Source organism: Campylobacter lari (genome assembly GCF_004357905.1).
In the GTDB taxonomy this organism is placed as follows: Bacteria; Campylobacterota; Campylobacteria; order Campylobacterales; family Campylobacteraceae; genus Campylobacter_D; species Campylobacter_D lari_D.
On sequence record NZ_SMTT01000004.1, the window covers coordinates 57,672 to 115,342 of the forward strand.

Annotated in this window: 55 protein-coding genes and 1 tRNA gene (2 of these 56 cut by a window edge); 12 read left to right on the forward strand and 44 right to left on the reverse strand. The window is 30.5% G+C overall.

The genetic code is table 11. The annotated features are described in order from the left end of the window. The 10 genes from E2O22_RS04345 to E2O22_RS04390 form a co-directional block, all read right to left on the reverse strand. Nucleotides 1–38, reverse strand: partial view of a cytochrome c oxidase, cbb3-type, CcoQ subunit gene (locus E2O22_RS04345; RefSeq protein ID WP_133319395.1) — the beginning only. The gene continues 166 nt to the left of window position 1, outside the view; only the first 38 of its 204 coding nucleotides appear in the window; it begins with the start codon at nt 36–38; its stop codon lies off the left edge, out of view. 8 nt (nt 39–46) lie between these two features. Further along, the gene (gene ccoO, locus E2O22_RS04350; RefSeq protein WP_133319396.1) at nt 47–712 is read right to left on the reverse strand and encodes a cytochrome-c oxidase, cbb3-type subunit II; all 666 of its coding nucleotides are present in this window, start codon (nt 710–712) and stop codon (nt 47–49) included. Between the two features lie 11 nt (nt 713–723). Continuing rightward, nucleotides 724–2,190: a cytochrome-c oxidase, cbb3-type subunit I gene (gene ccoN / locus E2O22_RS04355; RefSeq protein ID WP_039617631.1), complete on the reverse strand. Its 1,467-nt coding sequence runs from the start codon at nt 2,188–2,190 to the stop codon at nt 724–726. A gap of 108 nt (nt 2,191–2,298) precedes the next feature. Continuing rightward, complete coding sequence (locus E2O22_RS04360; RefSeq protein ID WP_133319397.1) at nt 2,299–2,961, reverse strand: sulfite exporter TauE/SafE family protein; 663 nt, start codon at nt 2,959–2,961, stop codon at nt 2,299–2,301. Next, complete coding sequence (gene carA / locus E2O22_RS04365) at nt 2,958–4,076, reverse strand: glutamine-hydrolyzing carbamoyl-phosphate synthase small subunit (RefSeq protein WP_133319398.1); 1,119 nt, start codon at nt 4,074–4,076, stop codon at nt 2,958–2,960. Before carA ends, E2O22_RS04360 begins: the two co-directional genes overlap by 4 nt. Further along, the gene (locus E2O22_RS04370; RefSeq protein WP_133319399.1) at nt 4,073–4,624 is read right to left on the reverse strand and encodes a DUF507 family protein; all 552 of its coding nucleotides are present in this window, start codon (nt 4,622–4,624) and stop codon (nt 4,073–4,075) included. Before E2O22_RS04370 ends, carA begins: the two co-directional genes overlap by 4 nt. A gap of 63 nt (nt 4,625–4,687) precedes the next feature. Further along, on the reverse strand, nt 4,688–5,206 hold the full coding sequence (locus E2O22_RS04375) for a MotE family protein (RefSeq protein ID WP_165955271.1): 519 nt from the start codon (nt 5,204–5,206) through the stop codon (nt 4,688–4,690). Beyond that, entirely contained in the window at nt 5,203–5,622 is a 420-nt protein-coding gene (locus E2O22_RS04380) for a flagellar FliJ family protein (protein ID WP_133319401.1), read from the reverse strand. Before E2O22_RS04380 ends, E2O22_RS04375 begins: the two co-directional genes overlap by 4 nt. Beyond that, nucleotides 5,619–6,869 (reverse strand): adenylosuccinate synthase, encoded by a 1,251-nt coding sequence (locus E2O22_RS04385; RefSeq protein WP_133319402.1) that lies wholly within the window; start codon nt 6,867–6,869, stop codon nt 5,619–5,621. Before E2O22_RS04385 ends, E2O22_RS04380 begins: the two co-directional genes overlap by 4 nt. A gap of 26 nt (nt 6,870–6,895) precedes the next feature. After that, nucleotides 6,896–6,993 (reverse strand) — tRNA-Sec (locus tag E2O22_RS04390). A 155-nt stretch (nt 6,994–7,148) separates the two neighbouring features. Between E2O22_RS04390 and yedE the strand changes: the two genes are divergently transcribed. Beyond that, nucleotides 7,149–8,357, forward strand: a complete 1,209-nt coding sequence (gene yedE / locus E2O22_RS04395; protein ID WP_133319403.1) for a selenium metabolism membrane protein YedE/FdhT — start codon at nt 7,149–7,151, stop codon at nt 8,355–8,357. Beyond that, a complete protein-coding gene (yedF, locus tag E2O22_RS04400; protein ID WP_133319404.1) occupies nt 8,354–8,581 on the forward strand; it encodes a sulfurtransferase-like selenium metabolism protein YedF in 228 nt (75 codons plus the stop codon). Before yedE ends, yedF (E2O22_RS04400) begins: the two co-directional genes overlap by 4 nt. A gap of 20 nt (nt 8,582–8,601) precedes the next feature. Here the strand turns inward: yedF (E2O22_RS04400) and E2O22_RS04405 are convergent, their stop codons facing one another. Next, on the reverse strand, nt 8,602–9,729 hold the full coding sequence (locus tag E2O22_RS04405; RefSeq protein WP_133319405.1) for a mandelate racemase/muconate lactonizing enzyme family protein: 1,128 nt from the start codon (nt 9,727–9,729) through the stop codon (nt 8,602–8,604). Then, a complete protein-coding gene (locus E2O22_RS04410; protein WP_133319406.1) occupies nt 9,710–11,227 on the reverse strand; it encodes a BCCT family transporter in 1,518 nt (505 codons plus the stop codon). Before E2O22_RS04410 ends, E2O22_RS04405 begins: the two co-directional genes overlap by 20 nt. Before the next feature lie 256 nt (nt 11,228–11,483). Between E2O22_RS04410 and E2O22_RS04415 the strand changes: the two genes are divergently transcribed. Next, nucleotides 11,484–12,356, forward strand: coding sequence for a formimidoylglutamase (locus E2O22_RS04415; RefSeq protein WP_133319407.1), 873 nt, complete (start codon nt 11,484–11,486; stop codon nt 12,354–12,356). After that, a complete protein-coding gene (gltS, locus tag E2O22_RS04420; RefSeq protein ID WP_133319408.1) occupies nt 12,353–13,543 on the forward strand; it encodes a sodium/glutamate symporter in 1,191 nt (396 codons plus the stop codon). The genes E2O22_RS04415 and gltS overlap by 4 nt, the downstream gene beginning before the upstream one ends. 24 nt (nt 13,544–13,567) lie before the next feature. Here gltS and putP read toward each other — a convergent pair whose 3' ends face one another. From putP to nspC, 11 genes are all read right to left on the reverse strand, one after another. Next, the gene (gene putP / locus E2O22_RS04425) at nt 13,568–15,049 is read right to left on the reverse strand and encodes a sodium/proline symporter PutP (RefSeq protein ID WP_133319409.1); all 1,482 of its coding nucleotides are present in this window, start codon (nt 15,047–15,049) and stop codon (nt 13,568–13,570) included. A 12-nt stretch (nt 15,050–15,061) separates the two neighbouring features. Further along, nucleotides 15,062–18,559: a bifunctional proline dehydrogenase/L-glutamate gamma-semialdehyde dehydrogenase gene (locus E2O22_RS04430; protein ID WP_133319410.1), complete on the reverse strand. Its 3,498-nt coding sequence runs from the start codon at nt 18,557–18,559 to the stop codon at nt 15,062–15,064. 138 nt (nt 18,560–18,697) lie between these two features. Beyond that, nucleotides 18,698–19,729: a selenide, water dikinase SelD gene (gene selD / locus E2O22_RS04435; protein WP_133319411.1), complete on the reverse strand. Its 1,032-nt coding sequence runs from the start codon at nt 19,727–19,729 to the stop codon at nt 18,698–18,700. Then, entirely contained in the window at nt 19,726–20,304 is a 579-nt protein-coding gene (gene yedF / locus E2O22_RS04440; protein WP_133319412.1) for a sulfurtransferase-like selenium metabolism protein YedF, read from the reverse strand. The genes selD and yedF (E2O22_RS04440) overlap by 4 nt, the downstream gene beginning before the upstream one ends. A 48-nt stretch (nt 20,305–20,352) precedes the next feature. Further along, entirely contained in the window at nt 20,353–21,081 is a 729-nt protein-coding gene (locus E2O22_RS04445; RefSeq protein ID WP_133319413.1) for a winged helix-turn-helix domain-containing protein, read from the reverse strand. 55 nt (nt 21,082–21,136) lie between these two features. Then, nucleotides 21,137–21,706 carry a formate dehydrogenase FDH3 subunit beta gene (gene fdh3B, locus E2O22_RS04450; protein ID WP_133319414.1) on the reverse strand — a complete coding sequence of 190 codons (570 nt, stop codon included), beginning with the start codon at nt 21,704–21,706 and terminating at the stop codon, nt 21,137–21,139. 10 nt (nt 21,707–21,716) lie between these two features. After that, nucleotides 21,717–24,539 (reverse strand): formate dehydrogenase subunit alpha, encoded by a 2,823-nt coding sequence (locus E2O22_RS04455; RefSeq protein ID WP_133319415.1) that lies wholly within the window; start codon nt 24,537–24,539, stop codon nt 21,717–21,719. A gap of 16 nt (nt 24,540–24,555) precedes the next feature. Further along, entirely contained in the window at nt 24,556–24,759 is a 204-nt protein-coding gene (locus E2O22_RS04460; protein WP_133319416.1) for a twin-arginine translocation signal domain-containing protein, read from the reverse strand. 175 nt (nt 24,760–24,934) lie between these two features. After that, nucleotides 24,935–25,615 carry a TorD/DmsD family molecular chaperone gene (locus tag E2O22_RS04465; RefSeq protein WP_133319417.1) on the reverse strand — a complete coding sequence of 227 codons (681 nt, stop codon included), beginning with the start codon at nt 25,613–25,615 and terminating at the stop codon, nt 24,935–24,937. Nucleotides 25,616–25,678: 63 nt separating this feature from the next. Beyond that, nucleotides 25,679–26,608 (reverse strand): formate dehydrogenase subunit gamma, encoded by a 930-nt coding sequence (locus E2O22_RS04470; RefSeq protein WP_039627999.1) that lies wholly within the window; start codon nt 26,606–26,608, stop codon nt 25,679–25,681. A 136-nt stretch (nt 26,609–26,744) separates the two neighbouring features. After that, nucleotides 26,745–27,908, reverse strand: coding sequence for a carboxynorspermidine decarboxylase (gene nspC / locus E2O22_RS04475; RefSeq protein ID WP_133319418.1), 1,164 nt, complete (start codon nt 27,906–27,908; stop codon nt 26,745–26,747). A 145-nt stretch (nt 27,909–28,053) separates the two neighbouring features. Here nspC and E2O22_RS04480 point away from each other — a divergent pair, with 145 nt between their 5' ends. From E2O22_RS04480 to E2O22_RS04495, 4 genes are read left to right on the forward strand one after another with little or no spacing between them, the layout of a single operon-like run. Then, entirely contained in the window at nt 28,054–29,598 is a 1,545-nt protein-coding gene (locus E2O22_RS04480; protein WP_133319419.1) for a multicopper oxidase family protein, read from the forward strand. Nucleotides 29,599–29,607: 9 nt separating this feature from the next. Continuing rightward, nucleotides 29,608–29,829, forward strand: coding sequence for a MoaD/ThiS family protein (locus tag E2O22_RS04485; RefSeq protein WP_133319420.1), 222 nt, complete (start codon nt 29,608–29,610; stop codon nt 29,827–29,829). Nucleotides 29,830–29,832: 3 nt separating this feature from the next. After that, nucleotides 29,833–30,279 (forward strand): molybdopterin synthase catalytic subunit, encoded by a 447-nt coding sequence (locus tag E2O22_RS04490; RefSeq protein ID WP_133319421.1) that lies wholly within the window; start codon nt 29,833–29,835, stop codon nt 30,277–30,279. A 1-nt stretch (nt 30,280) separates the two neighbouring features. Next, nucleotides 30,281–31,462 carry a molybdopterin molybdotransferase MoeA gene (locus tag E2O22_RS04495; protein WP_133319422.1) on the forward strand — a complete coding sequence of 394 codons (1,182 nt, stop codon included), beginning with the start codon at nt 30,281–30,283 and terminating at the stop codon, nt 31,460–31,462. A gap of 1 nt (nt 31,463) precedes the next feature. Here E2O22_RS04495 and E2O22_RS04500 read toward each other — a convergent pair whose 3' ends face one another. Further along, nucleotides 31,464–31,664 (reverse strand): hypothetical protein, encoded by a 201-nt coding sequence (locus E2O22_RS04500; RefSeq protein ID WP_133319423.1) that lies wholly within the window; start codon nt 31,662–31,664, stop codon nt 31,464–31,466. 118 nt (nt 31,665–31,782) lie between these two features. Between E2O22_RS04500 and E2O22_RS08265 the strand changes: the two genes are divergently transcribed. Next, nucleotides 31,783–31,923, forward strand: a complete 141-nt coding sequence (locus tag E2O22_RS08265; protein WP_508619269.1) for a hypothetical protein — start codon at nt 31,783–31,785, stop codon at nt 31,921–31,923. A gap of 144 nt (nt 31,924–32,067) precedes the next feature. Here E2O22_RS08265 and E2O22_RS04505 read toward each other — a convergent pair whose 3' ends face one another. The 6 genes from E2O22_RS04505 to hsdR all read right to left on the reverse strand — a co-directional run bounded on the left by E2O22_RS04505 (nt 32,068) and on the right by hsdR (nt 40,575). Next, a complete protein-coding gene (locus E2O22_RS04505; RefSeq protein ID WP_133319424.1) occupies nt 32,068–32,616 on the reverse strand; it encodes a hypothetical protein in 549 nt (182 codons plus the stop codon). Then, the gene (locus E2O22_RS04510) at nt 32,613–34,115 is read right to left on the reverse strand and encodes a class I SAM-dependent DNA methyltransferase (RefSeq protein ID WP_039627987.1); all 1,503 of its coding nucleotides are present in this window, start codon (nt 34,113–34,115) and stop codon (nt 32,613–32,615) included. Before E2O22_RS04510 ends, E2O22_RS04505 begins: the two co-directional genes overlap by 4 nt. Next, a complete protein-coding gene (locus E2O22_RS04515) occupies nt 34,116–35,186 on the reverse strand; it encodes a Fic family protein (protein WP_133319425.1) in 1,071 nt (356 codons plus the stop codon). A 121-nt stretch (nt 35,187–35,307) separates the two neighbouring features. Continuing rightward, complete coding sequence (locus E2O22_RS04520; protein ID WP_133319426.1) at nt 35,308–36,540, reverse strand: restriction endonuclease subunit S; 1,233 nt, start codon at nt 36,538–36,540, stop codon at nt 35,308–35,310. Further along, nucleotides 36,540–38,294 (reverse strand): AAA family ATPase, encoded by a 1,755-nt coding sequence (locus E2O22_RS04525; RefSeq protein WP_243705644.1) that lies wholly within the window; start codon nt 38,292–38,294, stop codon nt 36,540–36,542. The genes E2O22_RS04520 and E2O22_RS04525 overlap by 1 nt, the downstream gene beginning before the upstream one ends. Further along, nucleotides 38,263–40,575: an EcoAI/FtnUII family type I restriction enzme subunit R gene (gene hsdR, locus E2O22_RS04530; protein WP_133319428.1), complete on the reverse strand. Its 2,313-nt coding sequence runs from the start codon at nt 40,573–40,575 to the stop codon at nt 38,263–38,265. Before hsdR ends, E2O22_RS04525 begins: the two co-directional genes overlap by 32 nt. 153 nt (nt 40,576–40,728) lie before the next feature. On the opposite strand from hsdR, the gene E2O22_RS04535 reads away from it, so the two are divergent. Next, nucleotides 40,729–41,811 carry an NAD(P)-dependent alcohol dehydrogenase gene (locus tag E2O22_RS04535; protein WP_133319429.1) on the forward strand — a complete coding sequence of 361 codons (1,083 nt, stop codon included), beginning with the start codon at nt 40,729–40,731 and terminating at the stop codon, nt 41,809–41,811. On the opposite strand, the gene E2O22_RS04540 is transcribed toward E2O22_RS04535, so the two are convergent. The 4 genes from E2O22_RS04540 to E2O22_RS04555 all read right to left on the reverse strand — a co-directional run bounded on the left by E2O22_RS04540 (nt 41,808) and on the right by E2O22_RS04555 (nt 45,266). Next, nucleotides 41,808–42,260, reverse strand: coding sequence for a lipocalin family protein (locus E2O22_RS04540; protein ID WP_133319430.1), 453 nt, complete (start codon nt 42,258–42,260; stop codon nt 41,808–41,810). The genes E2O22_RS04535 and E2O22_RS04540 overlap by 4 nt on opposite strands. After that, nucleotides 42,257–42,586, reverse strand: a complete 330-nt coding sequence (gene rrpA / locus E2O22_RS04545) for a MarR family transcription factor RrpA (protein ID WP_087700365.1) — start codon at nt 42,584–42,586, stop codon at nt 42,257–42,259. Before rrpA ends, E2O22_RS04540 begins: the two co-directional genes overlap by 4 nt. 226 nt (nt 42,587–42,812) lie before the next feature. Continuing rightward, complete coding sequence (locus E2O22_RS04550) at nt 42,813–44,534, reverse strand: GMC family oxidoreductase (protein ID WP_133319431.1); 1,722 nt, start codon at nt 44,532–44,534, stop codon at nt 42,813–42,815. 3 nt (nt 44,535–44,537) lie between these two features. Then, nucleotides 44,538–45,266, reverse strand: coding sequence for a gluconate 2-dehydrogenase subunit 3 family protein (locus E2O22_RS04555; protein WP_133319432.1), 729 nt, complete (start codon nt 45,264–45,266; stop codon nt 44,538–44,540). A gap of 234 nt (nt 45,267–45,500) precedes the next feature. On the opposite strand from E2O22_RS04555, the gene E2O22_RS04560 reads away from it, so the two are divergent. After that, entirely contained in the window at nt 45,501–46,085 is a 585-nt protein-coding gene (locus tag E2O22_RS04560; RefSeq protein ID WP_133319433.1) for an NAD(P)H-dependent oxidoreductase, read from the forward strand. On the opposite strand, the gene E2O22_RS04565 is transcribed toward E2O22_RS04560, so the two are convergent. The 6 genes from E2O22_RS04565 to lgt form a co-directional block, all read right to left on the reverse strand. After that, nucleotides 46,075–47,892, reverse strand: a complete 1,818-nt coding sequence (locus E2O22_RS04565; protein ID WP_133319434.1) for a dynamin family protein — start codon at nt 47,890–47,892, stop codon at nt 46,075–46,077. The genes E2O22_RS04560 and E2O22_RS04565 overlap by 11 nt on opposite strands. Further along, the gene (locus tag E2O22_RS04570) at nt 47,882–50,107 is read right to left on the reverse strand and encodes a dynamin family protein (RefSeq protein WP_133319435.1); all 2,226 of its coding nucleotides are present in this window, start codon (nt 50,105–50,107) and stop codon (nt 47,882–47,884) included. The genes E2O22_RS04565 and E2O22_RS04570 overlap by 11 nt, the downstream gene beginning before the upstream one ends. After that, nucleotides 50,085–50,810, reverse strand: coding sequence for a fumarate reductase iron-sulfur subunit (locus tag E2O22_RS04575; RefSeq protein ID WP_012661078.1), 726 nt, complete (start codon nt 50,808–50,810; stop codon nt 50,085–50,087). Before E2O22_RS04575 ends, E2O22_RS04570 begins: the two co-directional genes overlap by 23 nt. Further along, nucleotides 50,803–52,794: a fumarate reductase flavoprotein subunit gene (locus E2O22_RS04580; protein ID WP_133319436.1), complete on the reverse strand. Its 1,992-nt coding sequence runs from the start codon at nt 52,792–52,794 to the stop codon at nt 50,803–50,805. The genes E2O22_RS04575 and E2O22_RS04580 overlap by 8 nt, the downstream gene beginning before the upstream one ends. Next, a complete protein-coding gene (locus E2O22_RS04585; RefSeq protein ID WP_070255907.1) occupies nt 52,778–53,557 on the reverse strand; it encodes a fumarate reductase cytochrome b subunit in 780 nt (259 codons plus the stop codon). Before E2O22_RS04585 ends, E2O22_RS04580 begins: the two co-directional genes overlap by 17 nt. Before the next feature lie 77 nt (nt 53,558–53,634). Further along, entirely contained in the window at nt 53,635–54,450 is an 816-nt protein-coding gene (gene lgt / locus E2O22_RS04590) for a prolipoprotein diacylglyceryl transferase (protein ID WP_133319437.1), read from the reverse strand. Between the two features lie 72 nt (nt 54,451–54,522). Between lgt and E2O22_RS04595 the strand changes: the two genes are divergently transcribed. Next, nucleotides 54,523–55,320, forward strand: a complete 798-nt coding sequence (locus tag E2O22_RS04595) for a membrane lipoprotein lipid attachment site-containing protein (protein ID WP_133319438.1) — start codon at nt 54,523–54,525, stop codon at nt 55,318–55,320. Here the strand turns inward: E2O22_RS04595 and E2O22_RS04600 are convergent. The 4 genes in view from E2O22_RS04600 to E2O22_RS04615 are tightly spaced (at most 5 nt apart) and all read right to left on the reverse strand, a layout consistent with a single transcriptional unit that may run on beyond the window. Next, on the reverse strand, nt 55,307–55,846 hold the full coding sequence (locus tag E2O22_RS04600) for a hypothetical protein (protein WP_070255897.1): 540 nt from the start codon (nt 55,844–55,846) through the stop codon (nt 55,307–55,309). The genes E2O22_RS04595 and E2O22_RS04600 overlap by 14 nt on opposite strands. Then, nucleotides 55,830–56,384 (reverse strand): hypothetical protein, encoded by a 555-nt coding sequence (locus E2O22_RS04605; protein ID WP_133319439.1) that lies wholly within the window; start codon nt 56,382–56,384, stop codon nt 55,830–55,832. Before E2O22_RS04605 ends, E2O22_RS04600 begins: the two co-directional genes overlap by 17 nt. Further along, nucleotides 56,381–57,346 carry a DUF8341 domain-containing protein gene (locus E2O22_RS04610; RefSeq protein WP_133319440.1) on the reverse strand — a complete coding sequence of 322 codons (966 nt, stop codon included), beginning with the start codon at nt 57,344–57,346 and terminating at the stop codon, nt 56,381–56,383. Before E2O22_RS04610 ends, E2O22_RS04605 begins: the two co-directional genes overlap by 4 nt. 5 nt (nt 57,347–57,351) lie before the next feature. Continuing rightward, nucleotides 57,352–57,671, reverse strand: the 3' portion of a protein-coding gene (locus E2O22_RS04615) for a lysophospholipid acyltransferase family protein (protein WP_133319441.1). The gene runs 304 nt beyond the window's last position; only the last 320 of its 624 coding nucleotides appear in the window; its start codon lies off the right edge, out of view; the stop codon is at nt 57,352–57,354.

Consider the following 57,671-nt stretch of genomic DNA (forward strand, 5'->3'; position numbering starts at 1 on the left):
CCATAAGCTTGCAACTCTCTTATTAGTTCTAAATCCATAATTTTTCCTATTTCAAGCTATTAAGATACGCAATCAAAGCGACAATTTCTCTAATTTCACCTCTAGCAAACGCATCTTTAACATCTTGATTTTTCATTTGATCTACTATAACTTGGGCTTCTGCTTTAACTTCTGCTTGAGCTTCTTCCCAAGTACCAAGTTTTGTACCATTTTCAACATCATAAGGAACATTGAAAACTTTTTTTACAGTTAGTGCCTCTGCATAAGCTGTTTCTATATTTGCATTATTGCTAAACATATGTTTGTAAGCTGGCATAATAGAACCAGGAACAACTGAAACTGGATCCCACATGTGATTTTCATGCCAATCTGTAGTTCTAAAATTACCTATACGCAATAAATCAGGTCCAGTTCTTTTTGAACCCCATAAAAATGGTCTATCATAAGCATATTCACCGCTAACTGAATACATACCATAACGATCTGTTTCTGATTTAAAAGGACGAATAAGTTGTGAATGACATGCATTGCAACTTTCTTTAATATAAGCATGGCGTCCTGCAAGTTGTAAAACCGTATAAGGCTTTTTACCTTCAATTGGTCTTGCATTTTGAGCAAAATCAGGTAAAACTTCCACAATACCTGCATATGCGATCACTATAAATACTGCCACAGCAAAAAAGAATGGATTTTTTTCTAACCAACTAAACATATTTTTCCTCCTTATGCTGCCATAGGTGAAGCACTTTTTGGCTCTTTATCAAGCACTCTACCCACTGAAATTGATTTATAAATATTATAAACAAACATGAAAAATCCTACTAAGTACAACAAGCCACCTACAGCTCTAATCCAATAATAAGGAATAATAGCTTCAACGGTATCAATGAAAGTATAAAGTAAGTTACCATACTCATCTGTAGCTCTCCACATCATACCCTGAGTAATACCTGCTATCCACATAGAACTAAAGTACAATACTATACCTGTAGTTTGGATCCAAAATTGAGCTTCCATTAGCGATTTACTATATAATTCTCTTTTAAACATTCTAGGCACCATGTGATAAAGCGCAGCCATAGTCATAAAGCCAACCCAACCTAAAGTACCATCATGAACATGTCCTGGAATCCAATCTGTAAAGTGTGCTAATGCATTAACTGATTTAATAGAAAGAATAGGACCTTCCAAAGTTGAGAACATATAGAAAGTTGAAGCTAAAATCATAAATTTGATTAATGGGCTTTCTCTTAATTGACTCCACTCACCTTTCATAGTAAGTAAGATATTAATTGCTGAACCCCAAGAAGGTAAAATAAGAACAATTGAAAAAACTGAACCCATAGTTTGCATCCAATCAGGCACTGTAGAATAAATCAAGTGGTGTCCACCTGCCCATAAATAAACAAACATTAAGCCCCAAAATGCAAATAAAGATAATTTGTATGAGAAAATTGGTTGTCCACTTTCTTTTGGTAGAAAATAATAAATTTGAGCGATAATACCAACAGTGAATACAAATGCAACTGCATTGTGTCCATACCACCATTGAACTAATGCATCGTTTGTCCCTGCATACATAGAAACACTATGCCACCAATCACCCATTCCACTCACAAAATAAGTAGGCACAGCCATATTGTTAAATAAATAAAGCATTGCTATACCTAGGAAAGTAGCTATATAATACCAAAGTGAAACATATAAAGTTTTTTCACGGCGAATTCCAATAAGCCCAAAAATACTTACACCCCATAAAACCCAAACTAAAACTACCAATATATCAAGTGGCCATTCAAGCTCTGCGTATTCCTTTGAAGTGCTAACACCTGCAAACAAAGTAATAACAGCTATAATCATAGTGATCATGTAAAGCCAAAAATGCAATTTACCAATGAACATTAAAAAGCTTGATTCTGCCATACTAACTTTTAGCACACGCTGACCAATATAATACCAAGTAGCCCAAATTCCTGAGAGCATAAAACCAAAAATTACACCTGAAGTGTGCAATGGTCTAAGTCTTGAAAAAGTACCATACTCACCGGCTAAATAATTTAAATCTGGATAAGCCATCTGAAAGGCAATAAGCGTTCCAATAGCCATACCAATAACACCAAACAATAAGGTAGCAAACATAAAATATTTAGCAACCGTATAGTCATAGTTTAATGCATTTCCTGGGTGCATTTCCTCTCCTTAAGTTTTTTTCTGCAATTATGCGATCTTTATATTATACGATACTTAATATCTTTTTTAGCTTAAACTATGTCTAATTATTTATTATTTATTAATAAATTATCGCGTAAAAACAAAGCCTATATAAGAAAAATACACACCATAACAAAAAATTAAAATATAGGAAATTAAACTAGCTATTTTTTGAAATTTTTCATTTAATGTTTTAGAAAAATACGCAAGAAATATCAATGCTGGTAAAGTTGAAAAACCAAAAACAAGCATAATTAAAGCCGATAAATACACACTTTGCACACTCATTCCAAAGGCTATATAAAAATACACCAAACCACAAGGCACAAAGCCATTTAAAAATCCTAAAAAAAGAGTACTCTTGAAAGATTTTTGTTGAATCAATCTAGAGATGTTTTTTTTAATTACGCATTCAAAAAATAAAGAATTTTCAAAAAAACTTAGAAATTTTCCTTTAAAAATCAAAGCAAGTGCTAATGTTATCATAAAAATTCCAATTATAAAAAACATTATGCCTTTTGAAAATTCACTAAATGAAAGCAAACTTCCAAAAACTCCAAAAAATATACCCAAGCAAACATAAGCAAAAATTCGAGATAGATGATATGAGAAAATTAAAAGAAAAAAAGGGAGTTTAATTTGCTTTGAAAGCTGAGTATAAGCTAAAACAAAACCTCCGCACATTCCATAACAATGCCCAAAACTAGAAAGAAAAGCTATACTTGCTAAAGCAATAAAATCTAAACTCACAAAAGCTCTAAAAATTCTTTAAAAATATACTTGCTCTCATGTGGTCCTGAAGAACTTTCTGGGTGATGTTGCACCGATATAATAGGATAATTTTTATATCTCACACCCTCTACATTATCACCAAACAAATTTCTATGAGTAATAGTTGCAACCTCTGCTATTTCTTCAGGAATATTATAATTATGATTTTGTGCTGTAATTTCTACTGTGTTATTAGTAAGGTTAATAACAGGATGATTTGCTCCATGTTGGCCGAATTTCATTTTATAAGTTTCATAACCAAAAGCATTACTTAAAAGTTGATGTCCCAAACAAATACCAAGCATAGGAATTTTAGCTTCTGCTAGTTTTTTAATCTCTGCGATTTCATCTTTTAAAATTTTTGGCTCACCTGGTCCATTGGATAAAAATACACCATGAATTTTACCTTTTTGATATAAATCAATCAAATCTTTTGCCTTGGTATTATAAGGAAAAACCTCCACCTCAAGTCCAACACTTACAAGCTCATTTAAAATATTTTCTTTTACACCATAATCAATCACAGCTACTTTTTTACCATTTGCTTTTACATTCTCATAAGCTTTGTTGCTATGATCCCAAGCACCTTTACTATGTTTATAAGAGCTTTTAGTGCTAACCTGTGCTACATAATTTACCTCATCAATTTTAGCACTAGAAAGAAGCATTTTTTTAAGCTCTTCTTTGTCCTTAATTTCAGTAGATATTACCGCTCTCAAATTTCCTTGATCTCTGATCATTTTAACTAAAAATCTAGTATCAATTTCACAAAGCCCTATTTTTTCATGCTTTTTCAAATAAGCACTTAAAGAATCATTGGCTCTAAAATTAGAATAATCTTCATTTAATTCTCTTATAATCATTCCGCTAGCAAATACATCTTTACTTTCATTATCTTCATCATTAATACCAACTATACCAATTTCTGGCATTGAAAATACTACAAACTGACCTGCATATGATGGATCAGAAATAATTTCTTGATAGCCTGTTAAAGAAGTATTAAAAACAAGCTCTCCAAAAAAAGTTCCACTTTGTCCAAAAGCCTTTGCGCTTAAAAAAACATCATTCTCTATATAAATATATGCTTTCATAAAAGTCCCTTTTTTCTAAGCTCTTCTTGATATAGCTTTTCAAATACCAATTCATATTCTTCAGAACCTGGAATAAGTTTTCTTTTATAATTTGAAATTTTTTCATAGACTAAATCTTCTAAATTTTCATACTCTTTTAAATAAGACATAATACTTGAAAAAATGAGATTTTTCACGCGATTTTCTGATACATTGTAGTTTATCAAATCTTCTTCCACTAAATTTTCTAAAATTTTATGAGAAAGATTATTGTATCTATCTTCACTATCAAGCATAAATTTAAACTCATTTGCTAGTTTTTTCTTAATCATCCAAAACATACTTTTTCTATCTATTTGCATAAACTCAATTTCATCTTCTTGGCTTTCTAAAATTTCTTTTGCTTTTTCATCAAGTTTACGCTCATTTAAAACATCTATTTCTATAATTTCTTTTGCTGTTTTTAAAAGTTTTTGACTATCATCTTTAATTTTAACAAAAGAAGAATGCATTAAATCAAGTATTATTTTATTTGCTATATAAGGTATATGAGCTGGTTTGATACGCATTTATTCACCTTTTTATTTTTATTTTGAAATAATACTAAAAAAAAGGTAAAAACTGCTTAAAACTTACTGCGAACTTGCATTTTGATCTAAATTTTTCAAAAGTAGTGTTAAATCGGAAGCTTTTTTTGGATCCATCTTGGCCATAATGGATGAAATTTTTCTAGGGTCTAGCGAAAGTAGAATTTTTGAAGCCTCATCCGGTTCCATTTCGCTTAATATACCTGCTACAGCCACATCTTTCATTTTAGCATAAATTTCTGTGATACGCCCCATAGTTTTATCATTAATAACTTGAAGATTTTGTTTAGTCGCTTCTAATATACGCTCATTTTGCTCTTTTAAACTTTTTATTTGCTCTAAACTTGCATTAACATCAGCTTCTTTTTGCTCCAAAGCTTGCATTTTTTCTTTTTGCAAAGCTTCAAAAGAAGCTCTATAAGCCTCTAAACTTTGTCTTGCTTCATCATATTCTCTAATTTGCTCTTGCATTTGCTCTTTTCTTGCTTCAAAATACTGCTCGCAATTTTGCTGTGCATTTACAAAATTTAAGAAAATCAATAAAAATATTATTTTTTTCATCATTTATCCTTATTAAAATGTCTTGTTATAGCAAGTTCATCTATAAATTTTTCTTCTTCTTTTTGTAAGGCTTTTTGGATTTTTTTTAATTCTTCATTTTCTAAAACCTTAATTTTTTCAAATTCCAAATGAGCCTTTTTGTATAAATGTTGATGATGTGCAAGTTCTTTTTTAGTTAGGTCTAATTTTTGTTTAATTCTTTGCTTACCCTCTCTTGCAATCTCTTGCATTTTTAAAGACGATCTTAACAAAGCCACCGAACCTTTATCAGCCAAAGTCAAGCTTTCGCATGTTTTTAAAGCTTCTTTAAATTCTTCTTCACACAACAAAAGCTTTTGTCTTGTTCTAGTCAAATTTGCCTCTGCTTTATCAAGCTGTTGTTTTCTAAGCTTAATCACAGAAGAATATTTGCTTTTCATAAAATGATGGTATCTTCTCTTTCAGGACTTGTGGAGATATAACCTACTCTAACGCCACTTAATTCTTCCAAACGCTTAATGTATTTTTTAGCATTTTCAGGTAGCAAATCATAATCTCTAATCCCTGCAACTTTATCCCAACCTTCCATTACTTCATAAATAGGCTTAGCGTTTTCTAAATCACAAGGTACATAGTCTATTTCTTGTCCTTTATATTCATATGCTTTACAGATTTTAACACTTTCAAAACCATCTAATACATCAAGTTTCATTAATGATAAAGTATCTAAGCCATTTAATCTTGCAGTATATCTTACCGCAACCGCATCAAACCAACCACATCTTCTTTTTCTACCTGTGCTTACTCCGATTTCTTTACCAATAAGTCCTATTTTTTCACCATCTTCACCTAAATCCTCACTTGGAAAAGCTCCATTTCCCACTCTTGTTGTGTAAGCTTTTACTATGCCTATAACTTTTCCAATTTCTTTTGGATTTAATCCCAAACCACTTAAAGCTCCAGCTGAAATAGTCGTTGAACTAGTTACATAAGGATAAGTTCCATGATCAATATCAAGCATAGAACCTTGCGCGCCTTCTAACAATACTTTTTTATCCTCATCTAAAGCTTTCCAAAGCATTCTTGTAGTATCTGTAATATATGGCGCTAGCACTTCTTTAAAGCGTTTTAAATCTTTTAAAATTTCATCATAACTAGGCATTGCAATACCTAAAACATCAAAATAAGTTTTTTTAAGTTCAAAATCTTTCATTAAATTTTCACAAAGTTTTTCAGGCTCTAGCAATTCCCCTACTCTATGTCCATTACGACTTATTTTATCTTCATAGCTTGGCCCTATGCCTTTGCCTGTTGTTCCTATAGCTTTATCGCCTTTAAGTCTTTCTCTTGCTTGATCAATCAAAGCATGATGATTTAAATTTAAATGAGCTCTATCGCTTATAAATAATCTTCCTTCTAAATTTTCAAATTGAGCCATTTCACTAATTAATACATCAGGATTAACTACAACTCCATTACCTATAACATTAATACATTGCTTATTTAAAACACCTGATGGCATTAAATGTAAAGCATATCTTATACCATCAACCCATATAGTGTGACCTGCATTATGTCCACCTGCGCTTCTGCAAACATAATCATAATTTTCACATAGTTTATCAACTATCTTACCCTTACCTTCATCACCCCATTGGATACCAACGACAATATCTGCTTTACTCATAAAAAAACTCCATTTTGACTTAAATTTGGCGAGAAGGTGAGAGAATCGAACTCCCCAAAAAGTAGTCAACTACCCTTTCATCTGATTTGAAGTCAGTGGCCATCACCAGATAAGCTAACCTTCCAAAAATGATATTATATCTTAATATTTTTAATTGAAACAAAAATTAAACATATGAAATTATAAGCGCGTAAAAATACTTTGAAATATTATATTTTTTAGTTATAATGTTTGTTTTTCAGTGTCAAGTTTTGACAATTACAATTTTTGGATATATCAATGCATTCTTTCAAACAATCTTTTTTTATAAATTTTTGGGATAATTCCAAAGGCATGATTATACTTGGAATTTTAAGTGCTATTTATTTTGGAATTTTTGGCAGTGTTTGGGCTGTTACAGGTGAAATGACACGCTGGGGTGGAGAAATTTTAGAATTTTTTGGTATGGATTTAAGCTCCTACACTTACTACCAAAAGCAAAATTTAAGTGGCAGTCCCTTAACAAGAATTGATGGTATCATGCTCATAGGTATGTTTATAGGATGCTTAGTAGCTGCATTTTTAGCAAATAAATTTAAATGGCGTTTGCCTGCTAGCAAAATTCGAATTTTTCAAGCTATTATAGGAGGAATTTTATCAGGCTTTGGTGCAAGACTTGCTTTTGGTTGTAATTTAGCAAATTTCTTTACAGGTTTACCTTATTTTTCTTTACATACTTGGGTTTTTACTTTATTTATGATTTTAGGAATTTATCTAGGTGTTAAGGTTTGCAATCTTGCCTTATTTAAGCCAAAAGCAAAGTTACAACGCGTTTGCAAAGAAAATCAAAAATTAAAAACACAAAATAAAATTTCAAAAATATATTTTTACATAGGACTTGGTGTATTTATAATTTTTATAATTTATGTTGTATTTATACTACAAAAACAAAATATTGATATTAAAAACAAAGAAAGTTTTTTTCCTTTAGCGTTAATATTTGGTTTTGTTTTTGGTTTTATCATTTCTAGGGCTCAAATTTGCTTCACTTCTTGCTTTAGAGATTTATTTTTATTTGGTAGAGACAATGCTATAAAAGGCGCTTTAATAGGTATGATCATAGCTTGTTTAATAGCTTTTGCTTTTATATTACAAGGGCATACTAGTAAAGTAATAGAAATATCACCAAACCTTGCTATAGGTGCTTTTTTATTTGGATTTGGAATAGTTTTTGCCGGAGGATGCGAGTGTGGTTGGATGTATAGAGCTTGCGAGGGACAAAGTCATTTTATTATAGTGGGTATTGCCAATATCATCGGTACTATGATCTTAGCTTTAAATTATGATCATTTCCCAAAAATACTAACAAATGGTATAAAAATTCATCTTTTAAATGATTTTAGTTATTTTAATGGCTTATTAATCAATTTAGCTTTGTTTGCTATTTTATTTTTGTTTGTTTTAAAATTTAAAAGATTATTCTTCCAACACAACAAAGGAAAATTATGATTATTCATTATAGTTTAAATTTAGAAGGTGAGGCATGCCCATATCCTGCTATAGCTACCATTGATGCATTAAAAGAATTAAAATCAGGTGAAGTCTTAGAAATTTTATGTGATTGCCCACAAAGTATTAATTCTATACCTCAAGATGCGAAAAATCGCGGATTTGAAATTTTAGAGATAGATCAAGATGGACCAACGCTTAGATTTTTAATTCAAAAACCTTAAAATTAGATTTGAGTATTTACTCAAATCTTTATATTTATACGATATTTTTCTATTAAATTTTCATCCAATATCACTCCTATACCCACAGCATCATTGACTTCAACTATACCATCTTTGCAAGGGATTAAATTTTTCACCAAATGAGTAAAAAGCACACTTGTTGATTGAGAATACTCTATCAAATTACAATATTTAGTACTTGCTAGAAACTGCACCGTAGCAGCAAGTAAAATTCCTGTAGAAAAACCATGCGGGACTAAATCACAACCATATTTTAAAGATATTTTTTCAATTTCTAACATAGTGTCAAAACCACCGCATCTAGTAATATCAGGTTGCACAATAGAAACTTTTGACTTTTTAATAAAATTTTCAAACTCATTTAGCGTGTAAAAACTCTCTCCACCCGTAATCTTACAAGGTAAGTGTTCGCTAAGTCTTGCATAATCATAAAAATTATTTGCACTAACTGGTTCTTCTATCCACTCTAAGTTATATTCTTCAATTTCCAAAAATCTTTCTCTTGCATAAGAAAAATTTTTCCAAAGCCCTACTAAGTCAATACTAAGTTTAATATCATCACCCACTGCACCTCTAATATTCTTGATAATCTCTTTATCAGCTAATGCATTATTACCAAAGCCTGCACCACCAAATTTTAATAGTTTAAAACCTTCTTCTTTTAAGTATTTTACTCTAGAAATATTTTCTTCCATATTTTCACTCGGAATAAAAGTAGCGTATGCATTTAAAAAGTCTTTTCTTTTTCCACCAAGTATAGTAGCTACACTTACACCATAAATTTTTCCAAGTAAATCATATAAAGCAATATTTATTGCACTTAAAGCACAAATTAATGCTCCGCTAAGTCCATAATACGCACTTCCCTCAATCAAATCATCCATAATCTTCTTAATATTTCTTGGATCTTGTCCTATTAAAATTTCACTTAAATTTCTGCAAGATCCATGAGTACTAGGTTGCTCAAACATTATCTTTAAAACTGCCGCAGCACTATCACTTTCTCCTATTCCATAAAGATTATTATCTGTATAAATTCTTAATATAAAGGCATCTTCACCCCACTCACAAGACTCATCAAAAGTTTTTGTCCTTAACCATATAGGTTCAACCTTTGTAATTTTCATTATCCATCCTTTTTATCCATTTAATAAGCCCATAAAAGCTAATAGCAAGTATTACCAAAAAAGGAGCAGCACTCAAAACAACTGCAACTTTTAAGGTATTTAAATCTGCATTTATATAAAGCATTGCTAGAGGAATTAATCCAAGCATAATACACCAAAAAACTTTTAAATATTTACTAGGATTTTCACTATCTATTTTTGTGCTTACACAAGAAATAGTAAATGCAGTAGCATCCATATGAGAAGCCAAAAATACCATCATAAGCAGGAAATAAAAAAGAGCAAAAATAGTACCAAATGGTAGTGTTTTTACCAATGCTACCACTCCAGCTTCTCCAGCATTTGAACTAATAAAATTTGGAACATCTAAGATTCCACTTTGAAAAATATCTATTGCATATGAACTCAAAACTCCAAAGAAAAACCAAGTCCCAATACATCCACCCACAATAAGACCAAAAATTACTTGACGAATGGTCCTTCCTTTAGAAATTTTTGTCACAAAAATACTAACAGCAGGAGTGTAAGTAATCCAATAAAGCCAATAAAAAACTGTCCAATCAGAATTAAAGCTACTTACACCAGTAATATCATTATATAAGCTCATTGAAACATAATTACTAAAAAATACCCCTATACTATTTATTATATTATTTAATATAAATACACTATCTCCTAAAATAAATACCAATATTGCAAACACAAAACACAAGATACAAGATATTTTAGCAAGTTTTGCCATACCACTTGATAATCCAACAAAACTAGAAAAGGTAAAAACAGCTGTAACAATAGCTAAAAGAATAAATTTTAAATAAAAACCATCATTAATATCAAAAATTCCAGAAAGTCCAGCACTAATTGTAATTATAGAAAGGGTTGTAGTAAGCACAAGTCCACCAAAAGTACTAAATAAAAACACAACATCGATGATTTTATCAAGCACTATATTTTGATTAATATGCAAGATATTTGCTATTAAACTTGAAATTTTTAAATTTTTATTTTTAAAAATATAAAAATGAAAACACATTGCAATAGAACTTAAAGCATATACAGCCCAAGGCGTAATACCCCAATGCAAATACACAAAAGAAGTTGCACTTCTTAAAGCTTCTGTAGATTTTGGAGTAATATTTAATCCAGGTGCTAAATAATAATATGCCCATTCCATAAATGCCCAATACATAGTAGCAGATCCAAGTCCTGCACAAATAAACATAAAAATCCAAGCAGTATTTGAATAAGGATTTATCCCATCGCCTAATTTAATATTACCTATTTTAGAAAAAGCCAAGTAGAAAATAAAAACTACACAAATAAACTCAAAAAGTTGAACAAATGAGCCAAACATATGTGTAAGCTTGCTAAAAAGAAAATTTGCTACTTCTAAAGCTTTACTAGGATTTATAAGTAAAATTACAATCACCATAAAAACCGCCAAAATAGATGTCACTATCAAAAATAAATCATAAGTTTTTTGATTATTTTTTTGCATAAATCTCCTTTTTGTTTCAAGTAGTAAATATATAGTATTTTCTTATTTTAAAATAAAACTTAAAGAAACTTTTATCATAAATGCATTAAAAGCCATACCTTAGTATTTGCAAATATTTTTTACTATAATAAAAAATTATTTAATCAATAAATTATTGCTACTAAAATACACAAATAAATAATGTTATTTCTCAAAATACAAAAATATTTAAAAAAATATCTTACATTGAAATTAAACACAAAAAAAGGAGGAATACATGTGGCAAGGGAGAAATGATGGTGATGAAATTATCCATAAACGATTATTTAAATGTTTAAATCACTCTTCAAATAATAAATTATTAGGCTTTTGTTCATCATTGGGTGTGCAGAGAAATAATGGTAGAATTGGAAGTGAATTAGCACCAAAAATTATAAGAAAGAATATGGCAAATTTTGCTATACATGATGATTTTGATTTTGATGATTTAGGAGATATTGAAAATTTTGATACCCTAGAATTAGGCGATGAACTACTTTATCACAAGTGCTTAGAAATTTTACATAATAATCATTATGGTGTAATTTTAGGAGGTGGACACGAAACATCTTTAGCTTGTATCAAAGCGCTTTTAGATTACAAAAAAAGTGTAGGAGTTATAAATTTTGATGCACATTTTGATGTAAGAATTCAGGAGTTACATACTTCTGGAAATTCTTTTTACAAAGCTTATGAATATGCAAAAGAAAATAATTATAATTTTTCTTATCTTTGCTTGGGTGCAAGTAAATTATCTAACACAAAAGCACTTTTTCAAACTATGGATAATATGAAAGCAAGTTATGTTTTAGATACTGAATTTGAAAAATGTATAGAAGTCATTAAAAATTTCTTAAAACAAAATGAAGTTGTTTATTTAAGTATTGATATGGATGTATTTTCACAAAGCGTAGCTCCTGCTGTAAGCGCCCCTGCTGTTTTTGGTATCAATTTAAAAGAAATTTTAACTCCGATAAAAATTATTTTTGAAAGCAAAAAAGTTGCTTTAGCAGATATTTGTGAATTTAATCCTAAATTTGATATAGACAATCACACTGCAAAAATCGCTGCTTATCTAGCATATTTTTTATTAAGTAAAGGAATGATATGAAATTTGATAGTTTAAGTGTATTAGCTATTAGTATCGGGGTTTTATTGTTTGGTATGTTTTTGAAAAAACGTTTTTTAATCTTAGAAAAATTTTGCATTCCCGCACCAGTTATAGGTGGATTTTTAATCAGTATAATCATTTGGATTTTAAGTTTTATTGAGATTAAAGTTGATTTTGATACAAGTTTACAAACTCCTTTAATGGTAGCTTTTTTTACCGTAATAGGATTAAGTGGAAGTTTTAAACTCTTAAAAGTAGGAGGAAAAGTACTTTTAATCTATCTAGGTTGTTGCTGGTTTATGGCTTTAATGCAAAATTTTATCGGCATTTCCATGATGAGTTTATTCGATTTAAATAAACTATATGGAATTTTATGTGGTGCTGTTTCTTTGGAAGGAGGACATGGAAATGCTATAGCTTTTGGAGGTATGGTTGAAGAATTAAGTGGCTTAAATAACGCTAAAGTTTTAGCAGTGGCAGCAGCAACCTTTGGACTGATTTCAGGGTCTTTGCTCGGAGGTCCTGTAGCAAAATATCTTATAAATAAACACAAATTAAAAATCACAACTAATCAAGATATTAAAGATATAGATCCTCTAAAGCATGAAATTCACAATGCAAATTATAAAGATTTTTTAAAATCTTTATTTTTAATATTATGTATTATGTGTATTGGATTTTTTTTAAGTTCCAAATTTACACAATATAGCGGCTATTCTTTGCCTAGTTATGTTGGTGCCATGCTTGTTGCTATTGTTGTAAGAAATATTAATGATTCTTTTAATATTTTCAAGCTAAATCAATATACAATAGATACTATAAGTGAATTAAGCCTTGGTATTTTTTTAACTATGGCTATGATAAATTTAAAAATAAACGAACTAAGTGCTGTTGCTACACCTCTTTTTATTACTTTGATTGTGCAAGTTTTAGCTTTACTATTCTTTACAATTTTTATAGTTTTTAGATTATGCGGAAAAAATTATGATAGTGCGATTATGTGTGCCGGACTTATGGGACATGGTCTAGGTGCAACACCAAATGCAGTAGCAAATATGAATGCAGTTTGTTCTAGATATAATTTAACTTCAAGACAAGCTTTTTTAATAGTACCTTTATGCGGTGCTGTTTTAATTGATATTGTTGCAATACCTTTAAATACTTATTTGATTAATATTTTTTCATAGTTACTCTCGCATATTGCGAGAGTATTAGAGATATTTTAGCATTGTTTCATAAGCTGCTTTAGTTCCTGGGCGAACTTTAGTTACCATGCTCACTAAAATAATCACAACAGAAGCAGCTAAAAATCCTGGAATGATTTCATAAATAGGAAAATCAAGCCACTCTGCTAAGAAATTTTTATATGCTACAACCACAACTGCACCAGTAATCATACCTGCAATAGCAGCATATCTAGTCATTTTTGACCAAAATAACGAAAAGAGCATTACAGAACCAAAACTTGCTCCAAACCCTGCCCAAGCATAAGCTACTATACTTAATACGCTCGAGTTTTTATCAGTAGAAATAATAAAAGCTATCACAGCTACTGCTAAAACACCAAATCTACCCAAAGTCATCACTGTTTTATTGGACGCTTCTTTGTTAAAAATTCTTTTATAAAAATCTTCTGCTATAGTTGAACTTGAAACAAGTAATTGCGAACTTGCTGTGCTCATAATAGCTGCCAAAATAGCACTTAATAAAACACCTGCTATCCAAGGATTGAAAAGCAATTGCGACATTACGATAAAAATCTTTTCAGGATCTTGCAAACTAAGCTCAAATTTACTCACATAAGCTATACCTAAAATACCTATCAAACAAGCTCCAATTAAAGATATAACCATCCAAGAAATTCCTACAAAAGTAGCAGTTGGAATATCTTTAGTTGATCTTATAGACATAAAACGCACCAAAATATGTGGCTGACCAAAATACCCAAGCCCCCAAGAAAGCGCTGAAACTATACCCAAAAAGCTTAATCCTTCCCCCATAGAAAAAGTATTTGGCTTAATTTCTTTGACTATATTAACAGCTTCACTAAAGCCACCCAAATGATAAATCATCACTATAGGTACGATAATCAAGGCACTCATCATTAATAAACCCTGAATTAAATCCGTCCAACAAACTGCCTTATATCCACCCAAAAATGTATAAGCAACTATAATCACAGTTCCTGTAGTAAGTGCATAATCATATTGGATTCCAAAAGTTGCTTCAAAAAGCTTTGCTCCACCTACAAGTCCTGAAGAAACATAAAAAGTAAAGAATATCAAAATAACAATAGCACAAACCACTCTTAATATATGCTTATCATCATCAAATCTTGTTTCAAAATAATCTGGAATTGTAATAGAATTTGCAATCACACTAGTATAAATTCTAAGTCTTTTTGCTACAAAAGCCCAGTTTAAAAATGCTCCTATACTAAGACCTATTGCAATATAGCTTTCAGCTAAACCACTTACATATAAAGCTCCCGGTAAACCCATTAAAAGCCAACCGCTCATATCAGAAGCTCCAGCACTAAGTGCTGAAACTACCGGCCCCATAGAACGACCACCTAAAAAATAATCCTCTGAATTTTTATTTTGTTTATAAAAATAAAATCCAATAAAAAGCATTAATGCTGAATATGCGACAAACATTATCGCAATTTGAGTATTAATGTGCACAACCTCCATTTTTTCTCCTTTTTATTTTAAAGCACGAATGCCTAAATTTCCATAACGGTGGAAAGATATACTTAAAGCTTTTTCATTATGATATAAAAGCAACTCAAAACGTCCGTTCATTAAAGGCTTAGCATTGGCAATGATTTTTGCACAACTTGCTGCTTTTATGAAAATTTCATCATTAATATCTAATGGAGCAAAATAACGAATTCTTTCATAATCAGCTATTTTGCTAATGAAATTTTCTTTACTTTCTTTAAGGAATAAAGTTTTTGAACTAATTTTTTGATTAATCTTTTGCACAAGATCTATTTTTTCATGCTCATCATAACTTAAAATAAGATCAATATTTAGCACACTAGCTGCTAAAATAACTCCTAAAATATCTTTTAAACTATCATCTTTATGTACTCTATAAGCAATATTTTTAACCTTTGTATAAGAGAAAATATTATCCTCGCCTCTTATATTGACATAATCTTTTGCACTTGCAAATTCATGTTTTGCATGATAAGCATAGCTTCTTGCCATAGCTTTAATGACTTCAAAATCAGCTTTATCTTTTTCATTTAAATCCAAGCTTAAAGCATTTAAATTTGATACTAATTCATTATCTAAGACATTTTGATCAACTTGACTTTGCTCTATATCTAAAAATTGAGTGATGTAATTATAAATTCCAACTTTTCTACCAAAACCAATGGCTGATTTTTTAATACCACCAAAAGGTTGTCTAAGAACTATAGCTCCTGTTGTTGGTTTATTGATGTAAATATTTCCTGCCTCTATGTGAGTGTGGAAGTATTCCCATTCTCTCTCATCTAAACTTTCAAATCCTGCTGTAAGTCCATAGCCTGTAGAATTTACTATATCAATAGCTTCTTTTAAATCTTTTGCTTTCATTACAGTTAAGATTGGTGCAAAAAGCTCATTCATGTGCGTAAAATCACCTTTTTTAGTACCATATTTAATCCCTGGAGTTAAAAGATAAGGATTATCATCTACAAATTTAGGTTTTAAAGCCCAACTTTCATATGGAGCTAACTCATCTAATGCTTTTTGCAGTTTTACATCTGGTTTATCTGCTAAAGCTCCAAGTTTATTTTTAAATACAAATGGATTTCCAACCGCCATAGAACTAGCAGCATCTACTAAGGTCTTTTTAAATTCCTCATCTTCATAAACTTCTTCTTCTAAAACAAGTAAAGAAGTAGCAGAGCATTTTTGACCTGAATTTGAAAATGCTGAATGAATGATATTTTTAATCGCACTATCACGATCAGCAAATTTAGAAACAATAGTTGCATTTTTACCGCCTGTTTCAGCACTTAAAAGTAAGGTTGGATTAGCTTTGAGCATTGCATAAGCAGTTTCTTCTCCACCGGTTAATACTGAAAATTTCACACTTTGATCAACAAGCAAGTATTTTGATATATCGCTACCTTTAGCAGGTAAGAAAATCAAAGCATCTTTAGGAATTCCTGCATCCCAAAAGCATTTACAAAGCATATAACCTGTTAGCATAGATAAAGATGATGGCTTATATATTACTTTATTGCCTGCAGCCAAAGGTGCTGCTATGGTTCCTACTGAAATACCTACTGGAAAATTCCATGGTGCAATTACCACACCTATGCCTTTTGCTTTAAAAGTAGTATTTGGATTTTGCTCTTTTAGTTTTTCCAAAGAATGTGGGTAAAATTCTAAAAAGTCTATAGCCTCACTAACTTCAGGATCAATTTCTAAGAAAGTTTTTCCTACTTCTAAAGCTGCTATACCTATTAAATCTCCTCTACGATCTCTAACAAGTTGAGCAGTTTTTGCTAAAATTTTATAAATTTCATCATGACTTAAATCACTAAAATTTGAGCTCTTAGCTACATCTAAAGCATATTTAATCTCTTTTTGGCCTGCTAAATGTGCTTTACCTATAGTGCGATTTTTGATTTTATCTTTAACTTCTATTACTTGTAAATTTTCATTTTTAATTTCTTCTTTTGCAACCGGATACACATCGTAATTTTCTAAATTTTCATATTTAGTTCTTATATTTTTAGCCCATTCTCTATTTGCTTTTAAGATAAAATCTGTATCAGGTTCATTTTTAAATTCTTTACTCTCATAAGAACTAATAGCCTTTGTCTCATTATTTCTATCTTGAGTTCTATGAGTAGAATTATCCAAACTAGCAACGCCTTCTAAAGATTTTATAAATAATTCTTTTTGCATTTGCCAATTTTTATCATTGATTTTAAGGTTGAAAAAATATCTCATGAAATTGTCTTCACTAGTATTTTCATCAAGTCTTCTTACTAAGTAAGCAATGGCATTATTAAAATGCGCTTCATCGCACACCGGTGCATAAAGTATAAGATCATGCATTTTAGAAAGCTCATAAGAGCATTGCAAGCTCATACCTTCAAGCATTTCAAAAGTAAAAGATGATAAAGCTCCTGCTTGTGAAATTCTAGTATAAGCATAAGCAATTTCAAATAAATTGTGACTCGCAATACCTACATTAATATATTTATAATTATCACCCTCTAAGACAAAATCGAGCATTTTCTTATAATTACTATCTGTGTCAATTTTTTTATAAAAAGTAGGTAAAGCCCAACCTCTTTGTGAAGCTATAGTTTCTTCACTTTCCATATTCGCTCCTTTAACAAAGCGAATTTTTATAGGCTTCATACCTTTTAAAACTCTTTCTTTTGAAAAAGCAAAAAGTTTTTTCAAATATTCATAAGAATCAGGAAGATAAGCTTGTAAAACGATACCTGCTTTAATATTATACTTTGCAATACTTTCCATAAAAGCTTCAACGGTTAATTCTAAATCTCTAAATTCCTCCATATCAAGATTGATAAATTTAGACACACCTTGCTTTTTTTCTTCTTCTAAAGCAAGAGCATATAATTTATCCAATCTTTTTACCACTTCATCTTTAGAGTATTCAAAATCAATGATATTAATTTGAGAAAAAATGGTAGTGATTTTAATTGAAATATAAGTAATATAGCTTGTTTTTAATGCTTCTTCATATTTTTTTACTCTATAAGCACTCTCAGCCTCACCCAAAACCTCTTCACCAATTAAATTTACATTTAAGGTAATTTTATCTTCATCTTTTCTTTTACGCATATGAGGCTCTAAAACACTAGGGTTTGCATCTAAAACCATAGCTTTAGTATCTTCTCTTAAATGCTTAATGAAAAATGGCACACTAAGAGTTGGTGCAAATTTTCCAAAATTTAAAAATGAAAAAAGCAAAAATTTTTCAAAAGCACTAAAAAAATCTGCTATACCATATTTGTTTAAAGTATGCTCTATAAGCTCAAAACTCGCACTTTTATCTTTACATCTAAAAGAGCGATCTAAAAGTTCAATCAACATCACTTTATTTTTAGGATTGTTTAAAAGTTTTTGCATTTTGGCGTGAAATTCTTTTTCACTTTGAGAGATATTACTTTCTATTTTTCTTTGTAATTCTTCAGCTAATTGCAAAGCTTTTTGTATCATTTCTTCCTCCATTTAGTAATTAATATCTTTTATGATACAAAAATAGCCACAAAAATCAACATATATTTATTTATAATTTATTTTTTTATGTAAAAAAGTAACAAATATAAACATATATTTTTAATTGTAAATAAAATATTAGCGTAATAATAAATAATTATGAGTATTTCTTACACATCTAGCAATAATCTTTGCCTCTATATTGTAATCTTTCAAAATTTTCAAAGCCTCATTTGCATCTTTTTCACTCATTGCAGCTAAAAGTCCACCTGAAGTTTGAGGATCAAAATACACTATATCCTCATCTTTTTCATTTAAATTATCAACCCAAATTTTTAGGCTATCTTTATTTTTATAAGCTCCTGCTGGGATTATCCCCATATTAGCCATTGGCAAAACTCCATCCATTAAAGGAATTTCATTTTTATACACTTCTATCATAATCTCTTCATTTAACATTTCTTTTAAATGTCCCAAAAGACCAAAACCAGTAACATCACTTAAAGCACTAAGACTTTTAAACCCCTTTAAAATACGACTTGCGTAAAGATTTAAAAAACTCATTTGCTTTATTGCTTTTAAAATCTTTGCTTTTTCTAGCAAACCAGCCTTGATAGCAGTGCTAATAATGCCACTACCTATAGGCTTAGTAAGTAAAATCACATCACCATCTTTTGCACTATTATTAGCTATAAATTTCTTAGGATGAACTACACCTGTCACACTAAGACCAAAAATAAATTCATCATTTTCTATAGTATGGCCACCTACTAGCACAGCACCAGCTTCTTCAACCTTAGCTCTAGCACCTTCTAAAACTTCAAGTAAAATTTCATTGTTAAAATGACAAGTATCAAAGCCTACAATATTTAAGGCATTAATCACCTCAGCACCCATAGCAAATACATCACTTAAAGCATTGGCAGCAGCTATAGCACCAAAATGATACGCACTATCAACCACAGGTGTGATAAAATCAAGTGTTTGCACTAAAGCTAAATCTTCATTTAGCTTATAAACACTTGCATCTTCGTTATTATCAATACCACTTAAAATGTTTTCATGCGGTTTTAAAATGCCAAGAATTTTGTCAAGACCCACCGAGTCTAGTTTGGCAGCTCAACCCGCAGCTTTTACATATTGAGTTAGTTTTTGGTCTTTATATATCATAAAGAAATAATCTTTGCCTTTCCAAAAAGTTCATTTAAAATTTCATAAGCATTACCTATTTTGCCTATTTTAAGCTCTTTAGTTTTACCAAAAAATTCCAAACATGCCCCACAACTATAAATTTCAACCCCTAAATTTTCAAGCTCTTTCATAGCTTCAAAAGCCATATGAGAACAATCAGTATTCATTAAAACACTATCATTAACGCAAAGGATTTTTACAGGTTTATTAGGTAAATCTTTTAAGGTTTTTAAAAAACCTAGCATTAGATTTTTCCCAAGCTCCCCTTCACCTACTTTATCGCTTTTTAAAAACAACACATTATATTCTTGCAAATTTTGTTCTTGAATTTGAACTATATCACCATCTTTTATAATACTAATAATACTTTCATCATTTACATCTTTCACACTAAAGTTCAAATTTAAAGATTTTAAAAACCTCATTACATTTTCTTTAGAAGCTTGAGAATTTAAAAGAATTTCTAAATTTTCATTTTCTTTTAACTCTTCTAAAGCCTTTTTTGTCTCTATCACAGGACGCGGACAAGCTAAATCTCTACAATCAATTTTCATTTTTTACCTTTTTTACTTAATGATATATTTTTATAACTTGTATTCAAATTAAGTTTTATCTTTTTCTTGATTTTTCTTGAAAAATAATTCTTTAAAGCGCTTATTAGTGTATTCTTCTACATCTTGTTGTAAAATTTTAAAATTTTGAATTAGCTCATAAGCTCTAGGAGTAAGCTTACTACCTGATTGACTTCCTCTTCCTTTTTTAGCAATGAGCAATTCTTCTTTCATATTTTTTTCTAAATCCTGTATATAAAGCCAAGCTTTTTTATAATTCATCCCTAGTTGTTTAGCCGCTTGGGAAATACTTCCGCATTCTCCAACTAATTCTAAAATATCTGTTTTCCCTTTACCAAAAAGTAATTCTCCATCAGGATTTTCTACCCAAATTTTGCTTTTTATATGAAATTTTTTACCTTTTTTTTCTTCAAAACAACCAAGTTCGCAGTATTTAACATCAATTTTATAAGTTTTAAGCGTAGCTCTCATATCAGCCATATTAAAGTTTTTAGCACATTCTAAAGCATCTTTACATGATATGCGACGCTTAGAATCTAGTTTTGTTTCTAATTTTTCTAAAATTTCACTTTTTGCTATATTTTTATTTAACTTTCCAAATTGACCTAACTCGCAATCTGAAATTTTTACATCCATTTTTTTTATACTAGCTTGAAAATCTTCTTTGGAGTATTGTTTTAAAAGCTCTAGTGCTTTTTTACAAGTAAGTTTATTATTTTCATCAAGATTTTTTTGAATTTGCAAATTTAATTCTTCCATGAATTAACCTTGGATTATAAGTAGTAAAAAAGGGTGCCTGTAAACACCCTTTGGGTTATTTTGCATCAAGTCCTAAATTTTGGCCCTTAAGCAAAACTCTTTTTCTATACATTGCACTAACTTCAGCTGCATCACCAACCAAAAGTGCATTTGTAGAACAAACCGCAGCACACATAGGCACTTTACCTTCTGCAATACGATTTTGTCCATAAAGTTCTCTTTCTTCATGAGAGTTAGTAGGTTCAGGACCACCTGCACACATAGTACATTTATCCATTTGACCTTTAATACCAAAAGCACCATCTCTTGGAAATTGTGGAGCACCAAAAGGACATGCATAAAGACAATACCCACAACCTATACAAGTTTTTTTATCATGTAAAACAATACCATCAGCTCTAATATAAAAGCATTTTACAGGACAAACTTGCTCACATGGAGCGTCTGTGCAGTGTTGGCAGGCAAGAGTTGTTGAAAACTCTTTTCCTTCTATGCCTTCATTTAGAGTGATTACCTTTCTTCTATTAATCCCCACTGGCACTTCGTGCGCACTTGAACAAGCCACTTGACAAGCAAAGCAAGAAATACAGCGATTATTATCTACATAAAATTTCATTCTAGCCATAACTTACCCCTTAAGCCTTTTCAAGTCTGCAAAGTCCTGCATTAAATTCAGAAATTTGCGTATTTATATCAAAACCATAGTTAGTAACCGTGTTAGAACTTTCACCTATAGTATAAGGTCTAGTGCCTTCAGGATAATTATAACTTAAATCCACTCCTTGCATAATACCCGCAAAGTTATAAGGCAAGCAAATTCTATCCGGTGTAACAGAATGATTATGCACACATTTTACTTTAATCTTAGTACCTTGCGGTGAATGAATCCACATCATATCTCCATCATTTATACCATATTTTAAGGCAAGTTCAGGGTGAACATTAGCAAACATTTCAGGTGTGATTGCAGCAAGATATTTACTAGTTCTCTCAAGCATACCTGCACCACTTAAATTTACTAAACGCATACTTGAAATGATAGTTGGAAACTCTTTGCTCCAATCTTTCTTTTGTTGCTCGCTGATAAATTTACTCTCAACTCTGAAGTTTTTCTCTTGATCGCCCCAAGTAGGATATTTTTTAACCAAATCCCAACGAGGTGAGTGAATAGGCTCTCTATGTAACGGAATAGGATCGGCAAATTCCCAAACTTTCATTCTAGCTCTTGCATTACCTAAACAGCAAGCACTCTTTTCTCTACATTTTTCTAAAATAATACCTGAAATATCTGTACTCCAGCTAGCGCCCATTAATTCTTTTTCGCTATCACTTAGTTTGATATTAAATACTTTTTCAATATTTGCCTTAGTGATTTGTGGGTAACCACCTTTAACTTTACATCCTTTTGGAGTAAAGGCATCATCCGCTAATTGAGAATGTCCTTCATGCTCCAAACCAAAGCGGTTTCTAAAGCCCATACCGCCTTCTTCATAAGGCACATCAGTATTCCATAATATAGAAGTTCCCGGATGTTGTTCATCCCAACAAGGCCAAGGTAAGCCATAGTATTCGCCTTTAACTTCACCACCAAGACCTCTTTGAGTATCAGGATCAAAATGTTCCCAATTTTGTTGGTGTTTTCTTAAGCGTTCAGCTGAAATACCTCTTAAGCCTATACTTAAAAGACCATTACTCATTTCTCTTGTAGCATCATCAGGCCATATAAAATTATCATCATTGTCATCTCTTGTTTGTACAAGCTTATGATCTTTCAATTCCATTTTCATACCGCGAGTGTATTCTTTATAAAAACCGAATTTTTTAGCAAAAGCAAACATAATCTCTTGATCTTCTTTGCTTTCATAAATTGGTTTTACTACTTGAGAACGCCATTGCATAGCACGATTAGTCGCAGTGACATAACCTTCTGTTTCAAATTGAGTACAAGCAGGGATAATATAAATACCATCAGAACGATCTGCTAAAACTGCTACTTCATTTACAAAAGGTTCAGCGATTACAATCATATCAAGTTTTTTAAGCGCTTCTTGAATTTTTACCGTATGCGCCATAGAAGTAATACCCGTTCCTTGCACCCAAAGCACACGGATAGGTGAGTTAGAATAAGTTTTTTCTTCATGTAAAACGCCTTGCCACCATTTTGCTAGTGAAAAACCTTTTTCATGCATCCATTCTTTAGAATAAAATCTTGAATTTAAATATTCTCTATCTACATTCCAAAAATTAGCAAAATGATTCCACGCATTATCATCAAGCCCATAATAAGCTGGTAAAGTATCAGCCAAACAGCCCATATCAGTAGCACCTTGAACATTATCATGACCTCTAATGATGTTTGTTCCTGCACCTGGTTTGCCTATATTACCAAGAACGAGTTGTAAGATAGCTAGAATTCTTGTGTTGGAGCTACCTACCGAGTGTTGAGTAATACCTAAAGCCCAAAATAGCGTAGCAGGTTTGATTGTAGCTAACATTCTTGTGATTTTTTCAAGTTGAGCAGCTGGAACGCCTGTTACATCTTCTACAACTTCAGGAGTCCATTTAGCAGCCTCTGCTTTTATTTCTTCAACACCATAAGTTCTAGTTTTGATTAATTCTTTATCTTCCCAACCGTTTTTGAAGATCAAATGAAGCATACCATAAACTAAAGCTATATCTGTGCCTGGACGAATTCTTACATATTCATCAGCATGTACTGCAGTTTTTGTAAATACAGGATCTACAACTACCAATTTAGCATTATTACGATCTTTTGCTTGTAATAAGTGTTTAAATCCGATAGGATTTGCCACAGCAGTATTTGCACCAAAAATAATCATCATTTTTGAGTGTTTAGTCACATCACCAAAATGATTTGTCATAGCGCCATAACCCCATGTATTCGCCACACCGGCGACTGTTGCGCTGTGTCAAATTCTAGCAACGTGGTCTATATTGTTAGTACCCCAAAATGCTGCAAATTTTCTAAAATAATAAGCTTGTTGGTTATTAAATTTAGCCGAACCTAAAAACATAACGCTATCAGGTCCATTTTCTTTACGGATTTCAAGCATTTTATCACCAATTTCATTGATAGCTTGTTCCCAAGTTAAACGTACCCATTTGCCATTTTCTTTTTTCATAGGATATTTAATACGCTGCTTTGATTTAGTAAGATCGATTTGATCTATCCCTTTACAGCAGTGTGATCCTTGAGAAATAGGATGTTCTATAGCGTTTTCCTGACGCACCCAAACTCCATCTTGCACTTCTGCTTTAATTCCACAGCCTGCACTACAGATACTACAGATTGTTCTAACAATCTTAGAATCTGGATAAGGATTTGCTACTTCTTGTTCACTTGCAGCTCTAATAGCTTTGTTTTCACTACCAAAAGCCGCACTTCCAAGACCAGCAATACCAGCAAGCTTAAGAAAATTTCTTCTTGCTAATGCCATCTTCTTCCTTTCTTAATTAATAAGCTATTTTGTAGTATTTTTCCCAATGCATAGTTTTTCTATAAAGCACTTCTTTTTTAGTACTTTTTCCTAAAACTACGGTATTTTGCTCTTGGTAATCATCTTTAGCTAAAGCATTCACACTTGCCCCAGCTACTACCCCTAAAGCACCAATTTTCAAAGATTTTTTTAAAAAATCCCTTCTTTGATTGGCCTCCATGTTCTCTCCTTTGAAATAAAAGTAAAGAATAACTATAAATACTTATTTTCAAAGTATTTATACACTTAACAAAATAAATTTTGCATATTTTCACTTAAGATTTTATTTAATTTCTATTTTCATAAAAAGATGATTTTGATAATATGTATTTTGGTAACAAAATACATATTAATTTCTATAATTTACTAAGTTCTTCTATATTTGTTTTGCTAAATTTAGTAGGAAGTCTTGGCTCATAAGGAAGTCTTTGTAAAGCCTCATCTGCTATACTTTTACCTTCTTTTTTTATAGGTGCTTGTACTTCCAAATAAGCTCTTTCATTTGCAAAAAAGACTTTCATAATATTGGCAATAGCAATGTAAAAATTTGAGTTTTTGTGGATTTGTAATTTTTCTATAAACTCATCTATTACAGGGTTTATCACAAAACGAAATAATTGCTGTGCAACTTTTAAATCATGCTCAATAATACTTGCCATAAAAGCAAACAAAAAGCCAAATTCATCTTCACTTTGCCTACAATCTTCTTTTTTTCTAAATTTGGTTTTTCTAATGATTTCACAGGCTTGAAGCTTCATTTTGCCATCATCTCTACCCTCATCATAAAAAGAAGCACTAATAGGCACATTCACATAAGAAAAATCAAAAAACACTCCATTTTGTTCTTCTTTAAAACTTGCAAAATCACATACACTAAGTTTTTCAAAATCAAATTTTAAACTATCATCTAAAGGACTTTGAGCTAAAACTAAAACTTGCTCATGCCAAATTTTAAACTCATTTTCATCAATAAAATTAAAAGCTTTTGAAAAAAATTCATAAAAATATTTACGCGAAAGATCAATATCTTGTATCATTAATTTTCCTTGTTATTTTTATTTGATTATAACAAGGAAAATTTAAAAAAATCAAGTGAGATTTTAAAATTTTGTTTTAGAATCGTAAGTAAACGATGGATTGATTTGTTTTTTATCGCTTAGTTCTTTATACCAATAAGAATGTAAAATATAAACTTCCTCTTCTTCTTTATAACCACTAATCATAGAGTGGATACTTCCTTTAATAGCAAATACGGCCATATAAATATGAATAGCAAAAAATACTGCACATAAAATACCCAAAATATTATGGATGATAGCTGAAGCTCTTAAAATATCTATATGAGAAATGCCAAAAATAGATTGCAAAGAAGTAGAATTAAAATCAAGGAAAAACATAAACGCACCGGTGATTATCATCAAAAAGCCACCAAAAACAGCTATATAATACCAAGATTTTTGACCAAAGTTAAACTTACCCGCAGGCACAGGTTTTTTCTCTTTGCTTAAATATCCACCTACTATCATCATCCATCTTAAATCATAACTTGCAGGAAGCATTCTTTTAATCCAACACAAAAGCATAGGAATGATGGAAATGATAAATAAAATAGTAGCAATACCATGTAAGTTTTTACACATTCTTACAAAAAATCCACCGCCAAAATACGATCCAAAAATCATAATAAGTCCGGTTGGTACAAGGATAATCCAAGAGATTGCTGCTACAAAATGAAACAATCTTTCAAATACTGAAAAAGCGTAAATTTTCTTACCATCATGAGAAAATTTCTTTGGACCTATGACCATATAATGCAAAGCAAAAGCTGAAATTACCACTATAAGTATAATCAAAACAGCACTTGCAATATACTCACCTTGCAGTTTAGTCCACAAAGCACCAAAATTTTGATAACTTTCTATATTCATCACTCTTTGCACATCCCAAATTTGAGTATTTTTAACTTCAAAATTTTCTTGAGCAAATAGAAAGTTAAAACAGGCTAAAAGAGCTAGTATAACTCTATGCATAAATTACTCCTAAACATTACACGCTAGAAAAAGCTTAGCATTGTAGTTTTGTTAATTTTCAGTTTCCATTTTTATTTTAAAAAAAGTTTTATTTAAAAAACATAAATTTGCAAAAAACTACAAAAAAACTCAATTTTTAGTTTCTTTTTGAATAATTTTCATAACAAAACTCTCTTATCATAGATAAATTTTCATTCTTATCTAAGAACATTAAATTTGGAAGTCTTACTCCATTAAAAGTAGTGTTTTTAACTATGGAATAATGAATTTGATCTAAAAATACTATTTTTTGTCCTATTTTTAACTCTTGTTTAAAAGCATACTCGCCCATGATATCCCCTGCTAAGCAAGTATTACCACCAAGTAAATAAGCAAATTCGTTTTCTTTTAACTCGCTGTAATTTTGTCCATCACGACTTGATAAAATTCTAGCATTTAAAACCTCGCTTGTATAAGGCATAATGATAGTATCTGGCATATGAGCTTCACTTGAAGTATCTAAAATAGCTATTTTTTTCTCATTTTCTACTATATCTATCACACTTGCAACTAAAGTCCCACACTGCCAACCCACAGCCTCACCTGGCTCAAGATACACTTGCACACCGTATTTATCGCTAAATTTTTTACAAAGATCAATTAGTTTTTGCGTGTCATAACCTTCTTTAGTAATATGATGACCTCCACCAAAATTAACCCATTTTATATTTTTAATAAATTTTGAAAATTTAGCCTCAAAAGCATTTAACACAAGCTCTAAAGAATACGCACTTTCTTCACACAAAGCATGAAAATGAAGCCCACTTAAAGCACTTAAATCTTCATTTTCAAAATCAATCGCACGAATTCCTAATCTTGAAAATCTACCACAAGGATTATAAAGTTCTTTTGGAGCCACTGATAGCTCTGGATTACAACGCAAACCAAGAGACTTGTGGCTTGCTTTATCTTTAAATTTTTTAAACTGATTAAAAGAATTAAATACTATATGGTGTGAAAGATCTATGATTTCATCTATTTCATCATCTTTAAAAGCAGGTGAAAAAGTATGAATTTCTTTGTTCATATATTCTTTTGCGAATTTAGCTTCCCAAAGCCCACTGCAAGTACAACCTGATAGATACTCACCCACTATATCCATAGCACCTGAAAAAGCAAAACCCTTTAGAGCAAGCAAGACTTTTGCTCCACTTTGCTCACTCACTTTAGCCAAAAGCTCACAATTTTTTCTAAGCTTGTCTTCTTCTAAAATATAAGCAGGGGTTTGAAAGTCTTTATCTAAATGATTTTTAATTAGCATTATTTGTCCTTAATTTTTTGATTTAAAACCACTTGTATAACAAATCATATTAAAATTATATCTTGTTTTTATAATTTACAATCATTAATCAAATAATAGCTATAATCAAAATCCAAATCAAAATTAATTTAGGAGTAAAAATTTAATGGATAGAAGGTTATTTTTAAAATTTAATGCTTTAGGTTTAGCAAGTATTAGCAGTGCTTATGCAATGGGGGATCATTCTCATCATAATATGCACTCAAAACATACACAAAAAGATACAAAAGAAATCGATACTTCTTTTATCAAACTAGAAAATCCAAACATTAAACTACTCGATGAAAAAGACTTTCCTAGCGGACAAACATTAGCAAATTTAAAACTTCTAAAAAACACAAGTGCAAAGAAAAATTTCTTTAGATCAAGTATAGAAATCAAAGAAAGTCAAATAGAGCTTGTTAAAGGTAAAAAAACAAAATGCTTCACTTACAATGGCTCTATACCTGGACCCAAAATAGAAGTTTATGAAGGTGACACTGTAGAAATTTTGGTAAAAAATAGTTTAAAAGAACCAACTACAATCCACTGGCATGGACTTGACATACCACCTGAGCAAGATGGCAACCCACACGATCCTATCATGCCTGGTAGAGAAAGAATTTATCGCTTTAAACTTGGAGAAAATTCAGCAGGAACTTACTGGTATCATCCGCACCCACACTACACCACAGCAAAGCAAGTTTATAAAGGCTTAGCAGGGGTATTTGTAGTAAAAGCTAAAAAAGATGCGTTGTCGCATTTACAAGAACAAGATTGGGTGATTAGTGATCTGCGTTTAGATAAAAACGCACAAATTCCTGATAATAATTTATTTGATTGGCTAAATGGTAGAGAAGGAAATTTAGTTCTTATCAATGGACAATTAAAACCAAAAATAACACTTGACAAAGCTCAAAGAATTCGTATTTATAATTTTTGTGCGGCAAGATATTTAAATTTACGCATTAAAGGTGCTAAATTTATTTTAGTAGGAACTGATGGAGGGCTTATAGAAAAAGGTGTTGAATTAGATGAATTATTTTTAAGTCCTGCTTCAAGAGTAGAAGTGCTAATCAAAGCAAGTAAGGGTGAATTTAAACTTGAAAGTACTTATTATGACCGCGATAAAATGCTTGTTAAAGAAGAACCTTACACTCTTATGTTGGCTGATCTTAAAGTAGAAAAAACTATAGAAAACATACCTGAAAAGCTACGAGAATTTTCACCTTTAAAAGAAGCTACAAGCTTTAAAGAAGTGATTATGAGCGAAGATCATATGCAAATGCATGGTATTAGTAAAAAAAGTGAAGAAGAAATCAAAAAAAGCCTTGCCTCTATGTTTTTAATCAATGGTAAAACATTTGATATGAATAGAACGGATTTAACCTCAAAATTAAATGAAGTAGAAGAATGGGTAATAAAAAACAAATCGCATATGGATCATCCTTTCCATATACATGGAACACAATTTGAACTCATATCTTCTAAATTTAAGGGTAAAATAACAAAAGCAAAATTCAGAGCATTGCAAGATACGATTAATGTAAGACCTGGAGAAGAATTAAGACTTAGAATGAGTCAAAAATTTACCGGTATTAGAATGTTTCACTGCCATATTTTAGAGCATGAAGATCTTGGAATGATGGGAATTTTAGAAATCAAAGAATAAAGGTAAAAAATGGTAAAAGTTGAATTTCTAGGGCCAATTAACAAAGAAAGCTTAGAGCTAAATGTAAATAATCTTAAAGAATTAAAAGCAATTTTAGGACAAGATGAAAGCTTAAAAGAATGGCTTGAGCTTTGTGCAGTTGCCTTAAACGATGAAATGGTTTTTAATGATGAAACTACCTTAAAAGATGGGGATAAAATTTGTTTATTACCACCGGTTTGTGGAGGATGAGTTATGTTTGAATTACATCAAGGAGCCTTAGAAATTCCTAGCATTTATGCTAGATGGTATGAATATGCTAAAGATAAAAACTGCGGAGCTTTGATCACATTTTGCGGTATAGTGAGGGCTGAAGATGAGATTGAGGCTTTGAGTTTTGATATATATGAGCCTTTATTAAAAACTTGGTTTGAAAAATGGTGCCAAAAACTTGCAAATGAAAATGTAAGCTTGATGTTTGCTCACTCTATCGGCGAGGTTAAGGTGCATGAGAGTTCTTATTTTGCTGGGGTTTTAAGCAAGCAAAGAAAATTAGGACTTAAGTTAATTAATGATTTTGTAGAAGATTTTAAAGCAAGCGCACCTATATGGAAATATGATATCATTAATGGCAAAAAAATTTATGCCAAAGAACGCTCTTTGAAACTTCAAGGAGCAGGAATTTTAAGCACTAAGGACTAAAATGCTAACTTCTTATAGTCAAAGTTTAGACATACTTCATTCACACATACAAACATATGAAAAAATAGAAAACATCGCTTTAACACAGTGCTTAGATAGAATTTTAGCCATAGATATCAAAGCTTCTACTAACAACCCTCAATTTCCCACAGCCTCTATGGATGGTTATGCGATCAAATTTAGCGAACAAGATGAGCCTTTGTCTATCATAGGCGAAGTACCTGCTGGAATTTTCCCAAGCTTTAAAATACAAAATAAAGAATGTGTTAAAACCTTTACAGGCTCTTTGATGAGTGAAGGTTGTGATACCTTAGTGCCTGTGGAAAAAGTTGAGGTTAAAAACGGTGTGGTTTATATAAAAGAAAAAGTTCCACAAGGCTTTGCTGTGAGAAAGGTGGGCGAAAGCTACACCAAGGGCGAAATTTTACTCACTAAAGGCACAAAACTAGGTTATAGCGAGATAGCACTTTTAGCTGAGCTTGGATATTTTCACATTAGTGTTTTTGCTAAACCTATCATAGGCGTGCTAAGTAGCGGAAGTGAGATCAAAGACTTAGGCGAAAGCTTAGAACACCCTGCACAAATTCGCTCATCAAACCATGTAGCCATAGCTAATATGGCAAAAAAACTTGGTGCTGAAGCTAGAATTTTTCCACTTTTAAAAGATGATATGCAAAAAACCCCAAGTGTTTTAAAACAAGCACTTAATGCGTGTGATATTTTAGTTACCACTGGTGGAGTTTCCATGGGGGATTTTGACTTTTTAAAGCAAGCTGTTAAAGAGTATGAAATCATCATAGATAAAGTCGATGTAAAACCTGGCAAACACATCAAAATAGCCAAATTTGAAGATAAATTCATCTTTGCTCTACCGGGTTTTCCATACTCGGCTATGGTGATGTTTAATTTATATGTAAGAGAACTTTTAAATGCTTGGCTTTTACAAGAAAAAGACTATATATTTAAAGCATTTGCAAATACTGACTATAAGAAAAAAAGTCCGCATTTAGAATTTGTAGCTTGTAATGTAGAATTTAAAGATGGAAAAATTTATGCCAATTTAAAAGGCAAAAAACAAGGCTCAAGTGCTATCATCAACAACCTTAACCACAAAGCTGCATTAATGATAGCAAATGATGATATAAAAGAAAATGATTTGGTTGATATAATTTTTATGCCTTGATTTACGCTGGATGAGAGCTTATGCGTTGTCCTTTTTCATCATAAGTTACAATCCAACTACCTTCTTTTATACTAACACTAGAACCTGTAAATCCTATCAAAGTATCACCTTTGTTTGTATTTACTGGCTTACTATAAAGCCTCCTATTTCCATCATAAACTTCTACCCACGAACCACTAACTTTAGCCAAAGTAATAGCCATTTTTTCTCCTTTAATTAAAATCGAAGGACGATAATATCAAAAAAAAAAAAAAACGCAAGAGCCAATTAGTCATTTTTAAAAATTGATGATTTAAAGCAAAATTTAACAAGGATGTAAAATAGATAAAAAATTAAATGATTTTTTTAAATTAAGAAAAGAATTTTATACTTTCTTTGATGAACACATACCAAAAATGGAAAAAGTTGATATTTTTGATTTTTCTAAAGCAAAAACTATGGGATGTAAAGGAAGTTTATAATCATTTTATAAATTCGACTATGCTATAAAAAAATGCTCGCTTGATATTTATAGAGCTTTTGATATTAGCTATAACAAAGATATAAAAAAATTTTAATGACAAGGTATAAATTTTTAACTTTTATTAAATTTTAAAAAAGATTTTTTAATCTTGATTTTTAATAAATTCGCTTTTATTAAATTCTTTAAAATTATACCAAGCTAAGACATTATAAACAAATCCTATAACAAAAAATACAAATCCTATTAAAATAGGCAATGTTAAAAAACCATAAAAATACATTTTACAAACTTTTATAAAATAAAACTGATTAGCTACTCTAGCTATCTCATAAAAAATTCTTTTTAAGAATTTAAAATATAGCAAACAAAATAAAATATGTATAGCCAACAAAAACGGAGTAAAAAACATTAATAAAAAATATTCTTCATTTAAAAAAACATAATAAAAAAATAAAATCATAAAATAAAGTAAAATAAAATAAAAAAATAAAATAAAAAGTGTTATAAAATAATTCTTGAATAAATTCTTAGCACTAGTATAAGTTTTTAATTGATATAAAACTATCATATATAATGTCGCGCTAATTACACTTAAAAAACCCATATAAGGCATAAAAGAACATAAATAAAAAGTTAAATAAAAAAGGGCTATAACCCTCACATTTTTAGATTTCTTTTTTATATCTATCATTTATTACCTCTTAAACTAGCTTGAATTTTTTCAAAAAGCATTTTTGCTTGTTTTTGATTTTGCTCTAACTCGCTTAAAATTTCCTCTACTTCACGCAAAGTTTTTTCTTCTTTTACGTTTGGGTTTTTAGCACTTAAATCATAATTTCTTTCTTCAAGTTCTTTTTTACTTACCAAATAAGAATTAGCCGTGATTTTTCTTTCTTTATAACATTTTAAAAATTCTTGCAAATGCGTGTATTCTAAAGGTTTGTTTTTAGTCAATTTAAAAGGTGGCACAAGCTCATAGTAATATACACTTTCATCATTTTCACCACAAATACTTCTTTGTCCTTTAGAAAAAAAAAGCACATTAGTTTTTACCGCACTATAAGGCAAAAACACCCCACTTGGCAAGCTTAAAACACATTCAAGATTAAAATTTTCTAGCAAGTCTTTTTTTACACTCACAAAGGCATTTGAATTTTGAAAAAGCACTCCTTCAGGCACTACTATGGCACACCTTCCATTGTTTTTCAAAGACTTTAAAATATGTTGTAAAAACAAAAGCTCAGTAGCGTTTGATTTTACAGGAAAGTTATTTTGAATTTGATCTTTTTCTTTACCACCAAAAGGAGGATTTGCCAAAATCACTTCGTATTTTTCATTTTCAGTTATGTCTGTGATTTTTTTATTTAGAGTATTGGTTTTGATGATATTTGGGGACTTAACCTCATGTAAAATCATATTCATCACACCCATTGCATAACTAAGTGGAGTTTTTTCTTTACCGAACAAGGCATCATTTTGTAAAAATTCAAGTTCTTCCACACTCAAATTTGCTTTTTTCTTTTTTGCCCTATCTTCATAAAGAATATGCAAAAAACTCTCTACTAAAAACCCACAACTCCCACACGCAGGATCATAAATTCTCTCTTTTGCTTTAGGGTCTAGCACCTCCACCATGGCTCTAACCAAAGGTCTTGGGGTATAAAACTCCCCACTATTTCCCCCATCGCTTCCCATGTCTTTTAAAAGCTTTTCATAAACCTCACCTAAAGCAAACACATCACTTTCTTTGCTAAAACTTAGCTCATCGACTAAATTTATAACTTCTCTTAAAGTATGGCCATTAGCTATGCGGTTGTCTATAAATTCAAAAATTCCACCTATCTTATACTCTATGCTTTTGAAATTTTCATTATCTTTAAAACTTTTTAGGTATGGAAAAAGCTCATCATTCACAAAGCTTAGCAAATCACTTCCACTTAAAGCATTTTTTACATCAAGCTTTCCTTCGCTTGTTTTAGGTGCTGCCCAAGCTCTCCAACTGAATTTTTCTTGCAAAATAGCCTTATAAGGCTTTTCATCTAACTCAGCTTCTAGCTTTAGCTCTTCTTCATAATCATCTAAAAATTTCAAAAAAAGCACCCAACTAATCTGCTCACTATAATGCATAGCACCGCTTATGCCATCATCTCTTCTTAGAATATCTGTGATTTTATCGATTTTACCTTGCATTTAAAAAATTCCCTTTCTAAAAAGTCTTAAAAGTTCTATATTAATATAATAATTATTTCTACCCATTTTAATGCACTCTAGCACCCCTAAATTTTCACAAATTTTAAGGTATTTTGAGGCACTTTGCCTAGAAATATCTAATTTATTTATCAAAAAGTCTATCTTTGTATAAGGATGAGAAAACAAAAGCTCCACAAAGTCTTTGCTGTAAAAATTCGTTTTATTTTGCAAAATTTCACCTACATTAGACATCATTTTTTCTATTATAGTAATGGTTTTTATCGTTTTTATAGCAGTTTGCTCTACACCTTTGAGTATATATTCTATCCATTCTAAAATTGCACCTTCATCACGTACTTTTTGTAAAAGATTGTAATACTCTTCTTTGTTATTTACTATATAAGCGCTTAAATACAAGATAGGCAAATCAAGCAAGCCTTTATAAACTAAATAAAGTATATTGATAATCCTGCCTGTTCTACCATTACCATCGTAAAATGGATGTATGCTTTCAAACTGATAATGAATGATTGCCATTTTTACCAAAAAATCAAGTTCATCTAAAGTATCATCGTTGATGTATCGCTCCAAATTTCCCATAAGTTCTTGTATATCACTAGGATTTTGCGGGGGTGTGTGTTTGATTTCTCCTGTGGTAGGATTTATCAGCGTAGTTCCGCTTTGTTTTCTAAAACCTGCATTATTTCTTTCTAGTCTTTTTTGAATTTCTAAAATATGTGCATTTCTTAATAATTGCTCTTTTTTTAAAAGCTCATATCCTTTTTTTAAAGCATTTTCATAGTCTTTTACTTCTTTTACCGCTCTTGTAAGTTTACTTTCATCGATTTGAGATAAAAAAAGTTCATCGTGAGTGGTAATAATATTTTCTATCTCGCTAGAATCTTTAGCTTCTTGCAAGATCAAAGCATTGATTAATATATTTGGATTAGGCATGCTTTTGCTAAATCCATTTAACTCCGCTAATTTTCTCGAAGCCCTAATGATGAGACCATAAATATTTGCATTTAATTCTATATCTAAAGGAAGTTTTGGTGGTATGAATTCTTTCATAATTTTTCCATATGTTAAAATTTTTTTAAAATTTTTAACATTATAAAAAAATATGTTAAAAAAATCAAAAATTTTTAACATATCTAGTCTTTATGTTAAAATTTGATAAAAATTTTAACATTTATAATCTTCCTTGAAAAGCTTTATCTAGCAAGGATTTTTTAAGCTCTTGTAGATTTTTTATCTGTGCTTGATAGTTTTGCTTTAAATTTTTTACATGAGAAGAAAGCTCATCTAAATGCGAAGCGATTTGCTCTTGTTCTTTGAGTGGGGGTAGTGGGATTTGTAGAGATTTGATAAAGTCTACTGATACACCCTTGACAGTAGCACCTATACCGTTTTCTATTAAAAAATCTTTGTTTTTCTTAAAAAAATAAAATAAATATTTTTTATTCAGTGATTTGTGTGGTAATATTCCCTTTAAGTCTTGATTAATAGCTAAAGTGTCTTTTACTAAACAAACTTTCCCTAATCCAACCCTAGTTGCAATTAATATAAAATCCTGATTAATAATATTTGTAGAACTATTGTCTAAGCCTAAGTTTGTAATACGAAATTCTGTATCTTCAATAGTTTCTGTATTCATGTCTCTTACAGTAGCCCATTTAATCGTTCCATTTTCCCAATATTGTTTTATTTGTTTCGATGGAGTGCCGCCACCTATAATTTCGCAAATCTCCCCTAAGCTTTTCCATTCCCAACCTTGCGGGAGTTTGTAGTTTTCCTTAGTATTATCCTTTAAAGGGTTAAAAGCTTTTTGCAAGGCACTTTGCATTAACTCATCTAAATTTAGTAAATTCTGCTCTAAGATTTTTATACTCTCATCTATCTTTGCAAAACTTTCATCTAAAATCCCCACTATCCTTTCTTGCTCTTTGAGCGGCGGCAACGGAATTTGAAATTTCTCTAAATCTACAAACCTTAAATTATTTATGTTAGAACCTTTAGAAATATTGAAAATATAATTTTTATAAGAATCGCTTCTTAAATAATAAGCTATAAATTTATGGCAAATATTTAGATTGATAATTCTAAATAATCCACAAAAAGCCCCAAAAGTAAAATCATTTAAATTGTTTAAAAGTATATTTTTGCCTACAATATGTTTACTACCGCTACTCATTGCAAATAATATATCATTGTTTTGAATAATCTTATCAACTACTAATTCTTTGGGAATGATTTGTAGTTCATCTAAATTCAATTCATTTTGAATATTATTTGCTCTTAACAAATAAACAGATTTTTCATTCTTTGTGGATAATAGTTGCTCTTTTTTGTAAGAAACGCCCCTTATAAAAAAACCTATCTCACCAAGCTTTTTAACTTCCCAACCCTGCGGTAATTTTATCATTATTTTTTTACCTTGCTTTTCAAAAAATTAAACATCGTTACTATATCTTCTGAAATTTCTTCTTTTGGAATACTAAAAATAACTTGTCTCATTTTGTTTATATCATCTCCATTATCATCACTATACAATCCTTGAATAATATCCTTGCAATCTAATTCTTTTAAAGAATTAATATTATCCAAGTTATCATCTTTTTTTATATGATCATTTTTAGCTAGATTATCATTATTTATCAAATTTAAAACATTGTATTTTTCTAGCATAGTATATGAGAGTAAATAATTTTCTATTTCTCTTCTTTTCCAGACTCTCAAATAAAAACAATTTGCATAATCATTAAGACTTTTTAGGAGTGATTTTAAGCCAGATGGTTTTAATTCGTTATCTATTGAACTTAATATATAATTATCCTTATCACATATTATAAAAATATTTTTACTATTAAAATGTTTATTTTCTAATATTTTAATATAATCCTTACACCATTCAAGTTTTTTATTTCCAATAGTATCAGTATTTCTACTATATCCAGAAGGACACTTAAAAGGTTGTATTTGATTTAATATTTTCAAATCATCTTCATTATCAATTTTAATTTCACATAACATTTTAAAAATCTCCCAATCATTCAAATCATCTATCAAAACAATATTTTCACATTTTGATGCTATTTGATATTGATACATTTTATTTGATGTGAAATTATCTAGCCTTTTGCATAATTCATTAAAAATATCTTTACTTTGTAATTTTCCATTGTCAACCAAATAAATATCTTCTATATTTTTTCTCACAATACTTTCTGTAATATGTGATGTAGATATACAATAACCTTTAATGTCTTCCAATCGACTCCATAATTTTTCAATATTTTTATAATGTACATGTGAATCAATCTCATCAAATAAAAAAAGAGTATTTTCTTTATCGAAAATATCTAAAATAGCATAAATAGCTAAAAGCTGATACTCGCCATCACTTAAATCATCAAATTTAAGGTCGTTATCCAAAGTAAGTGTTACTGTGTTTATATCAATATTTCTATCATTTTGAGTTGCATTACTTAAAAAAGTAAAAATTTCAGAGCTATCTTTGCCAAAAATTTCATTAGCTTGATTTATGGAAAAATTTATACCTCGCTTTATTATAGGATAAGGTTCACTATTGAAATCTTCATAGTAATGTTGATCAAATTTTTTTTCAGCTATCTTCTCTAGTATTTTATAATCTATAGTATCTCTTATAATTCTTTTTACAACGCCTTTTGCTTCTTGCATCAATTCAATTTCAAGTCTTCGAATATAATCAGATAGAATTCTGAATTTAAAATATAAACTTATATTCTCAATATTTATATTTTTTTCCATTAAAAAGCTTTTTACCAAAGAGTCTTGCTTTGTAGAGATGGAAAAAAATACTAATAAAATTATCCAATTTTTATCAAAATAAAAAGAATGAACAACTTTTCGATTATTATCGTAGTTCTTTTTATTTCGCATCTTTTCTTTTTTATGTTTTTTAAAAATTTCAGTAAATTTTTCATTTTGTCCAGAAGAAAAACAAATCACATTAAAATTGTCATCTTGTATATATTTTTCAAAAATAGATTCTAGAATTCTTGACTTCCCACAACCATTTTCACCAACTAGCAAAATATTTGCACTATTTTCCAAATCTATATGCTGCGAAACTATACCTTTATACTCACCTATTTCTATTCTTTTATCCTGCATAAATCTCCCTTTGTAAATCATCAATGCATTGTTTTAAATTTTCCATACCTTCAAATTCACTCACTAGCTCTTTTACACTACCTAAAGAGCTAAGATCTATAAGTGTTTTTAACCCACTATCAAAGTCTTTTATACCATACTCTTGATACCTATCTAGTAAAAATTCCACAAGCTTTAAGGCTTTTTCTTTTTGGAAGCGTTTTAAAAATGCACTATTTTTTACATTTAGCACGCGTTCATGGCGTGTTTTTATCTCGCTGTTAAAGCTTAAGTGTGCTAACACATCATACACATCGCAGTCTTTTTGCTCAAAAATCACTGTCAATTCTTCCAAAACCTGCTCGCTTATGCGGTCTTTTTCAAGTTTTTGTAAAAATTCTTTCCTACTTGCTTGGTTACTCCAAATCTCGCGTAACTTTACTTCATCATCATAAAATTCTGCTAGCTTTCCTACTAAAAATTCCAAAAATTCTTTTGTGCTAAGTGGCTTGTCGCTATCTCCTATGTAGCTTGTCGTTATATCAAGCACTTTTAGTTTTGTGCCTTTTAAATGCACAGTGACTTCTTTTTGCTTGGTTGCTTCTTTAGGGTTGCTTTGCTCTCTTTTGTTTTGTATAGTTTTTACCTCGGTTTTTTCTTCATCTTTGATCTGCTCGCCATCCCATTTAGGATCATAAAAAAGTCTTGTTACTCCGGTAAAATCTAGTATAGTAAAAAAGTCTTTTCCCTCATACGCCCTAGTGCCTCTTCCGATGATTTGCTTAAATTCTATGATAGAACCTATATTTGCCAAAAGCACTATGTTGCGGACATTTCTAGCATCTACTCCTGTGGTTAGCATTTTAGAACTAGTGAGTATTACAGGATAGCTTTTGTCATTATCTTGAAACTGCTTTAAGTATTCAAGCCCTATTTTACCCTCATCACTTGTAACCCTCACGCAGTAGTCATCTCTTTTTACACTTTTAAATTTATCAATGGCTCTTTTTACTTCACTTGCATGAGCTTGGTTAGCACAAAAGATGATGGTTTTGTCCATAGGGTTGATGAGCTTTAAAATTTCTTTAGCTAGAAAATCGTTGTATTGAGGTAAGTGAATATTTCTTTCAAATTCATTGATCTTATAAAAGCCTTTTTCTAACTCACCTTCTATGATATCATCAGGGTTATACACATAGCCTTCACTAAGCGTAGTCGTAACACGCTTAACTTTATAAGGAGTTAAAAAGCCATCTTCTATGCCATCTTTAAGACTATACTCATACACACTCCCACCAAAATATCTATAAGTATCTACATTATCGCTTTTTTTAGGTGTAGCAGTAAGCCCTAAATGCGTAGCCGATGAAAAGTACTCTAGCACCCCTACCCAGCTACCTTCTTCATTCGCTCCACCTCTGTGACATTCATCGATGATGATAAGATCAAAAAAGTCTTTGGGGTATTGTAAGTAGAATTTGCTTTCTTGCTCTTCATTAGCGTTTTCTTGTTCTTTTGAATTTGAAGCTAGACTTTGATAAATTCCAAAAAACACATTTGCACTTGTAGGTACTCTACCATTATTTTTTCTCAACTCTTGCGCACTCACTGCCACGCAATCGCCCTCTATAGGATTAAACTCTCCTAAAGCTTGATCTCTTAAACTCACCCTATCACATAAAAATAATATCTTAGGTTTTTTGTCTTGATTTGTTTTATTCCACCTAGCTTCAAGCAAACGATAACACAAAGCAAAGGCTATAGTGGTTTTACCTGTGCCTGTAGCAAGAGTGAGTAAAATTCTATTTTTACCGTTAATCAAAGCTTCTATGACTTTATCAACTGCGATCTTTTGATAATATCTTAATTCTTTTTGGGGTATGTATAATTCTCGCTGTGATAAAAGCTTGTATTGCCATTCTTTTAAATTTCCATAAATCCTAGCAAAAAGCTCATTTGGGGTTGGAAATTTTTCTATATACTCACCGCTTGAAGTTTTTAGGTTGTATTCGTAAATTTTATCGCCATTAGTGCTATATACAAATGCTACATTTAAAATTTTAGCATATTCTATGCCTTGAGATAAGCCATCTAAAGGATCTTTGCTTTGTTTTTTAGCTTCTATGATAGCAAGATTATTGTTTTGAAATTTCAACAAATAATCTGCAAATTTTCTTTCGCCTCTTTTATTTCCTATAAGCTTACGCCCATCGGTAAAATAATAATTTCTTATGATATTTTCTTCACTCCAAGAGCTAGTGTGAAGTTTTACATCTATGAGTTTAACTCTAGTATCATCTTCTGAAAAATGCTTAAATTCCATGGCTTCCTTATGGATAAAAAATTTAAATAATTATACCATAAAAATCAAACCAAAACCCACAAACGCACCTTTAGTATAGTATCTTACTTTATTTTCCCTATTGCAATAAAAACCTAGCTTTAATATAATTTCAAAAACCACAAAGGAGAGAAAATGGACTCAAAAATCTTTTTAGAAAATGGTCGTGTTAAAAGTAAAGGTTATGCCATGCTTAGCAAAGATTCTAAATTCACACCTTTTGAATTTACACGCCATAAAGTAGGCAAAAACGATATCTTAATCGCTATCAAGTACGCAGGAATTTGCCATAGCGACATACACACTGCAAGAAGCGAATGGGGTAAGGCAACCTACCCTTGCGTACCTGGCCATGAAATAGCAGGAGAAGTTATCGCGGTGGGTGAAAATGTGAGTAAATTTAAAGTAGGTGATTATGCTGGGGTTGGGTGCATGGTAAACTCATGCGGAGAGTGCGAAGCATGCAAAAAATCTCAAGAGCAATTTTGCGAAAATGGTAAAACCATCTACACTTATAACTGCAAAGATGTATTTCATGATAATGAAAACACCTATGGAGGCTACTCAAACAACATCGTAGTAAGTGAAAAATTTGCTATCAATGTGCCAAAAAATGCACCACTTGACAAAGTAGCGCCTTTACTTTGTGCGGGTATTACTACCTATTCACCGCTTAAATTTTCAAACATCAAAGAAGGCTCAAGTGTAGCCGTAGCAGGATTTGGTGGACTTGGTATGATGGCAGTAAAATATGCTGTGAAAATGGGTGCAAAAGTAAGTGTTTTTGCAAGAAATGAAAACAAAAAATCAGAAGCTCTAGCTATGGGTGTGAGTAATTTTTATACTAGTACAGATAAAAGTGCGGTAAAAGAAAGATTTGACCTCATCATCTCTACCATACCAACCCTTTATGATCCGCTAGCTTATATGGATTTATTAAAATTTGGTGGTGAGATGGCTATAGTAGGATTACCTCCACATGAAGTAAGTCCTAGCATTAACATCATTCACTTTGTACATAAAGCAGGTAAAAAAGTATATGGCTCGCTTATTGGGGGCATTAAAGAAACTCAAGAAATGCTTGATTTTTCTTTAGAACATGGAATTTATCCTGAAATTGAACTCATCAAACCAAGCGAGATTGACAAAGCTTATGAAAATCTCACTTCAGGAAAAGCCAAATTCCGCTATGTAATCGATATGAGCGCAGAGGATTAATACTCATCAAAAATCACATCGCTAGTGTCAAAACCTCTTTGTTTGGCTATTTCAAGCAAAGAGGTTATTTGCTCTTTTGCTAAAATCTCTCTTGATAAAATCCAAAGATATTTTTTATCAGGACTACCTACGATAGAAACTTGATAATTTGTATCAATGTAAACAATCTCATAATTTGGCTTGTTAAAAACATTCATAAAAATACTAAATTTAACCGCTAAAGATCTTGGTGATTTTACCCTAGCTTTGCCATTTGCTTGAGAGATTTCTCCATTTTCTTTAGTGCATATATTTTTGACTTTGATTATAGGCGTAGAGCCTTCATACTCTAGCTCATATTCTGCCTTAGCACTTTTGCAAGTTTTTTGAAAAAATGCAGGTTTTCTAGCCATTTCTAACCATGTGCCCATGTATTTTTCTAAATTTATACCATCTAATAATTCTATCATTTTTCTTCCTTTTGATTTGCCTCGCCCCAATCACACATCGCTTGTAAAATAGGAATTAAACTTTGACCTTTTTTAGCAAGACGGTATTCTACTTTTGGAGGGATTTGTGGGTATTCTTTACGCGTGATTAAATCATCATTTTCAAGCTCTCTTAAAGTATGTGTTAAAGTCTTAAAAGAAATATTACCAAGATATCTTTTAAGTTCATTATATCTTACTACTTCATAGCGAAATAAACAGTACAAAACGCTCATCTTATACTTTCCCGAAATCAAAGATAAAGTATAATTAAATCCGCATTCCGTAAAATCGCACTTTTCTTCCATATACTTTCCTTTTATATAGCATCATGCTTTTTTATATTATAATCCAAAATCATTTTTTATCAAAATGAAAACAAATTAAAAATGGTTTCGATGTATTTCATCACAAATCTTATCATTGCTGCTATTGTTGGTGGGGCATGCAGGGCTGCGCTTCATTTATGGAAAAAGAAAAAAGAAAAAGATAGTAGTGAAAAATAATATGTGAAGCAAAATGCTTCACATATATCTATACTAATTGTCTATCATTTTTATGATATTTTAAAATACCCTCTGCACAACGATAAGCCAAAGCTCCAACTGTATCAGTAGGATTATATCCGCTATTGTGCTGAAAATTTCCTGCACCCACAACAAAAAGATTATCCATATCCCAATGTTGCAAATAAGTATTAACAACACTTGTTCGAGGATCAGCACCCATAGTAGTTCCACCCGTATTATGTGTAGATTGATAAGGCACAATACTATAATCTTTTAAATAAGTTCCTTTTTTAATTGATCTCACTCCTTGCATTTTTTTAGCTACTTCAGCTGTTTTATCTGTTATAAATTTATGCAAAGCGCGATCTTGATCTGTAAAATTATAAGTAAGTCTTACGAGTGGCGTTCCAAAAGCATCTTTATAGGTTGGATCTAAACTCAAATAGTTACTTTTATGTGGTAAAGATGCGCCTTGCCCTCCCACTGTAATGGCTCTTGTAAAATTATAGTTTAAAGCTTTTTTAAATTCAGCTCCCCAACTTGGAGTTCCTTTTGGCAGAGGAGCTGATTGGATAGGGCGATTTCCAAGTTGCACACTATAAATCATAGCTCCGTGTAAAAACTTCTCTTTTGAGTGATCAAAATTATCCCCATTATAATCATCGCAAGTTGTACCCAAAGCACCTGAACCCATATATGTATTAAATTGCTCATCAAAAAATGCTGTTGTTCCCATATTGATTTGATAACAATAGTTTTTACCTAAAGTACCTTTGCCTGTATTTGGATCGTATTGCTCACCTATACCACTTACCATTAAAAGCTTAGCATTGTTAAACATATAGCTTGTAAGCACTACAATATCTGCTGGCTGAATATACTCTTTCATAGTTCTAGTATCTACAAACCTAACTCCTGTAGCTTTGCCATCTTTTTTTAGTATTTCTATAACATTACTATGAGTTCTTATAGTATATTTTCCTGTACTCATGGCTTTAGGTATGACAGTATTAATAGGACTAGCCTTAGCACCATACTCACAACCAAAACGCTCACAATAAGCACAATATTGACATGGGGCTAGATCTTGACCATCTGGATTAGTATAACCGCCTTTTGAATTAGCCGCAGGTAATCTAAATGGATGTAATTTCATTTCTTTTGCAGCTTTTTCGAAGCGTTTAAGCATTTTAGTATTTTCTAAAGGTTCTTGCGGATAAGGACTTGATCTAAACAAACCCATTTTTTCAGCAAGTGGGTTTTCTTCTCCACAAATTCCACAGGTTTTTTCAAACTTATCATAATAAGGTTCCATATCTTTATAGGTTAAACCCCAATCTTGCAAGGTATAATCATTACCTAATTTATTACCATATCTTTCAAAACTTTTTGTTTTAATCTCAAAATCATAAGGTAAAAATCTAAAGGTCCAACCATTCCAATGCACCCCTGCACCACCAACATTACTTCCAAGTAAAAAAGATCCCATTTTTCTATATGGTAAAGCTAAACCATTGACATTATGGCGAAAAGTTACTGTATCTTTTGAGCAATCTTGCATTAAACCATAGTTAATACCATATCTCCACTCATCGTGAATCATTGCAAAATTTTCCGTAGTTTGCATCATACCACGCTCTAAGCTCAAGACAGTCAATCCAGCTTTGGTAAGTTCTGCTGCAACTATACCACCTGTCCAACCAGCTCCTACTGTTACCACATCTACTTTTTTTAATACTTCTACCATAATTCATCCCTCCATATCAGCTAAGCTCATAGGCTCTATGTCAAAAAACTCATCACTTGCAATTTTATCAATATAACTCATTTGAGCACCAGGATATTGCATCATTCTCCATCCATTTTTATTATCATTACCACCATAAATTGGATCAGACAAAACTCCAGCTATTGTCATATCCCTTAAAAGAGTAAAAAATTCAGAAGATTTAAATCCTATGAAATCGATTTTATTTTTTTCTAAATCAACTAAAATTTTATCCTGCTCAACTCCTTTTAAAGATGAAAAAGTTTTTTTATAACGCTTTTGAGATATTATTTCCAAAGCTTTAACACCCTCTAAAAAAATCTCATTACGCTTCATTGGGGTTTGATAACCTTGCTCAGCAATTCCTTCTATAAATGGTCCTTGTAAGTATTCTCTATCATTATAACCATAAGCTGAAGCTAATTGATTATCAATAAAATAAGGTACGCCTAAGCCTATAGCACCATCACCTTGCTCATCTTTTGGATAAATTCTCTCACATGCTGCACTTAGATTATCAAAATCGGTCTGCACTTGAAAAAACATTTTTCCTCTTATTTTATTTGAACCTCCTTGTGTTTTCTTATGCGCATGAGTTAATTCTGCAGCATGCAATATAGCTCCACCACTCATAGTACTAGCAGCAACCACGCCGCCACCTAAAAGACTTAATTTAAAAAAATTTCTACGATCAATGACATTATCTTGCATATCTTCCTCCTTTTTATTGACAATATCAAATCATATCAATTCTATTCCTTGATTTTTTAATATAGTCTTAAATAAAAAAAATAATACTATTTTTGTATTATTTTAAAAAAATCAATCATAAAAAGTAACATATTTGTTTTAAACTTTCTTATAATATAGTATCTTACATAAACTTCGGCATTGAAATATAGTTATAGTTAAATTATAATTTTAAAAAACATAAAAAGGAAAAATATGCAAAAAGTATTATTATTAAATGGTGCAAAAGAATTTGGACACTCCAAAGGAAGACTAAACACAAGCTTGCATGAGCTTGCACTTAAGACTTTACAAGAACTTGGTTTACAAACCCAACAAACACACATAGATCAAGGCTATAACACAAACGATGAGGTAGAAAAAATTCTAAATGCTGATGTTTTGATTTGGCAAATGCCTGGTTGGTGGATGGGAGAGCCTTGGATAGTGAAAAAATACATTGACGATGTTTTCACAGCAGGACATGGAGTATTTTATAAAAACGATGGTAGAAGTCATAATGAACCTACTAAGAATTATGGCACAGGTGGGCTTTTAAAAAATAAAAAATACATGCTTTCGCTAACTTGGAATGCTCCAATGCAAGCTTTTGATGATGAGAATGAATTCTTTAATGGAGCCGGAGTTGATGGAGTGTATTTACACTTTCACAAAGCACATGAGTTTTTAGGAATGAGTGCTTTGCCTACTTTCATAGCAAATGATGTAATCAAAAATCCTCAAGTACAAGAATATTTCACAAATTATAAAGCGCACTTAGAAAAAATTTTTAAAGCTTAGAAATTTGGGATTTGATGCTAGAAATCATTGATTTTTTAGCCTCAAATTCACTTTTTAAATTCAAAATAATCTGTCTTTTAGTCTCAATAAAATCAACAAAACTTTGCATATAATTTTTATAAATTTTTAAAACTACAGGCTTATTTAAAAGCAAATCTTCAAATTCATATACATTAAGCTCGGTTAATACTCTTTGATGTACTTCACTTGCTTTAGGATGATACAAGCTAAACTCAGTGCTATCAAGCTCGTAAAATTCTTTACTTGCATTCATTTTAGTACTAAAAAATCCCAAAGTAAGTTTAGTAGCACTTTCATAATTTGCCAAAGCCTTTAGATTAAGCTTTTCTAAAAATAAATCAAGTTCAAGTTGGCTTTTAAACAATAATTGTTTAAAATCTTTTAAAAAAAGTTCTTCACTAGCACTAGCAAAGCTTCTAAAACTAGCAAATTCTTTTTCACTTTCTAAGGCATTTTCTTTTTGTAAATTTGAAAATTGAGCCTTAAAAAGCAAAATTTGCTCTTCTAAATGAGTAAAAAATAAGGAAAAATCATCTTTAATTTGACTAAATTCTAAAGCGATTTCATTTTTTAATCTTTTAAATTCCTTATTCATTGCTTCAGAGTTATAAAACATAGCCAAAAATGCATCATCACTTGAAAGATATGGTGCTTTATAAGCAACTTTTTCATAAAGATTTTTCTTAAATAAACCCTTAGCTTCTTTATAATAACTACTATCTTTTTCTTTGATAAATTTTAAAATTTCTTGAGCAATTTTTTCTCCAACAAGTTTTAATTTATCTAAACAATTATGATTTAAAATTTTGATTTTTTGCTCTAGTTTGCTTGCTTTGAAAGTTTGCAAAACAGTATTAAATTTAAGCTCTAATTGCTCTAGCGCATTTTGAAACAAATCATATTGATTTGACAAAAGTTCACATAAATTACTAAGTTTTTCTTTAATAAAATCTTTTTTAATGCACTCATAATCAAGTTTTTTTAAATACTCATAAAGTAAAGGTAAATTTGACTTTTGCAAATCAAATTTTGCCTCTTTGCATGAAATTGCGATGATTTTTTCAAAATACTTATCAAAAACTAAATGTGCATAATTTAAAACATTTTCTAGCTCATCTTGACTTAACTTATCTTTTTGATTAAGTACACAAATTCCACCACGCTCTAAAAGCTTAGTATTTGCCTTTATGGCTTCTTCTTCACTTTTTTTGCCTGCATTATCAATCAAACTAAGCCAAATAGCACTATGCATAAAAGAAAGCTCTTTAAAAGTAGTTAGCGTATCGGTGGTGTTTGCATTTAAACCCGGGGTATCTATAAGTGTGATATCTTTTAAAAGCTCAATAGGTGCAAAAAGGTGCAAACTTTTAGTTTCTTTTAGCTCATTTCTTTGATCGCTAAATTTAGAAAGTTCGTCTATATCAACAATCTCATCACTGCCATCTTCATATTCAACTCTTAAAAAATACTCCTTAGCATAGCGTAAAAAAGTGGGCTTAAAAGTCACTGGCACCACGCCTGTTGGCAGGCATTCTTTTTGTAAAATTAAATTTAAAAGCGTGGATTTACCACTGGAAAATTGCCCTATAATGGCCACATTAATGGCTCTTTTATAGCTAGCTATAATCATTTCAAGATCTTTTAAAAACACATCATTTAAATGCAAACTTGGTTCTAAAAATGCATTCTTGATTGCTAAAATCTTTCCTTCAAAACTATCATCAAAGCTTTTACAATAAGCATTTTCATAAGCTTTTAAAAAATCATTAATCAAATCATTTTGCATTTAAAAGCTCCGTTTTTAAAGTCTTTAAACTTTGTAATTTTGTATTGTTTTTTTCTAAAAACTCTTTGGAGTTTTGCTCGTTTTGTTCTATTTGCAAAATCAAGTCTTTTAAGTCTTTGATTTGCTCTTCTTGCTCTTTTTCATATAAATTCAAACTAAGCTCTAAATTAGTAAAAAATTCTTGATTATTTTTTAAATCTAGTGCGATTTTTTCTATATTAAATGTTTGTAATTTTTCTAAAATTTGATTTTCTAAAGAGCTTTCTAGTTTATAAATATCTTGCGTGGATTCTAAATTTTTTAAAAGTCCTGCTTTTAATGCCATAAAAAGATCATTGGTAAAAATGCTTTCTATTTTTGTTTCAACCTTACTTTTAAAATCATCACAATTTTGCTCTAAAATAGCTTTTAAAAAATCATATTTCACACTTAGTGTGGTTTTAAGCTCATTAACCTTATACTCACTTTGCTGTTTTAACTCTCTTAAAAGATCAAAAATTCCATCTTTTAAAGTCGTATCAATGATAATATTTAGTCTTTGAGTGTTGTTTTTGATTTTATTATTTTGATTATATTTTAACTCATCTATAAGTTTTTCTTTTAATTTTTTAGCTAGTAAATGCAAAAGTGTTAAAATTTCTTGAGTATTTTCATCTTTTGTGTTAAAAATAGCACTTAGTTCTGCTTTTACTTGCATTAATTTTTCTTTTTTTGCTTTAAAATCGTTGATAATAGTTTGATTTTGCTTATCAAGCTCAAAGCTTTCATAATTTAGCATTTTATTAGAAAATTTAATTTTTTCTTCTATTTTTTCTAAATGTAATAATAATTCTTTTTTATAAGCACTTAGAGCAATTTTGTTTTTATCATATAAGCTTTTAGCTATAAGTTCTTCTAGTGTTAAAATATTACTTTGTTCTAAATTCCCACCTTTTTTTTGATAAAAATCATTAGCTAATTTTGAAGAAATACACACAAAATCTAAATTATTTAATAATTCTTGGCTAAGCTGCTTTTGTGCTAAATTTTCTTTGAGTCTATTTTTAGTATAGCTAATTACTTCTTGCAAGTCTTTTTGACTAAGCAAGTCAGCCTTAGTAAGCACAATTAAAAGCTTACTTACCCTTGAAGTTAACAAACATTCTATAATAAAATCACAATCTTTTTGACTAAGACTTTGAGAAGCATTCATAAGGTGGATTAAAAAGTCAGCCTTGCTTATATACGCTTTTGTTAAAAGTTCTCTTTGGATAATAACATCATCAAGTCCTGGAGTATCAACTATACAAACATTATCTTTTAAAAAATCAAGCGATGAAAAAAGTTCTATTTTTTTAATAAGTGCTGAGATTTTGTTTTTTGCACTAGTGTAATTTTTTAATTCTTCAATTTTTATTTCTATATTTTTATTTTCTTTTTCAAGATATTCATTTAGATTAAAATTTTGCTCTAATTGTTTTATAAGTTCTTGCATGTCTTGATTATCTTTAGAGCTTTTTAAAATATCTTGCCATTCTTCATCACTCCAAAAATATATCTTAGCTTTTTGATCTTTGCCGTATTTTAAAACACTCAAATTTGCAGTTTCAGGCACATTAGATACACCTAAAAAATCTTTTTTTAAAAGCGCATTTAGCATGCTTGATTTACCTGCATTTACCACACCCGTTACCGCGATAGAAAAATCAATATTACTAAATTTAACCAAAGCTTCTTGTAAGAGTTTTTGAGCTTTTTCATCCTCGCAAAGCTCTTGTAAGTTTTGATTAATGAGATCTAGTGTTTGATGTGAGTTTTTAACTTCTTGCTTGTAATCTTTTTGAATAACTTTTTGCCTAGATACAAAAGCACATATTAAAGTATTATTGGTGATTTTTTGAAGTTTTTCCAAAGCTTTTAAAAGCTCGTTTTTGTCTAAAATTCCCAAATTTAAAGCATTAATAAAACAAACCTGTGCATACTGTATACCATAAAGATCTAAGCGTAAATTTAAACTTTTCATCAAATTTTTAAATTCATTTAAAGCGCTAAATCTTTCATAATTATCAAGATTAGTACTTAAAAGAATTGCTGCTTTTTGAGCATCAATTAAACTTTCATCAAAAAGTGTATTTGTATCAAGATAAACACTATGATTTTGCCAAATTTGTTTTAGTAAGGTTTTAAGTGCCCCCTTTTCTTGGGGGCTAGGATTATTTGTTTCTTTGAGCGACAAGCTGTCTTCTCATATAAGCAATTTTACTTTGTAAAGGTAGTTCTTTTGGACAATTATCTTCACATGCAAGTAAAGACATACATCCAAATACACCATCATCATCGCCCACTAATTCATAAAAATCCTCTATAGTTCTGTGATCATGTGGATCTTGTAAATATCTAGCTGTTCTTAAAAGCCCAGTAGCTGCGATAAAGTCAGGTCTCATCAACTTAGTCGCACAAGAAGCAACACAAATTCCACACTCTATACAACGATCAAGTTCAAAAGTCTCATCAGCAACTTCTGGCTCAATACGCTCTTCAAGTTTAGAAATATCTGTTTCTTTTTCATTATGCACCCAGCTTTCAACGCGCTTACACATACCATCAAACCACTCACCTGTATTAACACTCAAATCTTTAATATGTCTAAATGCAGGCAAAGGCATAAGCTCTATAACGCCATCTGGATAGTCTTTTGTCAATGTTTTACAAGCAAGTTTTGGCTTACCATTGATCATCATAGCACAGCTTCCACAAATCCCTGCTCTACATACAAAGTCAAAACTCAAATCCGCATCCATTTTTTCTCTGATTTGAGTTAAGCACACAAAAATCGTCATAAATGGAGTTTCTTCAAGCTCATAAGTAACAAAATGAGGCTTAGAAATTTTACTTAATGGATTATATTTAAATGCTCTTATTGTTAATTTTCTACTCATAATCAACTCCTATTCTTTGATTTGGCGCTTTAAATTTAGCTTGCAATTCATAAGGCATTAAAGCATGTTGAATTTCATATCTACCTTTGCCTTCTGCTTCCATTTTTTCACGGATCGCATCAACTTCAGCTTGGCGTTTTTCACTTAATGGGTTTTCAATGATATTTCCTTTAGCACCATAACCTCTAAATGCAGGTGGGATTTCCATTTTCATAATGTCAAGATCTTCATACTCAACTCTAGGCATACTTTCACCTTCTACCCAGTAAGTATTTGTTCTTTTCATCCAATTTAAGTCATCTCTTTTTGGATAATCTTCTCTATAATGAGCCCCACGGCTTTCTGTTCTTAAAAGTGCACCATAAGCAACACATAAAGCAATTTTTAGCATTCTTGGAACCCTGTAAGCTTCTTCAAGTTCTGGATTTGCACATTTTAATTCTTTATCATGTACTTTTAAATCAAGTGATTTTTGATACAATTCTTCAAGCTCTTTAACCGCTTCTTCAAGACCTTGACCTGTTCTAAAGATAGCTACTTTTTCCCACATAATGTCTTTCATTCTGTTTTTGATTTCAAAGACATCATGCTTTCCTTCTTTACTTACAAGAGATTTTAAGTAATCATACTCTTTAGAAAGGAAAGATTTAACGATGTTTGTATCAATTTCTGAACCATTTTCTTTACAATATTGTGCAAAATAATCCCCTACGATCATACCTGCAACAACAGTTTCTGAACATGAATTTCCACCCAAGCGGTTAAATCCGTGCATGTCCCAACAAGCTGCCTCACCACATGCAAAAAGACCATTTAGCCATTGACTTTCACCGGTTGGTTTTGTTCTAATACCACCCATTGAGTAATGTTGCATAGGTAAAACTGGCGCCCAGCCTTTTGGACCCTCATCAGCAGGATCAATACCATTAAATGTTTTACAAATATCTTGAACATCACGAAGATTTTTTTCAACATGAGCACGACCAAGGATAGAAATATCAAGCCATAAATGATCTCCATAAGGGCTTTTTACTCCTTTTCCTTTTCTAATATGCTCCATCATTCTACGACTTACAACATCCCTACTTGCAAGTTCTTTTTTCTCAGGTTCATAATCAGGCATGAAGCGGTAACCATCAACATCTCTTAAGATACCACCATCACCTCTACAACCTTCAGTTAGTAAGATACCACTTGGCACGATTGGAGTTGGATGAAATTGCACTGCTTCCATATTTGAAAGTCTGCAAAGTCCAGTTTCAAGTGCAATAGCAGCTCCCGTACCTTCACAAATAACAGCATTTGTAGTTTGTTTATAAATTCTACCATAACCACCTGTTGCAATCATAGTTCCTCTAGCAACATAAGCAATTAATTCTCCATTAGTTAAATCTCTAGCAATAGCTCCTAAACATTTTTTACCATCATGAATTAATCTTACTGCTTCCATTCTATCAATGATTTTCACTTGATGTTTAATCGCTTCATTTGCCACACCATATAACATACAATGCCCTGTTGCATCAGCTATATAACATGTTCTCCATTTTTTAGTACCACCAAAGTCTCTTGCATTTATAAGACCATGCGCTTCTTCTTTTTCTTCGATAGTAGTTTTTTGAGCGTTTATAACAACAGTTCTAGGTCCTTTTGTAACTCTAGTCCAAGGCACACCCCAAGCAGCAAGCTCACGAACCGCTTTTGGAGCAGTTTGCGCAAACATTCTAGCTACTTCTTGATCACAGCCCCAATCAGATCCTTTTACTGTGTCAGCAAAATGCACATCTTCATTATCACCTTCGCCTTTTACACTATTTCCTAAACTTGCTTGCATACCACCTTGTACAGCAGCTGAGTGAGATCTTTTAACTGGACAAATACTTAATAAAGTTACACTCTGACCACTTTTTGCAACTTCAATAGCAGCTCTTAAACCTGCAAGACCACCACCAATAACTAAAGCATCACTATATTGTATGTTCATATTTAGCTCCATCATAAGTTTTTACTATTTGTGCTACAGAGTTGTTTTGGTAATTATTAAGACCTATTTTTGCAAAAGCAGCTAAGCTTAATACACCTAAAACTAAGAAGAAAATACTAATAAACCATTTTGCTTTTTTAAGTTTTTTACGACTTTCTTTTGCATCTTTACCTTCAAACCAACCCCATTTTACACATAATCTATATAAACCAATACTTCCATGCAACTCAACACAGATTAATAAGGCAATATAAAATAACCACATAAAATGACTTACCACTCTATCGCCTGACATATCAGCACTGATTTTATCTGCATTAGTTATAACAAAAATCAAATGCGCTGAACCTAGGAAAAACATTACAAAACCAGTTGCAGCTTGAACCCACCATAAAGAAGAATCACCATGATTCATATATTTTAAGTGTGTTCTACAAAGTTGATATTGTCTAAAATTGATAGGAAATTTTCTCATTGCAAGACCTGCATGCACAAAGAAAATCACTAAAACACAGGCGGCTAAAAAAGAAGTGATGTAGCTCATCATAGGGCTATCAATGATAAATTTTAGTTCCAAAAAGTGAACTACCGAATCAAAAAAATCATCACTAACCAAAATGGTAGAAACGAAAAACATATGTGCCCACATAAACAAGCCTAAAATCAAGCCTGTTGCACTTTGAATATAGTCAAGTTTTGCTGGCATTTTGCTTTTTTTGCCATCAACACTCTTGCCTAAAAAACCTTCAATGAGTTGGCTCATATTTACTCCTTTAAAAAGTTGATAATTTATAATATCGGAGCAATTATAGAACTTTTATTCTTAAAAAAAATAAAAATTTATAAATTTTTTTTAATATTTCTTAAATAAAAAGATAAAATTAGTCCTAATAAAAACATTATAATACTTAAAATTTGGCCCATACTCATACCAAAAGCAACAAAGCCTATACCAAAGTCAGGCTCTCTATAAAACTCACAAACAAAACGCGCTAAAGCATAAAAAATTGTATAATAAGCAATAAGCTCTCCATTGTATTTTTTATATTTTTTTATCAATAATAAAATAATAAAAACTATAAAACCTTCTAAAAATGCTTCATAAAGTTGCGAAGGATGACGCAATACCCCATCTACATAAATACCCCAAGGTACATCCGTAGCTCTACCAAATAGCTCTTGATTTAAAAAATTTCCAATACGCCCAAAAATATAACCACATGGCACACTAATAGCAACCAAATCTAAATATTTCCATAAATTTTGTTTATTTTTTTTACAAAAAGCATAAGTTGCTATTAAAAATCCTATAACAGCACCATGGTAACTCATACCTCTAATTCCTACAAATTCTCCATTATAAAAAGGATTAAAAATTTGCCAAGGATGCGTAAGATACCATAAAGTATTTGCATCATAAATTAAAATATAACCCAATCTTGCACCTAAAATTACACCAATTTCCACCCATATAAAATAACTATCAAGCATAGCTTTTGAAATTCCCATATTGTCTTTAATAGCATAGTATTTTGCAACCATTAAAGCAACAAGTAAGGCTAATACATACATAATACCATACCAATGCACTTTTAAACCAAAAATTTCAAAAGCCACTACATCAAAATTTGCATAAATATTTTGCCAAAATTCCATAAAAAAGCCTTTATAATAAAACACATAATATAGCAAAAAATTGTATAATTATAAAAATAACAAGGAGAGAAAATGAAAAAAATATTATTATTTTTTAGCATAATTTTATTTTTAAGTGCTTGCACTGGTAATCAAAAAACTTATTATATTTCTATGCCAAGTTTTAAAAGTTCTTTTGAAAAACATAACAATACAAAAGAAAATAGCCCAAAAGTTAAAATCAATGAAATAGAAATTATTAAAAATACTTTTTATAGTTCTTATTTTGAACAATCTACCCTAAATCAAAGAATCAATAAAAGCCTAGAATTACTAAAAAAACAGCTATTTAAAGATAGTAAAGCACTATTAGAAAGTAAAGGATATACTATAGATAATGAAAATCCTGATTATGCTTTTAATATTACCATCAGTGCTAACTTATATGAGGATAAAGTTACAAGAAATTCAAGTCTTGGAGGCGATAGTGTAGAATCTTCTTTTATGATTATTTTAGAAGCTCAAAGTCATTTAAATAATTTGCATCAAGAAGATACCTTCCAAAGCACAACAAGCTCTGCAAAATTAAATGATCCTATTATTTTAAACTATCCTATAAAAGGTCAAGCAAGTATAGAAAGTTTTAGACAAGTTTATAGTGCTGTCCCAACCCAAGTAAATGAAAGTCTTGCAGCTAGTGCTTTGGAAATTGATAAAGTTTTTATTGCTTTTTACAAAGAAATCACTTCTAGTTTAAAAACCAATATAAAAGAAATCAAGGAAGAATCAAAAGCACAAGAAAATTTAGAAGCTCAAGATATAAAACAAGATAGTAAAAAGGAAGAAAAAATCTCTCCTTATCAAAATAATGAAGTAATTATTTTTGAATAGCTAAAGCATGAAACACTTTGATTCTAAATTTAAGATCAATGTGTTTTTCTTCTGATTTAAATTCAACAGGCGTACTTATTTCTATTAAATTTTTATATCTTTGTAAATCATTTAAAAAAGAATAAAAAGCTTGTGGATTTTTCATCTTTACGCTAACTCCAAATTGATATTTTAAATATTCTTGTCTTTTTTTAATAGGAATAAGATTTATTTTGACATCATCAAAATAATTTTTCATAAAATCCATTAATTCTTTTTGAGAAAATTCCGCATTGATTTGAGCTAAATTTTGCGCGTTTGTACTTTGAAAATCTCTAATAACCTTTTCCAAAGCTTGTAATTCATTTAATGCTTTGGTGTTTTGAATTTGTTGAGCGGCTAATCTGGAATGTTCGATTTTATAATCCTTCAAAAAGGGTACAATTAAGAATAAAATCAATATTGCACAAAGTGCAACAAATGAAAAAGAGTAAATCAATATCTTTAATATATCAGCTTCTTCTAAGCTCTTATCTTTTTTGTTCATACATTTCCTCTGGTATAGTAATATTTACACTAACAAAGCGATACCACCCATTTTCTAATTGATAATAGCTTGTTTGAGAATTTGAAAAAATACTTCTTAATGGGGCTTCCAACAACAAGGCAAACATTTCTTTAGTAGGTGTAATACCTCTTAAAATAAGCGACCTATCTTCCATTAAAACCTCATCTAAAGATATATTTTTAGGCACTAAAGTAAAAAGGTTTTGAATACTTTTTAATAAAACTTTATTTTTACCATTCTCTCGTTCTTGTTCTAAATCCCCTAAAATCATTTCTGCTTTATTATTTTGTTTTACTAATTCTTGATATTTAAGTTTATTGGAATTAATTTGAGCTATGATTTGAGCCAATTCTTTTTTCTTATCATCAAGTTGCACAGATGCATAGTAGCTTTTAAAAACAACAACAATAAACACCACAAAAATCAAAGACACACTAATACTAGTAAAATAAATCCAAATTCTAGTAAAAAGATTAAAAACTGGTTTTATCTTAGGCTTTATTAAACTATATCTCATAGCTTCAAATCCTTAACTACAAGCTCATTCATCAAATTTAAAGTATCTATAAGCTCTACTTTTGGCTTTATAAAAAGCTCATTTTCTAAATAATCTAGCGAGGTTGCACTAAAACTTTCCTCATCAAAAATTACAATTTCTTCTAAAAAACTATTATCATACAAAGGATTATGATAAAATTCTTTTACACTTGAAATGATGTATTCTATCATTTTCATATCTGAACTAAAATTTTCTAAAGATTCCATAGGAAGCTGCTCTTCATTCTCATCTAAATCTTCAAGCTTATCAAGTTCTTTACTCATCTCTTCTAAACTTTTTAAATCATAATTTTGTTCATTTTCTTCTTCTTGGCTTTCATCATCAATTTGCAAATCAAATTCTTCTTTAATGTCATCAAAAAAATCAACTTCGTCATAATTTTGACTAGCTATATTAAAATAACTTCCAAATAATATAATCTCATTTTTACAAATTAACATCGCAACAAAATCATGATATCTATACACATAAAGGCCTATTTTTTCTTCAAAACCTCTATTTGCTATACAATGATAAAGCAAAGAAAAAGGTGAGTAAAGCAAATCTAAACCACCAAAAGCTTCATAATCTTCTTTGTAAGAACTCAAAGATTGATTGGAAACATACAACAAAGCATTATTAAAAGGAATACATTTAACATTATTTGCTTCTACTCCAAAATTAGAAAGCTCTTTGAAATTTGAACTTGGCACTACACCTTGAGCAATAGGTGTAAAAAAAGTACAAATATAATAAATTTGAAAGTCTTTACTTAAATTTTTAACATATTCTATTGCTTTTTCTTTATCTTCAAAACTTTTTTCAAAAGTATCAACTGGTTGAGATTTTTTCCAAGTATGACATCTTATAATGTATTGTTTTTCATCATAACAAATACAAATTAAAAGCTGTAAAATATACTTTCTAAAAAAAGATAACATGGTGTTTATCCTTTATCTATTTGACTTATCATATCAAATTTTTCTTTTATCAATACTTTAGCTTCTTCTAAATTTAAATTTTGTATTTTGATTTCTTCACTTAATCTATAAGTAATCTTAGAAAAAGGCTTAGGTAAGATCATTTTATCCCAACTTTTAAATTCCCAAAAAGAACTTGCTTCATAATTTAGCAAAAAAAGTGGAGCATTTTTTTTTAAAGCTATCATCACAGAACCATCTGAAACACTATGATAAGGTCCTCTTGGCCCATCTGGAGTGATAATCACATCATCGCCTTGATCTAAAATTTTAAAAGATTGTTTCA

Excerpts from the sequence above, each read along its gene's own strand:
- lgt (WP_133319437.1), bottom strand. The coding sequence starts at position 54,450 with ATGGAATTTTGGCAAAATATTTATGCAAATTTTGATGTAGTGGCTTTT.
- fdh3B (WP_133319414.1), bottom strand. The coding sequence starts at position 21,706 with ATGGCTAGAATGAAATTTTATGTAGATAATAATCGCTGTATTTCTTGC.
- carA (WP_133319398.1), bottom strand. The coding sequence starts at position 4,076 with ATGAAAGCATATATTTATATAGAGAATGATGTTTTTTTAAGCGCAAAG.
- E2O22_RS04605 (WP_133319439.1), bottom strand. The coding sequence starts at position 56,384 with ATGAGATATAGTTTAATAAAGCCTAAGATAAAACCAGTTTTTAATCTT.
- E2O22_RS04550 (WP_133319431.1), bottom strand. The coding sequence starts at position 44,534 with ATGGTAGAAGTATTAAAAAAAGTAGATGTGGTAACAGTAGGAGCTGGT.
- E2O22_RS04370 (WP_133319399.1), bottom strand. The coding sequence starts at position 4,624 with ATGCGTATCAAACCAGCTCATATACCTTATATAGCAAATAAAATAATA.
- rrpA (WP_087700365.1), bottom strand. The coding sequence starts at position 42,586 with ATGGAAGAAAAGTGCGATTTTACGGAATGCGGATTTAATTATACTTTA.
- E2O22_RS04505 (WP_133319424.1), bottom strand. The coding sequence starts at position 32,616 with ATGATAGATATAAAAAAGAAATCTAAAAATGTGAGGGTTATAGCCCTT.
- E2O22_RS04525 (WP_243705644.1), bottom strand. The coding sequence starts at position 38,294 with ATGATTTACAAAGGGAGATTTATGCAGGATAAAAGAATAGAAATAGGT.
- E2O22_RS04560 (WP_133319433.1), top strand. The coding sequence starts at position 45,501 with ATGCAAAAAGTATTATTATTAAATGGTGCAAAAGAATTTGGACACTCC.
- E2O22_RS04555 (WP_133319432.1), bottom strand. The coding sequence starts at position 45,266 with ATGCAAGATAATGTCATTGATCGTAGAAATTTTTTTAAATTAAGTCTT.
- gltS (WP_133319408.1), top strand. The coding sequence starts at position 12,353 with ATGAAATTTGATAGTTTAAGTGTATTAGCTATTAGTATCGGGGTTTTA.
- E2O22_RS04610 (WP_133319440.1), bottom strand. The coding sequence starts at position 57,346 with ATGTTATCTTTTTTTAGAAAGTATATTTTACAGCTTTTAATTTGTATT.
- E2O22_RS04595 (WP_133319438.1), top strand. The coding sequence starts at position 54,523 with ATGAAAAAAATATTATTATTTTTTAGCATAATTTTATTTTTAAGTGCT.
- E2O22_RS04380 (WP_133319401.1), bottom strand. The coding sequence starts at position 5,622 with ATGAAAAGCAAATATTCTTCTGTGATTAAGCTTAGAAAACAACAGCTT.
- E2O22_RS04600 (WP_070255897.1), bottom strand. The coding sequence starts at position 55,846 with ATGAACAAAAAAGATAAGAGCTTAGAAGAAGCTGATATATTAAAGATA.
- E2O22_RS04405 (WP_133319405.1), bottom strand. The coding sequence starts at position 9,729 with ATGAAAATTACAAAGGTTGAACCTATATGGTTAAGGACAAAAACTTTT.
- yedE (WP_133319403.1), top strand. The coding sequence starts at position 7,149 with ATGCATTCTTTCAAACAATCTTTTTTTATAAATTTTTGGGATAATTCC.
- E2O22_RS04415 (WP_133319407.1), top strand. The coding sequence starts at position 11,484 with ATGTGGCAAGGGAGAAATGATGGTGATGAAATTATCCATAAACGATTA.
- E2O22_RS04520 (WP_133319426.1), bottom strand. The coding sequence starts at position 36,540 with ATGATAAAATTACCGCAGGGTTGGGAAGTTAAAAAGCTTGGTGAGATA.
- E2O22_RS04410 (WP_133319406.1), bottom strand. The coding sequence starts at position 11,227 with ATGCAAAAAAATAATCAAAAAACTTATGATTTATTTTTGATAGTGACA.
- E2O22_RS04575 (WP_012661078.1), bottom strand. The coding sequence starts at position 50,810 with ATGAGTAGAAAATTAACAATAAGAGCATTTAAATATAATCCATTAAGT.
- E2O22_RS04585 (WP_070255907.1), bottom strand. The coding sequence starts at position 53,557 with ATGAGCCAACTCATTGAAGGTTTTTTAGGCAAGAGTGTTGATGGCAAA.
- yedF (WP_133319412.1), bottom strand. The coding sequence starts at position 20,304 with ATGAAAATTGATTGTAGAGATTTAGCTTGTCCGCGTCCTGTGATAGAG.
- E2O22_RS04495 (WP_133319422.1), top strand. The coding sequence starts at position 30,281 with ATGCTAACTTCTTATAGTCAAAGTTTAGACATACTTCATTCACACATA.
- E2O22_RS04485 (WP_133319420.1), top strand. The coding sequence starts at position 29,608 with ATGGTAAAAGTTGAATTTCTAGGGCCAATTAACAAAGAAAGCTTAGAG.
- E2O22_RS04515 (WP_133319425.1), bottom strand. The coding sequence starts at position 35,186 with ATGAAAGAATTCATACCACCAAAACTTCCTTTAGATATAGAATTAAAT.
- ccoN (WP_039617631.1), bottom strand. The coding sequence starts at position 2,190 with ATGCACCCAGGAAATGCATTAAACTATGACTATACGGTTGCTAAATAT.
- E2O22_RS04500 (WP_133319423.1), bottom strand. The coding sequence starts at position 31,664 with ATGGCTATTACTTTGGCTAAAGTTAGTGGTTCGTGGGTAGAAGTTTAT.
- yedF (WP_133319404.1), top strand. The coding sequence starts at position 8,354 with ATGATTATTCATTATAGTTTAAATTTAGAAGGTGAGGCATGCCCATAT.
- E2O22_RS04540 (WP_133319430.1), bottom strand. The coding sequence starts at position 42,260 with ATGATAGAATTATTAGATGGTATAAATTTAGAAAAATACATGGGCACA.
- E2O22_RS04565 (WP_133319434.1), bottom strand. The coding sequence starts at position 47,892 with ATGCAAAATGATTTGATTAATGATTTTTTAAAAGCTTATGAAAATGCT.
- E2O22_RS04535 (WP_133319429.1), top strand. The coding sequence starts at position 40,729 with ATGGACTCAAAAATCTTTTTAGAAAATGGTCGTGTTAAAAGTAAAGGT.
- E2O22_RS04480 (WP_133319419.1), top strand. The coding sequence starts at position 28,054 with ATGGATAGAAGGTTATTTTTAAAATTTAATGCTTTAGGTTTAGCAAGT.
- E2O22_RS04445 (WP_133319413.1), bottom strand. The coding sequence starts at position 21,081 with ATGGAAGAATTAAATTTGCAAATTCAAAAAAATCTTGATGAAAATAAT.
- E2O22_RS04510 (WP_039627987.1), bottom strand. The coding sequence starts at position 34,115 with ATGCAAGGTAAAATCGATAAAATCACAGATATTCTAAGAAGAGATGAT.
- E2O22_RS04470 (WP_039627999.1), bottom strand. The coding sequence starts at position 26,608 with ATGCATAGAGTTATACTAGCTCTTTTAGCCTGTTTTAACTTTCTATTT.
- E2O22_RS04375 (WP_165955271.1), bottom strand. The coding sequence starts at position 5,206 with ATGATGAAAAAAATAATATTTTTATTGATTTTCTTAAATTTTGTAAAT.
- E2O22_RS04580 (WP_133319436.1), bottom strand. The coding sequence starts at position 52,794 with ATGAACATACAATATAGTGATGCTTTAGTTATTGGTGGTGGTCTTGCA.
- putP (WP_133319409.1), bottom strand. The coding sequence starts at position 15,049 with ATGGAGGTTGTGCACATTAATACTCAAATTGCGATAATGTTTGTCGCA.
- ccoO (WP_133319396.1), bottom strand. The coding sequence starts at position 712 with ATGTTTAGTTGGTTAGAAAAAAATCCATTCTTTTTTGCTGTGGCAGTA.
- E2O22_RS04460 (WP_133319416.1), bottom strand. The coding sequence starts at position 24,759 with ATGGAGGCCAATCAAAGAAGGGATTTTTTAAAAAAATCTTTGAAAATT.
- E2O22_RS04385 (WP_133319402.1), bottom strand. The coding sequence starts at position 6,869 with ATGAGTAAAGCAGATATTGTCGTTGGTATCCAATGGGGTGATGAAGGT.
- E2O22_RS04430 (WP_133319410.1), bottom strand. The coding sequence starts at position 18,559 with ATGATACAAAAAGCTTTGCAATTAGCTGAAGAATTACAAAGAAAAATA.
- E2O22_RS04465 (WP_133319417.1), bottom strand. The coding sequence starts at position 25,615 with ATGATACAAGATATTGATCTTTCGCGTAAATATTTTTATGAATTTTTT.
- hsdR (WP_133319428.1), bottom strand. The coding sequence starts at position 40,575 with ATGGAATTTAAGCATTTTTCAGAAGATGATACTAGAGTTAAACTCATA.
- nspC (WP_133319418.1), bottom strand. The coding sequence starts at position 27,908 with ATGCTAATTAAAAATCATTTAGATAAAGACTTTCAAACCCCTGCTTAT.
- E2O22_RS04490 (WP_133319421.1), top strand. The coding sequence starts at position 29,833 with ATGTTTGAATTACATCAAGGAGCCTTAGAAATTCCTAGCATTTATGCT.